Raw genomic sequence first — 55,876 nt, forward strand, 5'->3', positions numbered from 1 at the left:
GTCTTCTTCAAAAATACGCAAATTGAAGGCGTGCACTTCCTCTACCGGAATATGCAGGTCAAAGTTGCGCGCGATAGGGGCGAACATGCGGGTTACCCGTGAAGAGACGGGCGAGGCGGCGTTCATGATCACCAGCCTGGCTTCCCCCGGAAAATGGATCGTCAGCGTGGCGGTAAACGGCAGATGCATTTCAAAATGACGCAGCCACTGGAAGCCTTCCGGCGCCTGGACATCGGAGCTGGCGGGGTAGTTGCTCACCGAGCTCCAGTAATCGGCAACAAAGCCAAACGGCGTCTCCTGGGGCTGATAATGGGGTACCAGCGGATTATTGGGGTCAGCAAAGGTGTCAGTGTGGATCCAGGCAAAATGCGCCACGTCCAGAAACCCTTCCACCTGACGGCCGGCGAAGCCATTCACTTCAAACGCCGGGCAGTTGATCTGCTGAAATCCGTCGTTATCCCAGTGCGGCATGGTGGGCAGCGGCATTGGGTTATCCGGATCAAACGCCAGGCAGGTCCAGATCAACCCAAAGCGCTCCTCCACGGCATAGTTGATCAGGTTAAGCTTCGCGGGAACCGGCTGGTCAGGGCTGGACGGAATGCGGTTGCAGCGTCCATCTTCACCAAAGCGTAAGCCATGATAAGGGCAGATAATCCCGTGTTCATCGTGAAAGCCCAGCGTCAAAGGTACGCCGCGGTGCGGGCAAACGTCCCGGGCGACCACAACCTGGTCTTTGACGCGGTAGATAACCAGTTGTTCGTCGAGCAGGGTGGCTTTGACCGGTGCCGCGCCGATGTCGCAGGCGCGAGCAACCGGATGCCAGCATTTTGCCAGACGCAGCCAGTCCTCTGGCTCAAACGTACAATGGGCGGGTGGAGTCGGTTGTATTTTCATGGTTGTCCCTCTCGCGTTCAGCCTAAAGGCCCGGCCTGAATGGTGTCGCACAGACCGTTAATGATGCGCTCTCCGGTCTCTTCTTTGAGCTCCTGGTACCAGGCCCGGGTCAATGCCATGTCTTTGCCATGCGTGATATCACAGCGTTTACGGGCCTTAAGCACCAGGTCGCGGACCCGGTCACAGCGCAGCGCTTCGTACTGCCGCAACGCCAGTGCGATGTTGTGGTTCTCGCGCAGGCAGTCACCCAGCACCACGGCGTCCTCCATCGCCGCGCATCCGCCCTGGCCGATATCCGGCGTGGTGCTGTGCGCGGCATCGCCAAGAAGCGCCACGTTGCCGCGCACCAGGGTGTCGAACGGTTCAATGTCGTGGATTTCGATACGGTTTGTGGTCTCGGGATCCAGCGCGGCGATGAGCTTCTGTACCGGTGGCGCCCAGCCGCGGAAATAGCCCGTGAGATCGGCGCGAAGGGTAGTGCGATCTTCCGCCAGCCCGAGGGGGAGCGGAACATCAAAAAAGAAATAGAAGCGTCCGCCGGCGACGGGCATCAGCGAAACGCGCTTGCCCTCGCCGACGAAGGTGGTCCACTGGTGCGCAGGGGCAATCTCTTCATCAATCTTCACCAGCCCGTTCCAGTTGACGTAACCGGCGTAGCGGCGCTCGGGCGTATAGCCCAGCACGTACGGGCGAACCGCGGAGTGACTGCCATCGGCGGCAATCAGGAAATCCCCCGTCGCGGTAGTACCGTCGATGAAGGTGACGGTGATGCCAGCCGCGTCCTCACGGACGCTTTCAACGCGTTTGCCGAACTGAACGTTCTCGTGCCCCCAGAAGTTCAGCATTTCGCGCTGCAGTTCCGTACGCGACACGGGGCAGGGGCGACCGCCCGTGCGCTCGACCAGCGGGGCAAGGCTAAAGCGGGTGAGGGTATCGCCGCGCCGGTGATCCTTATAGGCCATAAAGCGCATAGGGCCGCCGTAGGTCTCGATGATGTCGCCCATCCCGAGGTGCTGCATGCATTTCACCCCATTGGGCCAGATGGAGATGGCCGCACCGACGGGCTTCATCTCTTTCACGGCCTCAAACACGGTACAGTCGATTCCCGCCTTCTTCAGCGCTACAGCGGCGCTCAGGCCGCCAATGCCCGCGCCAATAACGATTGCTCTCATGCTTCTCTCCTTTTGCAGGGTGTAGAAAGGGAAGAGCAATTTGCGTACCAGGCTGCAGAGTGGCGAAAAGCGCGTTGTATGGGGTGGTTTTGCACTGCTAAGGTGCGCAAACGCGGTGAGAATGCCTTTTTATGAATCAATAATTTCCTGTTGTGCGATCCGGAATCGACTGTTTCATGGGGGATGGCAAGAGTGGCGTAGTTTGTGCAAAGCGATAAAACGACGATATGACGGGAGTGAGTATGATTGCACTGCAAACTTTTAATCAACTGAGCCACGAAGAGGCGCTCGCGCGGTTGCAGCCCTGCGTGGCGTTGCCCGACTGGGCCGATGCGCTGGTGCAGGGGCGGCCCTATTTACACCGCAAAGCACTGTTCGACGCCGCCCGGACATTGGCGCAAACCTGGGATGAAACGGCGCTTACGCAGGCCCTGAATGCGCACCCGCGTATTGGTGAGAAACCGATGGGAGCCCGGGCGGAGGCGATGCTTTCGCGCCAGGAGCAGGGTGCCGTCGACAACCGCGACAGGCAGCTGGCACAGGCACTGCAGGAAGGGAACGCTCGCTACGAGGCCCGTTTTGGACGCGTGTTTTTAATCCGCGCGAAAGGCCGTAGCGGTGAGGAGATTTTACGCGCTCTGAACGCCCGGCTGGAAAACAGCGATGCGCAGGAGGTACAGGCCGCACTGGAACAGCTGCGGGAAATTACGCTGCTTCGGCTGGAAGGAGTCATTGACGAATGAGTACGTTAAGCACGCATATTCTTGATATTTCGACGGGAAAACCGGCGAAGGGCGTAAGGGTTTATCTTGAGCAGGACGGCGTCGTATTGGCCACTGCTTTCACTAACGCCCAGGGGCGCATCACCGCGTTTATCCCTTTCCTGCCTGCAGGACGTTACCGGCTGGTGGCCGATATAGGGGCTTGGTTCACCGAAACCGGCCGCGACACGCTTTACCCCTGCGCACAGATCGATTTTGTGACGGGAGAAACGGCAGACGAGCACTTCCACCTGCCGTTTGTGATTGCGCCGGGCGGGTGGTCAACCTACCGCGGCAGTTGACCACACCTGCACACCGTTGACCCAGGTCTCGCTAATATTGCGCTCGTCGCCCAGGGTCATCAGCACAAACAGCTGCTCATAAATGTCCTGACAGCGCCGGTTACGCAGGCGCTGTAGCGGCGTAACGGCCGGGTCGAGGACGATAAAATCGGCCTCTTTGCCGGGGGCGAAATTGCCAATCTTATCGTCCAGCCTCAGGGCGTGAGCGCCGCCCAGCGTGGCGTGATAAAACGCTTCGCTGGCGCGCAGGCGGTAGCTCTGCAGCTGACCCACCTTGTACGCCTCCCCAAGGGTGCGCAGCATGCTGAAGGTGGTTCCGGCACCCACATCGGTGCCAATGCCCATACGTACCTGGTGTTGCCAGCAGGCGGGTAAGCGGAACAGTCCGCTGCCAAGAAACAGGTTCGAGGTGGGGCAAAATGCCACTGCCGAGCCGGTATCGTGCAGACAGCGCCACTCGCTCTCATGGAGGTGGATCCCATGGGCAAACACGCTGCGTTCGCCGGTCAGCCCGTAATGATGATACACATCCAGATAACGTTCATGTTCCGGCCACAGATCGCTTACCCAGGCCACTTCATTTGGGTTTTCGCTCAGATGGGTCTGCATCCACGTGTCGGGAAACTCCTCTTTGAGCAGGCTGACCGCGGCCAGCAGTTCCGGTGAGGAGGTCGGGGCAAAGCGTGGCGTAATGGCGTAGCCCAACCGTCCACGGTGGTGCCAGCGCTGGATCAACTCGCGCGTCTGCCGGTAGCTCTCTTTCGCGGTTTCACTCAGGTAGTCAGGCGTGTGGCGGTCCATCATCACCTTGCCGGCGATAAGGCGCATGTTAAGGCGCAGGGCCTCGGTGAACAGCGCCTCGACCGATTCAGGATGCAGCGTACAAAACACCAGCGCGGTAGTGGTGCCGTGGCTGACCAGTTGGTTGATGAAAAACGCCGCAATCTCTTTCGCATAGGCCTCATCGGCAAACTGGCTTTCTACCGGGAACGTGTACGTGGTCAGCCACTCCAGCAGCTGCTCACCAAAAGCGCCAATCATCTCCGTCTGCGGGTAATGGACGTGGGTATCGACAAAACCCGGGAGCAGCAGTTTGCCGCGCAGGTCGGTGTACCCTTTATAGGGATCAAGATACTGCTCGCCCTCCTGCCAGGCCATCTGCGCCAGAATTTTGCCGTTATGGATGAACAGCAGCCCGTCTTCAAGGTAGCGCGCCTGTTGGGCGATAACGTCTGCACTGTCGCAGACCCGGGCAATATCAAAAAATGCACCGCGGATCGCAGTCTGGTAGTCCATCATGATTCCTGCCTTAGTGTTTGCGTAGCGGGGTGATGAGACTGAGCAAAAACGGTGCCAGAATGAAAAAGGCCGCAGAGGAACTGCGGCCCGGAGGAAGGGTTACTCTTTTTGCGTCGCCACGCGGGGGCTGAACGACGAGGCGTCTGCCGCTTCACGCTCTTCCCGCGCCAGCCAGCGGTAGGTGACCCCGCCCAGGAAGACGCCGATAAACCAGCTAAAGTTTGCCACTTCATGCAAGGAGGGAATAAAGCTTATCACCAGCCCAACGGCAACGGATGGCACCAGCGCGCCGATGGCTTTCGGGTTGAAACCGTTGCGATACCAGTATTTGCCTTTTGGCGTGTCATCAAACAGATCGTCTACGGAGACCTTGCCGCGCTTAATCAGGTAAAAATCGGCAATCAGAATCCCGAACAGCGGGCCAATAAACGCCCCGAGCACGTCCAGAGTGTAGTGGATAAGCTCCGGCGAGTTAAACAGGTTCCACGGGGTTAACAGGATAGAGCCGACGGCGGCGATCATCCCCCCGGTGCGGAAGCTGATTTTTTGCGGTGAACAGTTAGAGAAATCAAACGCCGGGGAGACGAAGTTCGCCACGATGTTGATCCCGATGGTGGCGGTGATCATGGTCAGCAAGCCAATGGCCACGGCCAGATCGTTGCCCACACGGCTGACGGTTTCAATCGGGTCAGTGATCATGCGGCCAAACAGCGATTGCGTACCCGACACAATCACCACGGTAACGATGGAGAACAGCAGGAAGTTAAACGGCAGGCCCCAGCGGTTACCGCGGCGGATCTCCCCCATGCTTTTACCGTAGCGGGAGAAGTCACCAAAATTGAGCAGCGGGCCGGAGAAGTAAGAGACCACCAGCGCCGTGGCGGTGATCATCTGCCAGGTCTGCTCACCGGCGCTCAGGGATTTGCTGGCGAGGGTAAAGGAGATGCCGTCAAAACCGGTCTTGTATACAATCCATCCCGCCAGCGCCAGCATCACCACGTAGACCGCCGGACCGGCGATATCAATAAAGCGCTTAATGGCGCTCATGCCGTGCCAGAAGACCATCGCCTGCAGCACCCACATGATAGCGAAACAGATCCAGCCAAGATGCGACAGGCCCAGGAACGAACCGGTGGTGAGCGTCGCGAGTGAAGGCCAGAACTTAAGCGCTACCAGCATCAGCGCGTTGGCGGCCAGGTAGGTCTGAATGCCGTACCATGCGAAAGCAATCAGCCCGCGGATCACCGCCGGAATATTGGCCCCGAAAACGCCAAATGCCTGACGGCAAATCACCGCGTAGGGTACGCCTGCCATCTGACTCGGTTTCGCCACCAGGTTGGCGCACAACTGCACAATGCAAATCCCTATCAGCAGGCAGAGCAAGACCTGCCAGCTTGCCAGCCCGAGCGTAAAGAAGCTCGCGGCAACAACATAACCCCCCATGCTGTGGACGTCCGACATCCAGAAAGAAAAGATGTTGTACCAGCTCCAGTTCTGGTCACGCGTCGGCGCCAGATCCTCATTGCAAAGCCGTGGGCTGTAAACCGCACCGGAATCAGCGGCCGTACCGTGCTGCGCGTTTTGTCTGTTTGGCATGAAACCTGCTCCTGTGAATGAAAACCCGTTAAGTGGGAGTGCAGACGGTGTTGCAGGATCCAGGCCAAAATAATAAATCTTGTATGCAATATTTTATTTTTATGTATACGATTCGATAGCGAAAAGTAAAAATCGGAGTGGTGAATGAACAACATAAACAGCCTGCAGACCGCGCCAGACCTGCATGACAAAGATGAATCCATCTTTCAGGCGCTGATGACCGCGATAGTCGAACATCAGTTGCTCCCGGGAAGTAAATTGCCTGAAGAGGCGCTGGCTGAGGTCTTCGGCGTGAGCCGCACCGGTATTCGCAAGGTGCTGCAACGACTCGCCGCTGTGCAAATGGTCACCTTAACGCCCAAACGTGGTGCACACGTGGCCAGCCCGACGGTAGAAGAAGCGCAGCAGATCTTCCGCACGCGCGCGCTGCTTGAGGTGGCTAACCTGCCGGACGTGCTGGCCCACTGTCAGCCGCCACATCTGGCTGCGCTGGAAGGGATTATTCGCCAGGAGCAGCAGGCGCACGAAGCGTATGACGGTCCCGCAGCAATCCGCCACTCCGCCAATTTCCATATTCAGCTTCAGGCCATTTCAGGCAATCAGGTGCTGACAGAGATGGTGACCGGCCTGAGCCAGCGGTCGTCGCTGGTGATCGCAGCCTGGGGCGCGCCGTGGCGTCAGGGCTGCCGCTGCAATGACCACGAGCAACTGGTGGAACTCTTGCGCCAGAAGGCGCTCCAGCCCCTGAGTGAGGCCTTAATGCACCATTTTGAACATATTGTCGCCAGTCTCTGTTTCGAACGGGCCGGTGAGTGCCTGCCTGATTTTGCCCGGCTGTTCGCCAGCCACAAGGAGTCGTAATGTCGTCTGTTTGTATACAAGTGATTAACCCCAACACCAGCCTCGCGATGACGGAAACCATCGGCGCCGCAGCCCGCGCGGTGGCAGCACCGGGAACGGAGATCCTCGCCGTCTGCCCGAGCGCAGGTGTGCCCTCGATAGAAGGTCATTTTGATGAGGCCATCGCCGCCGTGGGCGTTCTCGAACAGATAAAACGCGGACGGCAACAGGGCGTGGATGGACACGTGATTGCCTGCTTTGGTGACCCCGGCCTGCTGGCGGCGCGCGAGCTGGCGCAGGGGCCGGTCATCGGTATCGCAGAAGCTGCGATGCATATGGCCACGCTGGTGGCAACACGCTTTTCCGTTGTGACCACGCTGCCGCGCACGCGGATTATCGCCCGCCATCTTTTGCACCAGTATGGTTTCCAGGACCACTGTGCAGCCCTGCATGCCATCGATCTGCCGGTGCTGGCACTGGAAGACGGTAGCGGCCTGGCTCAGGAGAAGGTGCGCGCGCGCTGCATCCAGGCGCTGAAAGAAGATGGCTGCGGCGCGATTGTGCTCGGCTGCGGTGGAATGGCGACGCTGGCGCAGGAGCTGACGCGTGAGCTGCACGTGCCGGTGATCGACGGCGTCAGTGCGGCGGTAAAAATGGTCGAGTCGCTGGTGGCGCTGGGGCTGTCAACCAGCAAGCATGGGGACCTGGCTTTCCCGGAGAAAAAAGCGTTGAGCGGACACTTTCAGGCACTGAATCCATTTTAATTGAGGGGGTGATAATGGCGCTTTTTAACGAGGATTATCCGCGGGACTTACGCGGCTATGCAGGCAAGCCGCCGCACGCGCAGTGGCCGAACCAGGCGCGCATCGCCGTGCAGTTTGTACTCAATTACGAAGAAGGAGCGGAAAACCACGTTCTGCACGGTGATGCCGGCTCAGAACAATTCCTCTCGGACATCATCGGTGCGGCCAGTTATCCGGACAAACACATGTCGATGGACTCCCTCTATGAATACGGCAGCCGCGCCGGGTTCTGGCGGATCCATAACGAATTCTGCAAGCGTGGCCTGCCGCTGACGGTCTTTGGCGTGGCAATGGCGCTGGCGCGACATCCCGATATCGTCGACGCCATCAAAGCAGCTGATTACGACGTGGTTAGCCACGGCTGGCGCTGGATCCACTATCAAAGTATGGATATCAACCAGGAGCGCGAGCACCTGCACAAGGCGGTGCATGTCCTGACTGACCTGTTTGGCAAACCGCCTGCCGGCTGGTACACCGGGCGTGACAGCCCAAACACCCGTCAGCTGGTAGTGGAACATGGGGGCTTTGACTATGACAGCGACTACTATGGCGATGATTTACCGTTCTGGACGCAAGTGGCGTGCAGCGACGGCACGCGCAAACCCCACCTGATTGTGCCGTATACGCTGGATGCCAACGACATGCGCTTCGCGACCGCGCAGGGGTTCAACACCGCCGAGCAGTTTTATACCTACCTGAAAGACAGCTTTGACGTGTTGTACGAAGAAGGGGAACGTGCGCCGAAGATGATGTCCATCGGCATGCATTGCCGTCTGCTGGGGCGTCCGGGGCGTTTTCGTGCTTTGCAGCGGTTCCTCGATTACCTTGCGCAGCACGATCGGGTATGGGTCTGTACCCGCCAGCAGATAGCCGATCACTGGCGTGAAGTGCACCCGTTCCAACAATAACGGTCCAGCAGTGTGCCGGGCGGCGGTGACGCCTGTCCCGGCCTGCTGCTTATCTGATGGGAAAAGCGCCATCGGGCAGGGTTATTAACATTACGCCATCACGCTCACCTGCGCCGCCACAATTCGCCAGCCGTACGGGAAGCGTACCCATGTCTGCTGCTGGCGGCCAATCCGCTCCGTTCCTTCGCGGGTGAATTCGGTGCTACACACGGCGTAATCCTCTCCGAAGGTGGTGATTACCGTATGGCGCAACGTCCTTTGCAGACCCGCGGACGGGCGCGCCGCCCGAAAGGCGCGGATTTCCTCAATGCCGTACAGGTTTTCGCCCGCACCGAGACGCACCGTGTTTTTGTCGTGCCAGAACAGCTCATCCAGCACCGGAATGTTGTTGCTTACCAGCGCATCTTCATAGCGGTAAAAGGCTGCGGTCACTTCTGCAACGACCCACGGAAGGTTAATGTCATCGTGATTTATCATGGTGCCATCTCCGCCGGCCGGGCATCGGTTATTCCGCTTGCTTCCAGCACCCGCGCCACGCGCAGGCAGGCTTGCTCGTTAAACGGCGCGGCGATCAACTGCAGGCCAACAGGTCTGCCCTGAGCGGTGCGCAGCGGGACGGTGGTAACGGGTAAACCTAAAAACGAAATCGGCTGCGTCAGCATGCCCATGCTGGCGCGAACCGGTAACGGCTGGCCGTTGATCTCCATAATCTCTTCGCCAATTTGCGTTGCACTGCGCGGCGTGGCCGGGGCGATCAGCACGTCGGCCTGCGCAAACAGCGCTTTAAACGCCTGTCGGGCCTGCGTGCGAAAACGCTGGGCCTGAATATACCAGGCTGAAGGGATCATCGCGCCGGCCAGCAGTCGCTCGCGGGAGTGCGGTTCAAAACGCCCGGGCTCGCGGCGAAGCGCGGGCAGGTACTGATTTCCGCCTTCCGAGGCGCTGATGATAAACGCCGCGGAGCGGGCCAGTTCGGCATCGGGGAATTGCAGCGTTTCCTGCACGTCGAGGGCTTTTGCCACTCGCGCCACGGCGTTCCGCATGTCGCTGTCGCACCAGGTACTGAAATAGCCGCCGAGCACCGCGCATCGCAAACCATCCAGACCGCGGTCGAGCAGGGGCCGGGTCTGCTCCCGGGAGCTCTCCGCCTGAAATCCGTCGCTGGTATCCCGACCCTGCAGTGCATCGTACACCGACGCCAGATCGCTCACGCGACGGGCAAACGGCCCGATGTGATCCAGACTGGCGACAAACGGATGGCTGCCGGCGCGTGACAGACGACCAAAAGTGGGCTTAAGACCGTATATTCCGCACAGAGAGGCCGGTACGCGAATCGACCCGTTGGTGTCGGTACCGAGCGAAAAATGAACCAGTCCGGCAGCGACCGCGGCGGCAGAGCCGCCGGACGATCCTCCGGCAATGCGCGTCACATCGTGCGGGTTACGCGTTGCGCCGTAGTAACTGTTTTCCGTCGTAAAGCCGTAGGCGTAGGCATCCATGTTGACCATCCCCGACAATAAGCCACCGGCACTGCGCAGCTGGCGTACCGCAAAGCTGTCAGCGGTGGCGGGGGGGCGCTGGCTGAACAGCTCTGCACCGGCAAGGGTCGTATGCCCGGCAACGTCGAACAGGTTTTTCACCGCGTAGGGAATGCCTGCCAGCGGCGGCAGAGGGCGTTTCTCCCGACGCAGGGTGTCGATATTCTCGGCTTCGGCCAGCATGCGTTCTTCCGTGACGGTGGTCCAGGCGTTGATGTGGGGATTGATGCGCGTAATGGCTTCCAGCGTCTGGCGGGCGATGTCATGGGCGCTCAGGTCGCCTGCACTCAGCGCCTGCTGGATCTCACTGATACTCATCTCGTGTAGCGTCATGCTTTGTATACTCCTGCGATCTCCAGACGGTCATCAAGCGGCAGCGCCATCAGCGGGGCGGCCATCGCCGCGATACGGCAGAACTGCACATAGAGTTCTGCCCGGCGGGCGTCATCCAGCTCAACGCCCAGCACGGACTCCATTTGCGCCAGATAGGCATGCCAGTCAGGTTGTGTGGTATTCATCAGTCTCTCCTTAAAATCCGGCGGCGGCGCCGTTGCTGCGCGGGTCAAATGCCCCTTCAAACAGCCCGTTGGGATGGCGAACAATCGCACCCGCGTGGCCCATGGCTTCGCTGAATGCCGGGAAGCACTCCACGTCGTGGCCCAGCGCCTGCAGGCGCGCGACGGTCTGCGGCGTAAAGCGGCCTTCCACCTTCAGGGTGTCGGACGTCTGTCCCCAGGTGCGCCCCAGTAACCAGCGCGGGCGGGCGATGCTCTCCTGCAACGGTACCCCCTGCACCACATAGCGGGTAAACAGGGTGGCCTGGGTTTGCGGCTGGCCGTCACCGCCCATCGAGCCGTAGACCATGACGCGTCCGTCATGCAGACGCGCGGCTGCCGGGTTCAGGGTGTGGAACGGTTGTTTTCCTGGCGCAAGCGCCAGCAGGTGACGGGGATTTAGGCTGAATGAGGCTCCCCGGTTTTGCCAGACGATGCCGGTATCAGGCAGGACCACGCCGCTGCCGAACTCGTGATAAATGCTCTGGATAAACGACACGGCAAGACCGCTGTTATCCATCACCCCCATCCAGACCGTATCACCAGGGCCTTTGCCGCAGCCCCACGGTGCGGCCTGGTTATCATCGACCTGGTCGGCGAGGGCGGCCAGTGCGGCAGGATCCAGCAGACTCTGGATATCGGTTTTCAGCTCGCGCGGGTCGGTGATATGGGCATCGCGCAGACCAAACGCCAGCTTGGTGGCCTCTACAATGCGGTGAACGGTGGTCGCTTCGTCAGCATCGGCCATGGACAGGCGGTCGGTTATCCCGAGGATCGCCAGCGACACCAGCCCCTGCGTTGGCGGCGCAAGGTTCCACACTTCGCCCTGCTGATGCTGTAATTTCAGCGGCGCGGTGCGCCGGGCGACATGCGCGTTTAGGTCAGCCAGGGTGATGGGCAGCCCCAGCGTTGCCATGCCCCGGGCCAGACGCTCCGCCAGCGGGCCGCGATAAAAACTGTCCAGACCGTCTTCTGCGAGGTGCGAGAGCGTGGAGGCCAGCGCCGGTTGATAAAACCGGCTGCCGACCTGCGGCGGTTTGCCGTCAGCCAGCCAGGTCTCCGCGAAGCCGGGCAGGTCCTTCAGTTCATCCAGCTTACTGGCCGTGGCGGCGGCCTGAGACGCGGTCACCGGCGTGCCGTTTCGGGCATAGTCAATGGCGTCTGCCAGCAGGCGATTCAGGGGAAGAGCGGTGCCCGTCAGCGTGCGCGAAACCTTCAGCGCTTCGTCCCAGCCGCTCACCGTTCCCGCCACGGTCAGCGCCGCACGAGGCCCGCGATGGGGGATCTGAGAGACATCGTCATAGGCGGCAAGCGTCGCCAGTGAGCCAGCTGCGCCGCTGGCGTCAATGGCGACCGGTTCGCCGTCGGGCGGCACGATAAGCCAGAAACCGTCCCCACCGAGACCGTTCATGTGCGGGTAAACCACGGCAATGGTTGCGGCGGCGGCGACCATTGCCTCAATCGCGCTACCGCCTTCGCGCAGAATGGCCAGGGCGCTCTGGCTGGCAAGATGGTGGGGCGCCACGGCCATTCCGTGTACGGAGACATTACTTTGCATGGAGAGTCCTCATAACCCAAAAGTCACAAGGTGCTGCAAAAGCTGTTCCAGTTATGAATGAAAAGTTTCACGTCAGTCGTAACATAACGTTTTAAGAAGCTGGCATGCTTAATGAAAGGTATAGTGAGGTGAAACAAAAGTTACAGAGGCTTTATGGAACAGCTTGATGAACGTCTGAAAGCGCAATACGCGTCGTTGTCACCGCAGGAGCAACGGGTGGCTGATTTTATTTTTGATCATTTCGACGACCTCATTAGTTATAACAGCGCCGAGCTGGCGCAGCTGAGCGGGGTGTCGAAAGCCACGGTGAGCCGTCTGTTTAAGCGTCTGGGCTATGAGAAGTATAAAGAGATGCGCGACGAACTGCGCACGCTGCGCCAGAGCGGCATGCCGCTGACCGATAACCGCGATGCGGTGCAGGGCAACACTCTGCTGGCGCGGCATTATAAGCAGGAGATGGCAAACCTCACCCAGTGGGTCAACGCTCTGGATGCTCAGCAGTTTGCCGAGGCCATGGCCTCAATGGTGAAGGCGCGGCGGATTGTGATTATCGGGATGCGCAACGCCTATCCGGCGGCGCTGCACCTGCGCCAGCAGCTGTTGCAGGCGCGCGGACAGGTGCTGCTGCTGCCGCAGCCGGGGCAGAGCCTGAGCGAGGAACTGGTCGATCTCACGCCCGACGATCTGGTGATTATGATGGCGTTTCGCCGTCGCCCGCGGATCGTTCGGCCGCTGTTGCAGCAGCTTCAGCACAGCGGTATTCCGGTTCTGCTGATGTGTGAGCCGCAGGCGCACAGCCTGTTTCCGCTGACCAGCTGGCAGCTCTGCGCCCCGCTGGACAGCGTCTCGGCGTACGACAGCTACTCGTCGGTCAACAGTCTGATCAACCTGCTGGCTAACGCCTTCCTGCATGAAATCCTCGATAAAGGCCGTCCCCGGATCCACGATATCGCCTCCCTTTATCAGCAGCTGGACGAACTGGAACAGCGATAATGGGGCATCAGGCTGGTGCTTTGCATTAAAATGGTGCAGCAGAGCGGGGCGGAAAAGGGAGGCCTTTTCCGCCCCGCTCTCGTTTTATCAGGCCTTCAGAGAAAATTTCCCGTTTCGCTTCATCTGGCACATTAGTTGCAAAATCCAATTCAAAGAATCTTTTGTTTCATGTTAACGTTACGGGGAAGCACCATGAAAAAGTTATTGATTGCACTGACCGGGGCCGTCTGTCTGTTTGCAAACCTGCCAGCAAAAGCTGACCAGCTTCAGGATATTGAGAAACGCGGCACTCTTCGTATCGCCGTCCCGCAGGATTTTCCTCCGTTTGGTTCAGTCGGGACCGATCTCCAGCCGCAGGGCTACGACATCGACATGGCGCGCTATCTGGCAAAACAGATGAAGCTCAAGCTGCAGCTGGTGCCGGTGACCAGTGCCAACCGCGTGCCGTATCTGCAAACCGATAAGGTGGATCTGGTGATCTCAAGCCTCGGTAAAAACGCCGAGCGTGAAAAGGTGATCGATTTTAGCCGTGCCTATGCGCCGTTCTTCCTCGGCGTGTTCGGCCCGAAAGGGGCTGAACTGAAAGATGCTGCTCAGCTGAGTGGAAAAACCATTGGCGTGACGCGCGGTGCGGTGGAGGACATGGTGCTGACCAGCCTTGCGCCGAAAGATGCAGACGTCAAACGCTACGAAGACAATAACACCACCCTGTCGGCTTACCTGTCCGGTCAGGTCCAGTACGTGGCGACAGGCAATCTGGTCGTGGCGGCGATTTCCCGCCAGAACGCCGCCAAAGCCCCGGTTCCGAGCTTTATGCTGAAGGACTCGCCGTGCTTTATCGGGCTGAAGAAAAACGAACCGGCGCTGAAAGCGAAAGTTGATGCGGTGATTGAGCAGGGAATTAAAGACGGCACCCTGAATAGCCTCTCTGAGCAGTGGCTGAAAGCGCCGTTGCCGGCAAGCCTGGGCGTGTAAGGCGATGACAGAGCAACTCCATTTCTCTGCGCTCTGGCCGTACTGGCCGGCGCTGCTGGCAGGGCTGTGGGTCACCATTCAACTGACGGTGATGGCAACCCTCGGCGGGCTGGCGATCGGTATTTTCGGGGCGGCGATTCGCAGCGGCCGGACGACGTGGTTCAGCAGGATCTGGGGCGGCTACGTGGAGATTATCCGCAACACGCCCTTTGTCGTGCAGCTGTTTTTCATTGTGTTCGGTCTGCCGAATCTGGGGCTGAAGATGACGGCGGGCGAAGCGGCGCTGCTGGCAATGGTCGTCAACCTGGGCGCGTACAGCACGGAGATTGTCCGTGCCGGTATTCAGGTTACGCCCAAAGGACAGTGGGAGGCCGGCCGCGTGCTGGGGCTTACCCGCCTGCAAACGTTTATACGCGTGGTGCTGCCACCGGCCCTGCAGCGTATTTATCCGGCGCTGGTCAGCCAGTGCATTATCGTTATGCTCGGTTCGTCGGTGGTGTCGCAGGTCTCCTATGAAGAGCTGACTTTTGCCGCCAACCTGATTCAGTCAAGAACGTTCCTGAGCTTTGAGGTCTATCTGGTGACCACCGGAATTTACCTGGTGCTGTCAATTACCCTACGCCAGCTAATGATGGCGGCAGGACGGAAGTGGCTGGGGGTACAGGCATGATGACCACCTTTACCGACTGGGACATTATTCGCAATCTGCTGCTCGCCGGACGCTGGACGGTGCTGCTGTCGCTGGTGGCGTTTGTCGGCGGGGCGGCGGTAACGCTGCCGCTGTTGCTGTTGCGCCTCACGGGTGGGCGTACGGTAAAACGTCTTATTCGCGGCTATATCGAACTGTTTCAGGGCACGCCGCTGCTGATGCAACTGTTCCTGGCCTTCTTCGGCGTGGCGCTGTTGGGTATCGATGTTTCGCCGTGGACCGCCGCGTCGCTGGCCCTGACGTTCTACACCAGCGCCTTTTTGCTTGATATCTGGTTTGGCAGTATTCGTGCGCTGCCGAAAGGGCAGTGGGAGGCGTCGCGCTGTCTGGGGCTGACCTTCGGCCAGACGCTGTTTCGCGTGGTGGCTCCCCAGGCGTTACGCATCGCCATCGCCCCAACGGTGGGGTTCGCCGTGCAGGTGATTAAGGGGACCGCGCTGGCATCCATTATCGGTTTTATCGAGCTGACCAAGGCCGGGACGATGCTGACCAACGTGACCTATCAGCCGTTTAAAGTCTTTGCGCTGGTGGCGCTCGGCTACTTCATTCTGTGTTATCCGCTGTCGCGCTACAGCCGTTATCTGGAGACTAAATTCAATGCCTCTCATCACCATTAATCAGGTGCAGAAGTACTACGGCGATAACCACGTGCTCAAGGGCGTGGATCTGGACATCGACATGGGCCAGGTTATTTCAATTATCGGGCGCAGCGGTTCGGGTAAAAGCACGCTGTTGCGCTGCATTAACGGCCTCGAAGGGTATCAGGACGGCAGCATCAAGCTCGGCGGCATGACCATTACCGACCGGGATTCCCAGGCGCGTGAAATCAGCCGCTCGGTCGGCATGGTATTTCAGAACTTCAACCTTTTCCCGCACATGACGGCGATGGAAAACGTGATGCTCGCGCCACGTCGGGTGCTGAAGAAAAGCGCAGCAGAATGTCAGGCACTGGCGCAGCGCATGCTGGAGAAAGTCGGGCTGGGTGACCGTCTGGATTACTACCCGTCAAGCCTCTCCGGCGGCCAGCAGCAGCGCGTGGCGATTGCTCGTGCTCTGGCGATGTCGCCTAAAGTTTTACTCTGTGACGAGATAACTTCCGCGCTCGATCCGGAACTGGTAGGCGAAGTGCTCAAGGTGCTGGAACAACTGGCCGCTGAGGGGATGACGCTGATCCTGGTGACCCATGAAATGAATTTTGCCCGCGAAGTGGGCGACCGCGTGGTGTTTATGCATCAGGGGCGCGTCTGGGAGCAGGGCGACAGCAAAACGCTGTTCGCTAACCCACAGACCACTGAGCTTAAACAGTTTATCTCCTCCGTGCGCGGCCTCAATTAACTAAGGACTAAAAAATGGATATCGCTCAATTTCCGCAAATCAATCCGCCACAACGTCTGCTGATGGGGCCGGGGCCAATCAACGCCGATCCGCGCGTGCTGCGAGCCATGTCGAGCCAGCTTATCGGCCAGTACGATCCGGCGATGACCCACTACATGAACGACGTCATGGCACTCTACCGCGGCGTGTTCCGCACGGAAAACCGCTGGACGATGCTGGTGGACGGCACCTCCCGCGCGGGGATTGAAGCGATTCTGGTATCGGCCATTCGTCCGGGGGACAAAGTGCTGGTGCCCGTTTTTGGTCGCTTCGGCCATCTGCTGTGCGAAATTGCCCGCCGCTGCCGCGCAGAGGTCCACACCATCGAGGTACCGTGGGGCGAGGTGTTCACACCGGATCGGGTGGAAGATGCCATTAAACGCGTGCGTCCGCGCCTGCTGTTAACCGTGCAGGGGGATACGTCCACCACCATGCTGCAGCCGCTTGCAGAACTCGGGGCAATCTGCCGTCGTTACGATGTCCTGTTTTATACCGATGCTACCGCGTCGCTCGGCGGCAACGCCCTGGAGACCGATGCCTGGGGGCTGGATGCGGTCTCGGCGGGGATGCAGAAATGTCTTGGCGGTCCGTCCGGTACCTCGCCCGTTACCCTGAGCCCGCGGATGGAAGAGGCAATCCGTCGCCGCAAATGCATCGAAGAGGGGATCCGTACCGATGCCCATCGCGACGGCGACGAGGAGATGATTTACTCCAACTATTTCGACCTCGGCATGGTGATGGATTACTGGGGACCCGAGCGTCTGAACCACCACACCGAAGCGACCACCGCGCTGTTTGGCGCCCGCGAATGTGCCCGCCTGATTCTGCAGGAAGGGCTGGATAACGGTATCGCCCGCCACAAGCTGCACGGGGATGCGCTGCTGAAAGGTATTCAGGCGATGGGACTCGAGACCTTCGGCGACCTCAGGCACAAAATGAACAACGTGCTGGGCGTGCTTATCCCTCAGGGCGTAAACGGTGACCAGGTGCGTAAACTGATGCTGGAGGATTTCGGCATTGAAATCGGTACTTCGTTTGGTCCGCTGCACGGCAAAGTGTGGCGTATTGGCACCATGGGCTATAACGCGCGTAAAGACTGCGTGATGACCACCCTGAGTGCGCTGGAGTCGGTACTGAACTACCTGAAGTTTTCCACTACGCAGGGTGCTGCGATGCAGGCTGCGTGGGATCATTACCGCACTGAGACGGCGCTATGAATCACGCGACACGCCAGCAGGCGGCAGAACGTGTGATGGCCCGCGCCGATGCGCTGGCCGCCATCAGCGAAACCCAGGATTCTCTTACCCGCGTGTATCTCTCTGCCCAGCATCTGCAGGCTAACCAGCTGGTCGGGCAGTGGATGAACCAGGCGGGCATGACCGTCTGGCAGGACAGCGTGGGGAATATCTGCGGACGTTATGAAGGCGAGCAGGAGGGCGCACCGGCGGTGTTGCTTGGCTCGCATCTGGATACCGTGCGCAATGCCGGGCGCTACGACGGGATGCTGGGGGTGCTGACGGCCATTGAAGTCGTTGACAGCCTGCATCAGCAGGGAAAACGGCTGGCGCAGGCCGTTGAGATTGTCGGCTTTTGCGATGAAGAGGGTACCCGCTTTGGTATCACGCTGTTGGGCAGCCGCGCGCTGACGGGCACCTGGCCTGCGGGCTGGCTCGACACGTGCGATGCCAGAGGTATCAGCGTGGCGCAGGCGATGGTACAGGCAGGGTTAGATCCCAGCCGTGTCGCGATGGCCGCCCGACGCCCGGATGATTTCAGCGCCTGTCTGGAGCTGCATATTGAACAAGGACCGTGTCTGGAACAGGCCGGTCTGGCGCTGGGCGTGGTTGAAGCCATTAACGGCGCGCGTCGTCTGAACTGCCGCTTCACCGGTGAGGCCGGCCACGCCGGGACCGTGCCGATGGCGCATCGTAAGGACGCGCTGGCCGCCGCCGCCGAATGGATGGTGCTGATTGAAAACACCACCCGTCAGCACGGCGGCAACCTGGTAGCCACGGTGGGTGAGTTGCGCTGTCTGCCTGGTGCGGTAAACGTCATCCCCGGCGAGGTCGCGCTCTCGTTAGATATTCGCGGCCCGCAGGATGCGCCGCTTGACCTTCTGCTTACTGCACTGCTGACGCAGGCGCAGGCGATAGCGGCCCGTCGCGGAATACATTTTGCAGCCGACGAATTTTACCGAATCGCCGCCACGCCATGCGATACACGTCTGCAGGCGCTGCTGGCGGAGGCTGTAGAATCGGTGCAGGGGAAGACATTATCGCTGCCGAGCGGTGCCGGTCATGACACCATCGCCCTGGCGGAGCGCTGGCCGGTAGGGATGTTGTTTGTGCGGTGTAGGGGAGGCGTCAGCCACCATCCGGCGGAATCGGTGATGGCTGAGGATGTCGCGCTGGCGATTGATGCCTTTACGCGTGCGGTAACGCGTCTGGCGGGTTAAGCGACCGAGCGTACCGCTTCATCGATGTCGGCACTCACCCGCACATCCTGCTCGTCAAACACCATGCAGTGGCGATCGTCAAAAGCCACATCAATTTGCTGCCACGGCGCGAATTTCACATCGCCCGGCAGCAAAATCTTCACATTGTCGTGGCCGTAGCACTGACCAAAGAGGTAGGTGTTATTGCCCAGACGCTCAACCACTTCACAGTTAAACGTCAGCCGCGTGCCGTGGCTGAGATCGGTGGTTAAATGTTCCGGACGGATGCCCAGCGTCACCGGGCTGCCTGCGTTCAACGGTGTGGTGGTCAGGGCCAGTGTGAGTGTCTTCTGCTGGGATAATCTCACCGTCAGCTCACCCGGTTGCCAGGCCTCTACCGTTGCCGGCAGGAAATTCATCTTCGGCGAGCCGATAAACCCGGCCACGAACTTGTTCGCCGGTTTGTAGTAGAGTTCCATCGGCGCGCCCATCTGCTCAACCTTTCCGTAGTTCATCACCACAATTTTATCAGCCAGGGTCATCGCTTCTATCTGGTCGTGGGTGACATACACCATGGTGGTTTTCAGCTCCTGGTGCAGACGGGCAAGATGCAGACGCATCTCCACGCGCAGCTCGGCATCCAGGTTGGAGAGCGGTTCGTCGAACATAAAGACCCGCGGATTACGTACGATGGCGCGGCCAATGGCCACACGCTGGCGCTGGCCGCCGGAAAGCTGCTTAGGTTTGCGATCCAGAAGGTGGGAAAGCTGCAGCGTTTTGGCCACCATCTCGACCTGATGGCGGATCTGATCTTTCGGCACCTTATTGACCTTCAGGCCGTAGCCCATGTTTTCGGCCACCGTCATATGTGGGTAGAGCGCATAGGACTGAAACACCATCGCCACGCCGCGGTGGGAGGGTGCAACGTCGTTCATCACCTCGTCACCAATCAACACTTCCCCTTCGCTAATGTCCTCCAGTCCGGCAATCATGCGCAGCATTGTCGATTTACCGCAGCCGGAAGGACCGACAAAGACGGCAAACTCACCGTCTTCAATCTCAAGATTCACGTTGTGCAAGGTTACGGTGTCGCCAAAGCGTTTGGTGACATTCCTCAATTGTATGTTCGACATCTGTATTCCCCGAGTAAACCGCCGCGTATGTATTACGTATAACAATTATTTTCTACATGGCTGGACGGTGCAATTTGTCTGCTCTGACTATAACTTCCAGTATTCACGCACCCTATACCGATATTCCATTAATGTTATGACGATCACACAACTTACAGTTTTTTGTAGAGTTATCATGATGTGAAGGGTAGCGTATACCAAACCAAATGCATTTGATGTTATACGTTGTACGTCAGTGTTAGTCGGTTTTCTGGCGAAGGTGTATGGCGGTGAAATGCAATAACAACCATAAAATTGTTATACCTTCACATGAGGTTGATAATGAAAAAGAACATACTCGCTGCTCTGATCCTCTCTACGCTCGCGGTGCAGGCTCACGCCACCACGCAGCTTAACGTCTGGGAAGACATCAAAAAGTCGTCCGGCATTAAAGACGCGGTCGCCGATTTCGAAAAGCAGTACGACGTTAAGGTTAACCTGCAGGAGATGCCCTACGCGCAGCAGCTGGAAAAACTGCGCCTCGACGGCCCGGCAGGAATTGGCCCGGACGTGCTGGTCATTCCCAATGATCAACTGGGCGGGGCGGTTGTGCAAGGGCTGCTGACCCCCCTGAATCTGGAGGCGAAGCAGACCGAACAGTACACGCCAGCGTCCATAAATGCCTTCAAAATGGATAGCACCCTTTACGGTGTGCCGAAAGCGGTTGAGACGCTGGTGCTGATTTATAACAAAGACCTGATCGCGAAGCCGCTCAACTCACTTCAGGACTGGTATGACTTTTCTAAACAGCAGCGCGCCAAAAACCAGTACGGCCTGCTCGCCAAGTTCGACCAGATTTACTACAGCTGGGGGGCTATCTCCCCGATGGGCGGGTACATCTTCGGTAAAAACGATAAAGGCGGTTATAACGCCAGCGACGTGGGCCTGAACAAGCCGGGCGCGGTAGACGCGGTCACCTACCTGAAAAAATTCTATACCGATGACGTGTTCCCGGCGGGGATCATCGGCGATAACGGTCTGAACGCGATCGATTCTCTGTTTACCGAGAAAAAAGCGGCAGCCGTCATCAACGGTCCGTGGGCGTTCCAGCCGTATGAAGCGGCGGGCATTAACTACGGCGTTGCGCCGCTGCCGACGCTGCCGGACGGTAAGCCAATGAGTTCATTCCTGGGCGTGAAGGGCTATGTCGTCTCTACCTGGAGCAAAGACAAAGCCATGGCGCAGAAATTTATCGAATTTATCAACCAGCCGCAGTACGTCAAAACGCGCTATATCGCGACGCGAGAAATTCCGCCGCTGACCGCGATGATTGACGATCCGCTCATTAAGAACGACGAGAAAGCCAGCGCGGTTGCCGTGCAGGCCGCACGGGCGACAGCGATGCCGGGCATTCCGGAAATGGGTGAAGTCTGGGCTCCGGCGAACGCGGCCCTCGAGCTGAGCCTGACCGGTAAACAGGATCCGAAAGCCGCGCTCGACAGCGCAGAAAAACAGGTTCAGATGCAAATCGAAGCCATGCAGGCCAGCAACCAGTAGTTTTCTGACGTCGCAGAACGGGAGGGCGTCTCTCCCGTTTTTTGAAAGGAGTTGTTTGTGAGTATCATCCCGGAACATTTTGCCAAACCGCGCGTGGCCGGGCGTCACGCCTGGACCAGCCTGCTGCTGGCGGTCATTCCCGGCTTCGGTCAGTTTTACCACCGTCAGTGGCTGAAAGGGGTCATCTTCCTGGTGCTGCTTGCCAGTTTTATCGGCGTATTTGCTGATTTTCTGCGCGAAGGGCTGTGGGGACTGGTGACGCTGGGTGAGGAGGTGCCGCGCGACAACTCCATCTTCCTGCTGGCGGAGGGGATCATCAGCGTGTTAATCGCGGCGTTCGGCGTGATGGTGTATTACCTGTCGATGCGTGATGCGTGGGTCAATGGCCTGAAACGTGACGAAGGGTTGCAGCTTAACAGCGTGCGTAAACAGTATCAGATGCTATTGAGCGACGGCTTCCCGTATCTGATGATCACCCCGGGCTTTATCCTGCTGGTGTTTGTGGTGGTGTTTCCCATTTTGTTCGGGTTTGCCATCGCCTTTACCAACTACAACCTCTACCACACGCCGCCGGCTAAGCTGGTTGACTGGGTCGGGTTTAAGAACTTCATCAATATCTTTACGCTCTCTATCTGGCGTTCCACCTTCTTCGACGTGCTGCAGTGGACGGTGGTCTGGACGCTGCTCGCCACCACGCTGCAGTGTACGGTGGGCGTACTGCTGGCGATTCTGGTGAACCAGAAAGATTTACGCTTTAAGCCGCTGATCCGCACCATCTTTATTTTGCCGTGGGCGGTGCCGGGCTTTGTCACCATCCTGGTTTTCGCCGGGATGTTTAATGACTCGTTCGGGGTGATTAACAACGCCATTCTGGCCTTCTTTGGTATTGCGCCTAAAGCCTGGATGACCGATCCGTTCTGGACCAAAACGGCGCTGATCATGATGCAAACCTGGCTTGGTTTCCCGTTTGTTTTCGCCATGACCACCGGCGTGCTGCAGGCCATTCCTGATGACCTGTATGAAGCGGCTACCATGGACGGCGCCAGCAGCTGGACCCGGCTGCGGACCATTACGCTGCCGCTGGTGCTCTACGCCATTGCGCCGATCCTGATTACGCAATACACCTTTAACTTCAATAATTTCAACATCATCTATCTGTTCAATAACGGCGGGCCGGCGGTGGTGGGGTCAAATGCGGGCGGCACCGACATTCTGGTGTCGTGGATCTACAAACTGACGATGTCATCTTCGCAATATGCCATTGCGGCGACCATCACCATCCTGCTGTCTGTTTTTGTCGTCGGCCTGGCGTTATGGCAGTTCCGCGCCACCAAATCTTTCAAAAATGACGACATGGCGTAAGGGACGTAACAATGGCTAAATCACAAAGTATTAAACGTGAGAAATGGGTCCGCCTTTCACTCTCCTGGCTGGTTATTGTGCTGGTGTCGGTCATCATCATTTACCCGCTGGTGTGGACGGTGGGCGCCTCACTCAACGCGGGCAACAGCCTGTTAAGCTCCTCTGTTATTCCGCAGAACCTGTCGTTCCAGCATTACGCCGACCTGTTTAATGGTCAGGTGAACTATATGACGTGGTACTGGAACTCGATGAAAATCAGCTTCCTGACCATGGTGTTGACCTTAATCAGCGTTAGCTTTACCGCCTATGCCTTCTCGCGTTTTCGCTTTAAGGGGCGGCAGAACGGGCTGATGCTCTTCCTGCTGCTGCAGATGATCCCGCAGTTCTCGGCGCTGATTGCCATCTTCGTGCTCTCGCAGCTGTTGGGCTTAATCAACAGCCATCTGGCGCTGGTGCTGATTTACGTTGGCGGCATGATCCCAATGAATACCTATCTGATGAAGGGCTACCTGGACGCCATTCCTAAGGATCTGGATGAGTCCGCGCGCATGGACGGAGCCAGTAACTTCCGCATCTTCATCGAGATCATCATGCCGCTTTCCAAACCCATTGTGGCGGTGGTGGCGCTGTTCTCCTTCACCGGGCCGCTGGGGGATTTCATTCTCTCCAGCACCATTTTGCGCACCCCGGACAAATACACCTTACCCATCGGGCTTTATAACCTGGTGGCACAAAAAATGGGTGCCAGTTACACCACCTACGCGGCAGGCGCGGTGCTGATTGCGGTGCCGGTCGCGATCCTCTATCTGGCCTTACAAAAATACTTCGTCTCCGGTCTGACCTCCGGGAGTACTAAGGGATAACCATGAAAAGACTCAAACCCGCTTTGCTTGCTGTTTGTCTTTCTTGCGGTCTTGCCGCGAGTGCGTTCGCCGCGGACGGGGTAAAAACGCGTCCTTTTAACGCCATGCCGGCAGACTTTATTAAGGGGGCGGACATCTCGACGCTGCTCGAGGCTGAACAGCATGGCGCAACATTTTATAACCAGAATGGCCAGCAGCAGGACGCGATTGCCATTCTGAAAGCCAACGGCGTGAACTATGTGCGTCTGCGTTTGTGGGTGGATCCGCAGGATGCCAACGGAAATACCTACGGGGGCGGCAGTAACAATCTGGAAAACACGCTGGCGCTGGCGAAGCGCGTGAAGGCCCAGGGCATAAAACTCCTGCTCGATTTCCACTACAGCGATTTCTGGACCGACCCGGGCAAACAGTTCAAACCAAAAGCCTGGGAGAAGATGGATTACCCGCAGCTTAAAACGGCAATCCATGACTATACGCGCGACACCATTGCCCGCTTTAAAAAAGAGGGCGTGCTGCCGGACATGGTCCAGATTGGTAATGAAATCAATGGCGGGCTGCTCTGGCCGGAAGGCAAAAGCTGGGGGCAGGGTGGCGGCGAGTTTGACCGCGTAGCCGGGTTACTCAACGCCGCAATCACTGGGATGAAAGAGAACCTGACCGACGGCGAGCAGGTGAAAATTATGCTGCACCTGGCCGAAGGCACTAAAAATGACACCTTCCGCTGGTGGTTTGATGAGATCACGAAGCGCGATGTGCCGTTCGATATTATCGGCCTGTCGATGTACACCTACTGGAATGGCCCGATCGGCGCGCTGAAAGCCAATATGGATGACATCAGCAAACGCTATAACAAAGACGTCATTGTGGTGGAAGCGGCCTATGGCTATACGCTGGAGAACTGCGATAACGCAGAAAACAGTTTCCAGGCCAAAGAAGAGAAGGACGGTGGCTACCCCGGCACCGTGCAGGGTCAGTACGATTATATCCACGATTTAATGCAGGCCGTGATTGACGTTCCCGATCGTCGCGGTAAGGGCCTGTTTTACTGGGAGCCGACCTGGATTGCCGTACCGGGCACCACATGGGCCACCAAAACCGGCATGAAATATATCCATGATGACTGGAAAGAGGGAAATGCCCGCGAAAACCAGGCGTTATTTGATTGTCATGGCAAAGTGCTGCCGTCGATAACGGTATTTAAATAGTATTCTGTTTCACTTCAGGACGTTTTTAATATGAATAAATTTGCGCCTTTAAGTTCGAAGGTCGCTGCGTTATTGCATGGCGCCGACTATAACCCGGAGCAATGGGAGAATTACCCCGGTATTATTGAAAAAGATATTGCCATGATGCAGCAGGCGAAATGTAATGTCATGTCGGTGGGCATATTTAGCTGGGCGAAGCTCGAACCGCGTGAAGGGGAATATGATTTTGTCTGGCTGGATAACGTCATTGATAAATTATATTCAGCGGGGATCCATATTTTCCTCGCCACGCCGAGCGGTGCGCGCCCGGCATGGATGTCGCAAAAATACCCGCAGGTGCTGCGCGTAGGGCGTAACCGCGTGCCTGCGCTGCACGGTGGACGTCATAACCACTGTATGTCTTCCCCGGTGTACCGTGAGAAGACATTGAAAATGAATACCTTACTGGCTGAGCGTTATTCACAGCACCCGGCGGTGCTGGGCTGGCATATCTCCAATGAGTACGGCGGTGAGTGCCACTGCGATCTGTGCCAGGAGCGCTTTCGTGACTGGCTGAAAGCGCGCTACAAAACCCTGGATGCACTGAACCACGCATGGTGGAGCACCTTCTGGAGCCACACCTATAGCGACTGGTCGCAGATTGAGTCCCCTGCGCCGCAGGGCGAGGTGTCCATTCACGGTCTGAACCTCGACTGGCGCCGCTTTAATACGGCGCAGGTAACAGATTTCTGCCGCCATGAGGTTGCGCCGCTAAAAGCCGTCAACGCAGCGTTGCCGGTGACGACCAACTTCATGGAGTACTTCTACGATTACGACTACTGGCAGCTTGCGAAAGCGATCGACTTTATCTCCTGGGACAGCTACCCAATGTGGCACAAGGAGAAAGACGAAACCCAGCTCGCCTGCTATACCGCCATGTACCACGACATGATGCGCAGCCTGAAAGGCGGCAAACCTTTTGTGCTGATGGAGTCCACGCCGAGTACCACCAACTGGCAGCCGACCAGCAAGCTGAAAAAACCGGGGATGCATATTCTCTCGTCAATGCAGGCGGTGGCACACGGGGCCGATGCCGTACAGTACTTCCAGTGGCGTAAAAGCCGCGGTTCGGTGGAGAAATTCCACGGGGCGGTTATCGACCACGTGGGGCTTCTTGATACGCGTGTCGGGCGCGAAGTGACGCGTCTGGGCGAAATGCTTGAGCGCCTGCCGGGGGTGGTCGGGTGTCGCACGCAGGCACGGGTAGCGATTATCTTCGACCAGCAAAATCGCTGGGCGCTGGACGATGCCGAAGGGCCGCGCAACATGGGGATGGAGTACGAAAAAACCGTTAACGAACACTACCGTCCATTCTGGGAAAAAGGCATCGCGGTAGATGTGATTGATGCCGATGGCGATCTCAGCCAGTACGCGCTGGTGATTGCGCCGATGCTTTATATGGTGCGGGAAGGCTTCGCCGAACGCGCAGAAGCGTTTGTCGCCGGGGGCGGCCATCTGGTGACCACCTACTGGAGCGGCATCGTGGATGAAAGCGATCTTTGCCATCTCGGTGGGTTCCCGGGGCCGCTGCGTAAACTGCTCGGCATCTGGGCAGAAGAGATCGACTGTCTCGGTGAGGGAGAACGTAATCTGGTACAGGGGCTGGCGGGTAATTCGGCTGGCCTGCAGGGCCCGTATCAGGTTCGTCATCTGTGCGAGCTGATCCATGTCGAAAACGCTCAGCCGCTGGCGACCTACCGGGATGATTTCTACGCCGGTCGGCCTGCCGTGACGGTGAACCGTTTCGGTAAGGGGAAAGCGTGGCATGTGGCGTCGCGCAACGATCTGCCGTTCCAGCGTGATTTCTTCGCCGGGATTATTGACGAACTGGCGCTGCCGCGGGCCATGGAATGCGATTTCCCACCGGGTGTAGTGGCAACGGCCCGCACGGACGGCGAAACCACGTGGGTGTTTGTGCAGAACTACACCGCCCAGCAGCAGCTCATTACGCTGCCGCAGGGGTATACCGACTGCATGACCGATGCCGCCGCCGCGGGTGATACTGCTCTGCTGCCGTGGGATTGTCGGGTACTCAGGCGTAAAGCGTAGTCGCTGAGGGCGTCGCGTCGTACAACCCTGGCTAATCAATCTGAAGGCGCCTGCTCTATGAGCAGGCATTTTTTTATCTGCATAACAGAGAGGCGTATTATGGACAGTGAAATAACTCAGCGTTTAATTCCTGCATTCGGCGGCGACGATAATATCGAACATGTTGAAGCCTGCATTACCCGTCTGCGCGTCACGGTAAAAGATTTAAATAAGGTGGATACGCAGGCGTTACAACAGGAGGGGGCGCTGGGCGTAATTATTATTGGCCAGCAGGTGCATGCGATATTTGGTCGGCAGTCTGATACCTTGCGGCAATTATTAGATGCGCATTTTAATCATTAACATTAAAAAAGGGATAGCCAAAATAATGGCTATCCCAAACGAGGAGAATAGACTGCCAGTTGTTGGAGATACAATAACGATTAACACATATCAGGAAATAAACATTACCACCAGGCTTCCACCTGCACGCCAAAATTCCAGGTATTATTTGCGGTGCCGTCTTCGAAGGATTGTCCTTTCTCGGAGTCATTCAGGTAAGAGGCGAAGACGCGCAGTTCAGGACGCGACATAAAATCAGGCCCATCCGCCAGTCCGAGTGCGAGGGTGTACTTCTCTCCGCTCTGCTTGTAGCTGGAGCCATCGGTGTAGGTATCTTTCTGGTAGAAACCGCCCACTTCACCAATCAGACGCACGTATTCGGTGAACTGGTACTGCGCGCGACCCACCAGAGAGACAAGGCGCGATTTATCGGTGAATTGCGTGGTGTCATCCGCCGAGCCCCAGGTCAGCACGTGGTTGAAGGAGAGCTTGTCCGTAATCGGAATTAAGCCGGTGTTAATCACACGGTAGCCGCTGGCGTCGTTCACGTAGTTCCACATGTCATACCAGCCGCCGCCCTGGGACACCATGTTTTGCGCCAGGCCTTTGTTCGCATACTGCAGCACCAGCTTGTTGTAGCCGCCTAACATGTCCTGGCTGATCTCACCGGTGACCATGACGCCGTTATCGGCCTCATACAGCCCACCGTACTCTTTCTGCTTATTGGTGGGGTTTGGCATGGCGTAATCAATGCCCACTTCAGTCCATGCACCCGCCCACGGCTTCCAGCCCGCATAGCGAAGGTCGATGTAGTTGATATTAACGTCGCTATCGCCGTCCACGCGGTAGTCCACGTCGTTGGCATCGCCACGGATCCAGGCCACGGACACCGCACCCGGTCCGAGCGTGTAGTTTTCGATACCGGCACCCGCGCCTGAGATGTTCCAGTATTTGGTGTCAATGATGTGCAGGTCATGGCGCTGGTAGTAGCGCTTACCGCCCCAGATCACCGCGTTCGGATCGCCGGGGATCAGCCCCTTGATCTGCAGATTCAACTGACGCAACCCGAACTGCGCATCGTCGCCGAAGGTGGTTTCATTGTCGTTAGAGCCGTCAGAGACCATGCTCACCATGCTGTCGAGGTAGAAGCTGACATCGTTCTTTTTGTACACCTCTGAGCCCAGCTCCAGCTCGCCGTAGGTATCGGCCTCGTTACCCAGACGGCCAATTTTATTTTTTTGCCACTCCTCCATCCCACCATCCCGTGAGACGCCCACACCGGAGCGAAGATACCCATGAAAATCAATTGGTACTGAAGACGCTGCAAACAGCGAAGGAGACGCTAACGCGGCAGCCAACGCAACAGATACAGAGCGGATCGTCGTGTTCATTGTTACCCTCTTATTGTTTTGTAATACGTTCACAAATCCGCTGTCATAAAATGCCTAAACCTTTTTTCTGGCAATTGCGTGATCGTTAATCTGTGATTAAGTGCAAATAAAATAGCCAATTTTGTTACGATTGATGAGGTGCGACCAGAAATGTAGTATTGTGAACGTAATACTTTTTGATGGTGTTATGGCAGCCAGACGTGCCCAGTGGACGTTTTTTTATATCGCCCCTGATACAATCAGCGCATAACAACATAAGGAACCGGACCATGAAGTCGAAAAGCGCAACGTTAGAGGACGTCGCACGCCATGCGGGCGTCTCCTATCAGACCGTGTCCAGGGTACTGAATAAATCTGCCAATGTATCCGAAGCCACGCGTCACAAGGTGGAGAAATCCATAGAGTTATTGCGGTATGTCCCGAACCGCCTGGCGCAGCAGCTGGTCGGAAAGCAGACCCAGACCGTCGGACTGGTGACGATTTCGCTGGCTTTGCATGCGCCGTCACAGGTCGCCGCGGCGGTAAAACGTTATGCAAATGTGGAAGGGTATCAGGTGTTGATCTCCATGATTGATGAGAACGTCAACCACAGCATCCAGGATTCGATCAATGAACTGAAATCTCAGCTCGTCAGTAAGGTGATCATCAATGTCCCGCTGGAAGCAGAGCAGGCGCAGAAAATCGCGACGGACAACGACGATATCGTCTGTCTGTTCCTCGACGTTGACCCTTACAGTTCCGTGTTTAACGTTTCGTTTAACCCGGCAGATGGCACCCGTGCCAGCGTCAAATATCTCTACGAACTGGGGCACCGGGAAATCGCGTTGCTGGCGGGGCCTGCGTCTTCTGTCTCGGCGCAGCTCAGGCTGAAAAGCTGGATTGAAACCCTGAAAGGTTACGGTCTGGAGCCGGCCTCGGTGATCCGCGGGAACTGGGACGCGCAGAGCGGTTACGCGGGTGCGTTGCAGATGCTGCGCGAGACGCCGCAATTCTCTGCCGTGCTGGTGGCCAACGACCAGATGGCGCTGGGAGTATTAAGTGCTTTCCATCAGCATCAGATTTCCATTCCGGGTGAAAAATCGGTGATTGGCTACGATGACACCTACGAAAGCTCATTCTTCTATCCGGCATTGACCACGGTATCGCTGGACCTGGATCTGCAGGGGAAGGAGGCGGTGCGCCGCATTCTTGACAGTGGCGAAGACAATGCCGTGCGCATGTCATCCATTTTGCCTGCCCGGCTGGTGGTGCGGCAGTCGACCGGGCCGAAAGGTGAGAAGGGCAAAAACCTGCAGGCGCTGGCGCAACAGCTTCGTGATATCGCACATCAGCTTGGCGATATGTAAAACGGTGAGCACCTCAACCCGGTGGGTGAGGTGCTGCTCTCTTATTCCAGCCCCAGCGTGTACTGCGCAATCTTGAAGTAGATAATCAGACCGGTTCCGTCGATAAGCGTCGCGATAAAGGGCGCGGAAACGACGGCCGGGTCAATGCCGCAGCGCTTCAGTACCATCGGAATAACTGACGAGACAATCGCACTCCACAGCGTAATGCAGACCAGCGTCAGGCTGACGATAAGGGTAATTTCCAGCCCGATACCCATCATCCAGGCGCGAACACACCCGGCAAGACCAAGCGTGGCGGCAATCATCAGCGAGGTGGTCATCTCCTTTCGTAACACGCGGCCAACGTCGCGCAGGCGCACTTCACCCAGCGCCATTGCACGCACCAGCGTGGAGGTGATCTGCGTCCCGCTGTTCCCACCGGTCCCTATCAGCAGCGGAATAAAAAAGGCCAGGGCAATGGCGGATTCCAGCGCCTCTTCGAAGTGCTGAATAACCGAGCTGGTATAGGCTTCAGCGACAAACAGCAGCAGCAGCCAGACGGAGCGTTTTTTCCACAGGCTGAAGGGGCTGGTTTCCAGATACGGCTTTTCCAGCGGCAGCGTTGCTCCCTGGAGCTGGGCATCTTCGGTGACATCATCTTCCAGCAGATGGGCGATTTCGCGTTCGGTCAGGCAGCCTACCACTTTACCGTGCGTGACCACCGGCACGACATCCGCCTCGCCGTGGGCCAGCAGCCCGGCGACATCGGCACGCTCGTCTTCCGGTTTGACCTGCAGAAATTGAGAAATCATCAGCGTTTTCACCGGCTGTACCGTATCGGCGGTCTGCAGCAGTTTGCGCACCGCAACCATGCCCGCCAGCCGACCGTTATCTTCGAGGAAAATATGCGATGGAATATCATCGTCTTTTAATTTTTCGAAAAATTGCTCGCGTGCCAGCGCCACGCATAATGAAATATCGAGGACGATAAAATCGGTATTCATATATTGCGCGATTGCGCTGTCATTGAATGCCAGGTTTTGATTGTGAATAGCGTAAGACATAGTAAATTCCCTTTGAATAATAAAATCTCTCAGGGGCGAGCAAGACAGGGCATGTCGAAGAGGAGATCCCCACGTCCTGGGTTCAGCACTGTACACCGTATCCCGTAAGGGAAGTTATACTGACAAAGCCTTGATTCGACAGTGCCTGTTTTACCCTGTGCCGGTTCTCTCGAACCCACCAGAGCGATAACGTGTATTTGTACAGGAGCCTCGCCATAACGAGATCGTTGTAAAACGAGAGGGATAATACGCCACTTTAAACATCGCGCTGTGGAATTTAAAAGACGTTTAAGAAACGTTTAGAACAATAATTTAATCCCGCGTATTAATGACATCGATTATTCATCAATGACGGAGGTTATTGCTCAAGAGAGTATAATTCCACACCTCTGTGTTTCTAAATGGCGCTGACATTTTCGCGTGTCGTTAATGCCTTCCTGCTGGAGGTCTGAGCGGTTGATACCCCATTTAAGGTTGTTCGTTTCTAATGGTCAGCATCACGAACGCTGCGGGGTGGAATATGACGTGGTTTGACAATCTGCTGAATCATTTTGCGCTCTATCCGACGCATCTGTTCGCGCTGCTTTTCGTCATCGCGCTGAGCAAGTCTACGGTACTGGTTTCCTCCGTGCTTCCGCCGGCCTCGGTGATGCTGCTGGCAGGGATCACCGTCAGCCAGACCAGCCTGCATCCGGGACTGACGTGGCTGGCTGTCGCGGCGGGTGCCGCAACAGGGTCGGTATTGAATTATCATATCGGCCAGTTGATGGGCCACACGCGGCTGGTCACGCGCTTCACCTCCCGGCACGCCGAGAAATTTTTGCGGGTACAACATCAGCTGCAGAAAAACGGCGTGCTGGTGCTCTTTACCGCGCGTTTCCTGGCGGTGCTGCGCTATATCGTCCCGCTGGCAGCGGGCATGCTCAGACTGAACGCGGCGAAGGTTTACGCGGTAAGCCTGATTTCAGCCGTCGTATGGGCGGCGCTGTATGTCGGCATCGTCACCGGCATCAGCGCCTTTTGACCTACAGGTTTCCCATTCCGCCGTCGACCAGCAGTTCCGTTCCCACCATATAGCGCGATTCGTCAGAGGCAAGATAGAGTGCGGCTTTCGCCAGCTCCGTCGGCGTGCCCATTCTGCCCAGCGGCACAAGTTTGGTGATATCCCCCAGCATCGCCTTGAGCGCTTCCTCGCTTAACCCCGTTTTATTAAATGCCGGTGTTTCCACCGGACCCGGGCTCAGGCCGTTGACGCGAATACCGCGCGGCAACAGCTCCCCTGACAGCGTGCGTGCCAGCGACAGTAATCCCGCCTTGCTGGCGGCATAAACGCTGCTGGCAGGCAGCCCGATGCGGGCGCTCACGGACCCGCACAGGATCACAGAGGAGGGATTATTGAGCAGCGGCAGCAGGGCCTGAATCAAAAAGAACGGTCCTTTAAGGTTGATGCCCATCAGGCGATCCCAGGCGTCTTCCTGCCACTCTTCAAGCAGCCCGTGCGTCACATCGCCGGCGTTAATAAACACGGCATCAAGACGCGACCAGCGAGAGGCGAGCGTGTCCGCCAGCGCTTTTTGCGCGGCGATGTCACCCGCATCGGTCGGAATAACCCAGGCATTATCGCCCAGAATGCGTTGTGCTTCGGCAAGGGTATCCGGGTTACGTCCGGTGACAGCAACGTGCGCCCCTTCGGCAATAAATTCCTGCGCGGTAGCGAGACCAATACCGGAAGTGCCGCCGGTAATCAGCGTATATTTACCTGCTAAACGACCCATGTGCTTCTCCTGAAATGACTCTGGAGAAAGCACTATAGAAACGTTAGTATCGAAAGGAAACCAGGTACCATTTGGATACTAATGAGGCTAGAGGTGTGCTATGGCGGAATCACTCAATATACCCTGTGAAAAAAAATCTGAGGTTTATCTCTGCCCGATGACGCAGTTTGTAAACCTGATTTCCGGTAAGTGGGCCATCCCGGTGCTCTATCGCCTGATTATGCTCAATGCACCGGTCCGGTTTGGCGATCTGCTGCGCGCCGCTGCCCCCATCACGCAAAAAGAGCTCACGAAGCAGTTGCGCCTGTTTGAGCAGCGCGGGCTGGTGTCGCGCACTATCTACCCGGAGATCCCACCGCGGGTGGAGTATCAGATAACCGCGCTGGGATTAACCCTCCAGAGCGCGCTCTCCCCGCTGGCCGACTGGATGAGCGAATACGGCGATCGCCTTGAAAAGTAATCCTCAGTTTGCGAAACGCTTCCCGGAAAATTGTCACGAATCTGTCACACTCACTGCGACATTTTAAAACGAGTGAGGAATTAGGGATGAGAAAAGCACTACTCGCGCTGGCAATCGCCGGTTCCATTGCAGTGACATCTGGCGTGCAGGCGCAAGAGACGCCGGAAGGGTATCAGCTGGAACAAGTTTTAATCATGAGTCGCCATAATTTGCGCGCGCCGCTCGCCAACAATGGCAGCGTGCTCGAGCAATCCACACCGAAGCAGTGGCCAGAATGGGAGGTGCCAGGCGGCCAGCTCACCACCAAAGGTGGCGTGCTTGAAGTCTATATGGGCCACTATATGCGCGAGTGGCTGGCACAGCAGGGGATGGTGAAAACCGGCGAGTGCCCGGCCGCGGATAGCGTATATGCCTATGCCAACAGCCTGCAGCGCACTGTCGCCACCGCGCAGTTCTTTATCACCGGCGCCTTCCCGGGGTGCGATGTGCCTGTGCATCATCAGGAAAAAATGGGCACCATGGATCCGACCTTTAACCCGGTGATTACGGATAACTCACCTGAATTCCGTGAAAAAGCGCTGAAGGCGATGGAGACTGAGCGGCAGAAAATGCAGCTTGGCGAGAGCTACAAGCTGCTGGAGCAGATGACGAATTACGCCGATTCACCGTCCTGTAAAGAGAAGAACGTGTGCTCGCTGGCAGAGGCGAAAGATACCTTCAGCGCCGACTATGAAAAAGAACCTGGCGTATCGGGGCCGTTAAAAGTCGGTAACTCGCTGGTGGATGCCTTCACGCTGCAGTATTACGAAGGCTTCCCGGCAGACCAGGTTGCCTGGGGTGAAATTAAAACCGATCAACAGTGGCGCGTGTTGTCGCAGCTGAAAAATGGCTATCAGGACTCGCTGTTTACCTCCACCGAGGTGGCGCAAAACGTGGCCAAACCGCTGGTGAAGTATATCGACCAGGCCCTCGTCACCGGGCAGGCGAAAGCGCCGAAAATCACCCTGCTGGTGGGGCATGATTCCAATATCGCGTCGCTGCTTACGGCGCTGGATTTCAAACCGTACCAGCTGCATGACCAGCACGAGCGGACGCCAATTGGCGGGAAAATTGTTTTCCAGCGCTGGCATGATAAAAACGCCAACCAGGAGCTCATGAAGATTGAGTATGTCTATCAGAGCGCCGACCAGTTGCGTAACGCCAGCGTATTATCACTGGATGCGCCGGCACAGCGTGTGACGCTGGAGCTGAAGGGGTGTCCGGTTGATGCGAACGGTTTTTGCCCAATCGATAAATTCAATGCGGTGATGAATAACGCGGCGAAATAGGTAAAACCCCCCGCTCAGGCGGGGGGAAACGTTCAGACGTTTTTACGTTCGATGGTTTGCTCACCCCAGAAGAGCGCGTCTTTGTCCGTTTTCCCGAAGGCACGTTCCAGCACTTCATCGCTGCCTTCTTCCCAAATCTGCTCTGCCAGCTTCTCGTCATAGTTCGCGACTTCAAAAATGGCTTCGGCGATCTCCGGAGAGGTGTTGCGTAAACTTGCCCATTCACCCACGCGGTGGGCTTTGGATTCTTGAGTTGGCATGCTTGTCCTCCTGTTGAGTTAGCCGTTCAGTTTTTTGGCGAGGCCTGCGACATACTCACCCTGATAGCGGGCGATAGTGAGCTCTTCGTTGCTCGGCTGTCGGGAGCCATCGCCACCGGCAATGGTGGTGGCGCCGTACGGTGTCCCGCCACGAACCTGGGAAATATCAAACAGTTCCTGCGCGCCGTAGCCAATCGGCACAATCACCATCCCATGATGAGCAAGGGTAGTCCAGGTTGACGTAATCGTCTGCTCCTGACCGCCGCCGGTCCCGGTGGAGCTGAAGACGCTGGCGAGTTTGCCGTATAACGCTCCGGATGCCCAAAGTCCTCCGGTTTGATCGAGGAAGGTCCGCATCTGGCCTGACATATTGCCAAATCGGGTAGGGGTGCCGAAAATAATGGCATCGTAATCAGCCAGTTCCTGCGGGGTGGCAACCGGGGCATTTTGTGTTTTCCCCCCGGCTTTGGCGAACGCCTCAGCCTGCATCGTTTCCGGTACGCGTTTCACCACAACTTCTACGCCGTCCACTCTGTTTGCACCTTCTGCTACCGCGTGAGCCATGGTTTCAATGTGTCCATACATGGAATAATAGAGCACCAGAACTTTTGCCATTTTGCATCACTCCTCGTTTGTGTTTTCTGACAGCGGATCGCTGCGTTCATTTAAAGATAAGTCATCACAGCCAGACTGCAAAAATGAACGGCATTTCTTTGATTTATAACAATATGGATACAAAAGCGCTTTGTAGCAAAATGAAACAACTTTCCCGCTGCGGATTTTTAAAATGATAAGAAAGGCTTATAAATGGCCGTCGCGTAATCTCACCCGAATGGCTGAGATCATGTTGCAGAATATTACCTCTGACTTGCCGGATAGCCGCATTCCACTAAGCTTAATTTCACGTGGCACAGATAAAGGCACTGTCCTTCAGCCGCGCGGTGAAAGAATCCTCTTTTACTGAATGCAATATGATGTCTAATGTTTCACACTCTGGAGGTTAGAGATGGCAAACCATCGTGGTGGTTCAGGTAATTTCGCTGAAGACCGTGAAAGAGCATCAGAAGCAGGTCGTAAAGGTGGCCAGTCTAGCGGGGGGAATTTCAAAAATGACCCTCAGCGGGCATCAGAAGCTGGCAAAAAAGGGGGCAAAAACAGTCATGGCAGCAATAAGTAATACGCCGGGCTGATACCCTGCCGCCGGGATCTCCCGGCGGTTTTTTATTTCTGCAACATTGAACTGTCACCAAAGGCATCGCACACTAGAGGATTGATGCTTATTTGCTGGTGCCGCATGTCTCTCTCCCGTTTCACATTCTCCGTCAAACCTCAGGAAGCGCTTCTCATTCTGATCACCATGTTCTGGGGCGGAACCTTTCTCGCCGTCCAGTACGCGGTCACGCTGAGCGGTCCGTTCTTTTTTGTCGGCCTGCGCTTTGCGACGGCGGCGATTGCCGTGGGGTTACTCTCGCTTAAAACCTTGCGTGGGCTGACGCTTAAAGAACTGAAGGCCGGGGTGGCCATTGGGGTTGCGATTGCCATGGGCTACAGCCTGCAGACGTGGGGATTGCAGACCATCACCAGCAGCAAATCGGCGTTTATCACCGCCATGTATGTGCCACTGGTGCCGTTACTGCAATGGCTCTGTCTGGGGAGAATACCGGGTCTGATGTCCTGCACGGGGATCGTGCTGGCGTTTGTTGGCCTTATCTTGCTTGCCGGGCCGGAAAATAACCTGCTGGCGCTGGGGCCGGGCGAAATCATTACGCTGGTGGGCGCTATCGCGATTGCCGCGGAAATTATTCTGATCAGCGCCTGGGCTGGCAAAGTGGACGTCAAGCGCGTCACCGTGGTTCAGCTGGCGACCGCGTCGCTGGTGGCTTTTGCCACCATGGTGCCGGCAGGGGAGTCTGTTCCGCCGATGTCTACCGGGCTGGTTGTGGTGGCGCTGGGGCTGGGTATCTTTAGCGCCATTATCCAGGTCACCATGAACTGGGCGCAGCGCAGCGTTTCCCCGACGCGTGCGACGGTTATCTATACCGGTGAACCGGTATGGGCGGGCATTTTCGGGCGTATCGCCGGAGAGCGTTTACCGCTGCTGGCGCTGGTGGGTGCGGCGTTTATTGTCGCCGGCGTGCTGGTGAGTGAGCTGAAGCTGAAACGGAAGAAAAAAGCGCTGCCTGAGCGTGACAGCGCTGCGATAAATCAAGAGTCCTGATGTACCACGTCGCCCTGCGGTGCAGCCGCTTCCCGGCGGCTCAGCAGGGCGTTAAGCAGGATTGCGCCAAAGGTTGCGGTGCCAATCCCACCAAGGGTGAAGCCGCCCAGCGTCAGGGCAAAATCTCCCGCCCCCAGCACCAGCGTGACCGCCACCATAATCAGGTTGCTGTTCTGGCTCAGATCGACACGATGCTGCACCCAGATGCGTGCCCCGGCAACGGCAATCAGACCAAATACCACAATCGATGCCCCACCAATCACCGGCGCGGGAATGGTGTGGATCAGCGCGCCGAATTTCGGTGAGAAGCCGAGGAGCATCGCCATCACCGCTGCCGCCACGAAGACCAGGGTGGAGTAAACTTTGGTCACTGCCATCACACCAATATTTTCAGCGTAGGTCGTTACGCCGCTACCGCCGACCGAGCCGGAGAGCATGGTAGCCAGACCGTCGCCGACAAAGGCGCGGCCCATGTAAGGGTCCATGCTGCGCCCGGTCATACCCGCAACGGCTTTCAGATGGCCTAAGTTTTCTGCCACCAGGATCACCGCAACCGGCGCGATTAACATCATCGCCTGCGTGTTAAAGACCGGAGACGTCACCTGCGGCAGGCCGAACCAGGCGGCGTTATGCAACAGTGTAAAATCAACCGGCTTGCCCAGACCGAAGACGTTTGCCAGCAGGGCGTACACCAGACAGGCAACGATTAACCCCACCAGGATCAACAGTCGCTGGATCATCCCCCGCGTAAACACCGCCACCAGGCCAATGCAGAGTACCGTGATCACCGCCATCCAGCTTTCAAAGGGCGAACCGGAGACGCTTCTGACGGCTATTGGCGCAAGGTTCAGACCAATTGCCATCACCACAGCCCCGGTGACGACGGGAGGCATCATCCGCTCTATCCAGCGCGTCCCGACCTTCATGACCACCAGGCCAATCAGCGTGTAGACCAGCCCGCAGGCGATAATGCCGCCGAGCGCGACGCTCAGATTCGGGTTGATACCCTGACCGTTAAAGCCGGTGGTGGCGATGACCACGCCGACAAACGCAGCGCTGGAACCAAGATAGCTGGGCACGCGCCCGCCGGTGATGAAAAAGAACAGCAGGGTACCGATACCCGACATCAGAATGGACAGATTGGGATCAAGCCCCATCAGCATGGGCATCAGCACCGTTGCGCCGAACATCGCGACCGCGTGCTGAACCCCCATCACTAAGGTTGGCCCGAGCGGGAGCCTTTCATCCGGCGCGACCACGCCAGGTTCTGTAGAGGTCGATTTCAACTGCCAGTGGGGAAAACCGAACATTGCCATGAGCTGACTCCTTAAGGAGGGTTAACAGGCGGGTCGCATAAGCGCGTGATAGCCGCGGTCAAACCACACCAGCCCTTGCGGCGCGGGGTGGCGAATAATCGAAACGATGTCGCAAAACAGGATGTCGTGCGTGCCCACGCTCACCACCTGGCTGATACGGCAGTCAAACGAGGCCAGCGCCTCCTCCAGACGCGGGCACCCCGTTTCGCCGGTCTCCCAGCGCGCGGCGGCGAAGCGCTCGTCCATCGGGGTTTTCCCCCCAAACAGGTTTGATAGCGGCTCTTGTCCGGCGCTCAGGGTATTGACGCACAGGGTGCGGTTTTCACTGAAGGTCGGCCAGACGGATGCGCCACGGTTCAGGCATACCAGCAGCGTGGGCGGTGAATCCGTTACGCTGCACACCGCGCTGGCGGTGAAACCCGCCATCCCGGCAGGACCGTCGGTGGTGATGATATTGACCGCCGCACCGACGCAGGCCATGGCATCACGGAAGGTTTGTTTATCGGGTGTCATCATGGTGGCTCCTTATGCCAGTGCGCATGCGTCTTCAAAGGCCAGACGCGGCAAACGGCCGTAGAGTTTGCTGGTATCGCCATAGCCAATATTGATAAGCAGATTACTTTTCAGCGACGTGCCGGTGAAAAACGCGTCGTCGACTTTTTGGCGATCAAAGCCTGACATCGGGCCCGTATCGAGCCCCAGCGCCCGACAGGCGAAAATCAGGTAAGCCGCCTGCATCGCGCTGTTGCGAAAGGCTGTCTCTTCGGCAAGCGCCGGGCTTGAGGTAAACCAGCTCCGCGCATCCCCGTGGGGGAACAGGGCGGGAAGGCGTTCATAAAATTCACTATCCCAGGCGACAATCGCCGTGACCGGGGCGGTGAGGGTTTTCTCCAGGTTGCCGCTGGAAAGCGCCGGGCGCAGTTTTTCTTTTCCCTCTGCGCTTCGTACAAACACAATCCGCGCTGGCGAGCAGTTGGCGGACGTGGGACCCCATTTCATCAGGTCGTAGATCTCGCGCAGCGTCTCGTCGCTGACGGGGATCGCCTGCCAGCCGTTATGGGTGCGTGCGCCGGTAAACAGTGATGCCAGCGCGCCAGGGGTAATCGCTTCGCTCATCAGGGCTCCTTATAAAGCGGGTTCAGGGCTGTGCAGCAGGCTGGCAAGCCCGTTCAGCAGCAGCGTATTAAAAGTTTCTGGCTCGGTGACGTTGCAGGCGTGCCCGCCCTGGCGCATTACCACCTTGTGGCTGCCGGGGATGGCCGCCTGCAGCTCAGTGGAACAGACCGCAGGGATGAGCAGATCGTCGGCGGAGCAGATAAGGTGTACCGGGCAGTGAATGCGTGAGGCATGGCGACTGAAGTCCGCTTTCTTCAGGGCATTCAGCCTGTGCAGCAGGTTGTTTTTGCCCTGGAAGTGGGCCAGTGCCAGGGCCTCTTCGGCCTCCAGGCGCGGCGCGCGGGCGGCCATCCAGTCGGCCGGGTAAAGAAACAGCGGCTGCGCCTCTACCCACGCCTGTGCGCCGCCTGCATGAAGCAGGCGTTCACGGATCTGGAAACAGCGTCGGGTATGAGCATTCAGAGTGAGCCAGCCGTTCACGCACACCAGCGCGCTGAGGGCATCGGGGTGGTCGAGCGCCAGCTGCAGGCCGATCAGCGCCCCCAGCGCATGACCCACGACGCAGTAACGAACGATCCCGGCGGCATTCAGCGCCCGGGCCAGCTCGTCGGCCATCATCGCCAGGCTGTAGGCTTCCGGCAGCACGTCGGGATTATTGCCCGTCCCGCGCTGGTCGTAGCACACCACCTGGTACTCTTGCTCCAGGACGGCAAGCTGCGGTAGCCAGTAGCTGCCGCCCCCGCCAAGCCCGGCAATCAGGACAACCGTGGGCGCGCCGTCGTAAGGGGGAGGTGAGACAGAGAGCTTCATGGCCGCCTCACTTTGCGATGTGTGCAACGGTCGCGATTTCAACCAGCGCATCTGGCTTCACCAGCCCACACTGAATGCAGAACCGGGCCGGTTTATCACCGGGAAAGAACTCGGCGTAAATGTCGTTAATCGCGGCGTAGTTTTTCCAGTCGGTGATAAAGATACTGTTGAACGTCACATCCTCCATTGTGCCACCCGCTGTTTCGATCACTTTTTTGATCGTCTCCAGCACGTGGCGGGTTTGCGCCTTTGGGTCGTTGGGGTAGACCACGTTATTGTGCTGATCAAACGGCAGCGTGCCGGATACATACACCACACCATCGGCCAGCGTGCCGGGCACGAACGGGGCAATCGGGGTACTGTTTCCTGGCGGAATAATCACGGATTTCGGCATGGTCTTGTTCCTCAGGCAATACGGGCTAACGGTGGATTCAGGGCGTCGCAAAAATCCGCGACGTTGCTGACCCAGCCAAAAAAGGTTTCGATGTTGAACAGGGCCGCTTGCTGCGCAAACGCCGGCCCGGCCTGATGGGTGGCGTCTTCCAGCACCACGCCAAAATATTCCAGGAAGAAGCCGTCGCGCAGGGTGGATTCCACGCAGACGTTGGTAGCGATGCCGGTAAAGACCAGATGACGGATCCCCCGGCTGCGCAGCAGGCTGTCGAGCGGGGTGTTAAAAAAGCCGCTGTAGCGCGGTTTGGGCAGCACGATATCGCCTGCCTCTGGCACCAGCTCATCCACCAGCTGGTAATCCCAGCTGCCTTTCGCCAGCAGTGTGCCCTGCAGTTCGGGCCGTTTGCGCATGGTTTTCAGGGCGTTCGATTTATGGAAATTGGGAGATCCCGGGCCACCGGCCTCCACATATTGATCGTCCCAGCCGTTCTGGAACCAGACGATCAGCATGCCTGCCGCGCGGGCTGCGTTGACGGCGGTTTTAATGTTCTCAATCACCGGTCGGGTGGCGGAGACGTCAAATCCCGCCAGATCCAGATAGCCGCCCTGGCTGGCATAGGCGTTTTGCATATCCACCACAATCAGGGCGCTTTGGTGCGGCGCAAAGGTGATGGCTTCCGGACGTGCTGCAAGCGTGGTCATTACGCGACCTCCTTTGTGATGGCAGGAATGTGGGCGCGGCACTGCATCAGCGGCTGAATGCGCTCGCCGAATGTTTCCACACCGGTCAGGAACTCATCGAAGGTCAGCAGCACGCCTTCCGCACCGGGCACGGCGGCCACTTCATCGAGCATTCTGGCGACGCTGGCATAGGAACCGACCAGCGTGCCCATGTTGATGTTGACCGCTGAGGTCGGGTCGGCCATCTGACGGACGTTGGTGTCCGAGCCGGAACGGGTATCTTTCTGGCTCTGTTCGGTGAGCCAGCTCAGCGCTTCATCGTCCGCGCCCGCCTTATACCGTTCCCATTTCGCGCGGGCGGCGTCGTCGGTTTCGTCGGCAATGACCATAAACAGGACATAGGAACCCACATCGCGACCGGTTTTGTCCGCGGCCTCTTTCATGCGTGCCGCGGTCGGGGCGAAGGCGGCTGGGGTATTCACGCCTTTGCCAAAGCAGAAGTTGAAGTCGGCGTATTTAGCGGAGAATTCCATTCCTGCGTCGCTCTGCCCGGCGCAGATCACTTTCATCGGGGCGGAAGGCTGCGGGCTGACGCGGCAGTCGTTCATGGTGAAGTAATCACCTTTGAAGTCGCTTTTGCCGGTGCCCCAGAGATCGCGCAGCACCTGCACATACTCGGTCAGGTAGTCGTAGCGGCGGGAGAAATACTCGTCGCCCGGCCAGATCCCCATCTGCTCATATTCAGGTTTTTGCCAGCCCGTAACCAGGTTAACGCCAAAGCGACCACCGGAGATGGAGTCGATGGTGGAGGCCATTCTGGCAACGATCGCTGGCGGCAGGGTGAGGGTGGCGGCTGTCGCGTAGATCTGAATGCGCGAGGTGACGGCTGCCAGCCCGGCCATCAGGGTGAAGGACTCCAGGTTGTGATCCCAGAATTCGGTTTTTCCGCCGAAACCCCGCAGCTTGATCATCGAAAGTGCAAAATCGAAATGGTAGTGCTCCGCCTTTTGCACAATGGCCTTATTCAGCTCAAAAGTAGGCATGTATTGCGGGGCGGTGGTCGAGATTAGCCAGCCGTTGTTGCCGATAGGTACAAATACGCCAATTTTCATCACGAACCTCTCTTTACGACGTTGCAGGTAAAGAGGGTTTTGCAAAGGCAATGCCAGTTTTGAAAATGGCTTTGTTATTAATGTGTTAATCAATGGTTGGTTAATTGAGGTATGCAAATGTGGACTAAATGGTCAAAAACATTGCACAGAAAACAGGCATTCATGCGCGATCGGAGTGCAGAGTGTCGTGGTCGGTGAGGGGTTTTGCTATGCTGATGGCAACGCAAAATATGGAGAGCGGGAATGACACAAGGTGCAGTGAAAACACCCGGTAAACGTTCGCAGGCGGTCAGTGCGAAGAAGCAGGCCATCCTCGGTGCGGCGCTGGAGACCTTTTCGCAGTTTGGTATTCATGGCACGCGCCTTGAGCAGGTGGCGGAACAGGCCGGGGTGTCGAAAACGAATCTGCTCTACTACTACCCGTCGAAAGAGGCGCTTTATATTGCGGTGATGCAGCAGATCCTCGATATCTGGCTGGCGCCGCTCAAGGCGTTTCGCGAAGAGCTTGCCCCGCTGGTGGCAATCAGGGAGTACATTCGCCTGAAGCTGGAGGTGTCGCGTGATTATCCGCAGGCGTCACGGCTGTTCTGTCTGGAGATGCTGCAGGGCGCACCGCTGTTGCAGGCGGAACTGACCGGGGATTTAAAACAGCTGGTTGACGAGAAATCGGCCATTATTGCCGGATGGGTGGCGGGCGGGAAGCTGGCTCCAGTTGACCCACATCATCTGATCTTTATGATTTGGGCCTCCACTCAGCATTACGCTGACTTTGCGGCCCAGGTTGAAGCGGTGACCGGTAAAACGCTCCAGGATGAGGCGTTTTTCCACAGCACGCTGGAAAACGTTCAGCAGATGATCATTGAAGGGATCCGCGTGCGTTAGTTTCCCGGCGGAAGAGGGCAGCTTAAATCGCCCTCTTCACACTGCATCAGTGAGGCAAGAAACGCTTCACGCTCAACGGTTTTTTCGTTCAGGCACTGGCTGATGATCATCGGCTGGACGCTGCCTCCCTCAGTACCCGACCCGATAAAGTTGCAGTCGGCATCGCGCAGGGCAATCCACGCCTGCTGTGCCTTTTTCAGAAGCTCACGCTGTGGGGCTTCTGCGCGTTTGATGGCAGCCTGATACGTCTGATTCAGTTTTTTATCGGCTGCCTGGTACTGCTGCGCCGTACAGGTGTTCATTTCAAGCTGGGTGGTCGCATTTGCGCACTCTTCTGCCAGCGCGTTCGCGCTCAGCAGCAATGCAGCCCCCGCGATCAGATATCTTTTCATCATCCCCTCCATGTAAAAAAGCCGGATGCGCTGTGCTTATCCGGCCCTGGGTTTTTTTGTCACCCCGGTAAGCGTAGTGCCACCGGGGATATTTTACACGATTAACCGATTGTCATCAGGCTCGCGTTACCGCCCGCCGCCGCGGTGTTCACGCTGAGCGAGCGTTCAACGTACAGACGTTCCAGCAGCAGATTGGTTTCGCCGCGGGCAAAGCCCTGCACCGAAACAATCGCACCGCTGCGGGCCGCCACCTGCTCGCACAGTTCGCGCAGCTGGTCGGAATCACCGTGATAGATAACGGCATCAAACGGCTGAGTCAGCAGAGCATCGGGCTTCGCAAAATGAATGCGGGCAGAGACCGCTTTCGGCAGCTGTTTCGCGAGGTCACGATGCAGTGCATCTTCCGGCCACAGCACTTCACAACCGGTTGCAGCAGCGGCGGCCAGCTGGACCAGCGCATCCTGCTCGTTGTCCGCCACGCACAGCACGCGCTCGCGCGGCATCAGCGTCCAGGTGTTGCGCTCACCGGTTGGCCCCGGCAGCAGGCGCTGGGTACCCGCCTGCGCCAGTTCGCCATACTGCTGTGCGACAGCGCGCAGTTCCGGGCGTTTTTCTGCCCACGTGATGAGCGCTTCAAGCGGCTGTGTCAGCACGGCCTTCAGCTGCGCGTCCACCGGACGTTCGGCATCCTGACGTGCCAGCGTCACGCCGAGCGCATTGTCCGGACGGTTTGCCAGCAGACGGTACAGGTAGAGTGGACCACCGGCTTTTGGACCGGTACCTGACAGACCTTCACCGCCGAACGGCTGTACGCCCACCACCGCGCCGACCATGTTACGGTTGACGTACAGGTTGCCTACTTTAGCGCTGCCGGTCACCTGAGCGATGGTCTCATCGATGCGGGTATGCACGCCGAGGGTCAGGCCATAGCCGGAGGCGTTAATCTGTTCAATCAGCTCGTTGAGGTTGTTACGGTTGTAGCGCACCACGTGCAATACCGGGCCAAAGACCTCTTTTTTCAGCTCGTCGAAGCTGGCCAGTTCAATCAGCGTTGGCGGCACAAAGGTGCCGGTCTGCCACTCGCGGGCATCCTCGCTGTTTTCACGCACGGCCTGGAAGACCGGACGGCCTTTGGCGCGCATGGTCTGAATGTGGTTTTCGATATTTGCTTTGGCTTCCGCGTCGATAACCGGCCCGATATCGGTCGTGAGACGACCCGGGTTACCCATACGACATTCGCCCATCGCGCCGCGCAGCATCTTCAGCGTGTGGTCTGCCACGTCATCCTGCAGACACAGCACGCGCAGGGCGGAACAGCGCTGGCCCGCGCTGTCGAAGGCGGAGGCGAGAACATCGACCACCACCTGCTCGGTGAGCGCGGAGGAGTCGACGATCATGGCGTTCATGCCGCCGGTTTCAGCGATGAGCGGCGTTGGACGCCCCTGTGCATCAAGACGGGTGGCGATGTTGCGCTGCAGCAGGGAGGCCACTTCAGTTGAGCCGGTAAACATCACGCCGCGCACACGGTTATCGGCGGTCAGTTTCGCCCCGACCGTTTCACCGCGGCCCGGCAACAGCTGTATGACACCCGCAGGCACGCCCGCTTCCAGCAGAATGTTAATACCCTGAGCGGCAATCAGCGGGGTCTGCTCCGCCGGTTTTGCCAGCACGCTGTTGCCTGCGGCAAGTGCGGCGGCAATCTGGCCGGTGAAGATCGCCAGCGGGAAGTTCCACGGACTGATACACACCACCGGACCGAGAGGACGGTGGGTTTCGTTATCGAAATCATCACGAACCTGGCCTGCGTAGTAGTGCAGGAAGTCGACCGCTTCACGAACTTCGGCAATGGCGTTGCTGAAGGTTTTACCTGCTTCGCGCACCAGGATCCCGATGAGCGACTGCATCTGGTCTTCCATCAGCACCGCAGCACGTTCCAGAATGGCGCCACGCTCTTGCGGCGGCGTCGCGAACCAGATTGGCGCGTTATTCACCGCGCTGTCCAGCGCCTGATCCACTTCTGCTTCGGTTGCTTCCCGCACGTAGCCGACGATATCTTTTGGCTCCGCCGGGTTAATCACGGGCTGCATTTCGCCATCAGCGACGGGCTGCTCCAGAATCGGTTTGGCCTGCCATTTCTGCAGCGCGCTGTTGAGCAGGGCGGAGGAGAGGGAGGCCAGACGGTGTTCGTTCGCCAGGTCCAGGCCCGCGGAGTTCACGCGACCTTTGCCGTACAGTTCACGCGGCAGCGGGATCTTCGGATGCGGCAGGCCAATCTGACCTTCCTGGGCCGCCATCTTCTCAACCGCCTGCACCGGATCGGCAACCAGTTCGTCAAGCGGCAGGGTGGTATCGGCGATACGGTTAACGAAGGAGGTGTTCGCCCCGTTCTCCAGCAGACGACGCACCAGGTACGCCAGCAGGGTTTCATGGGTGCCCACCGGGGCATAAATACGGCACGGACGGTTCAGTTTGCCATCCGCCACTTTACCGGTGACCTGCTCGTACAGCGGTTCACCCATGCCGTGCAAGCACTGGAACTCATACTGACCCGGATAGTAGTTCTGTCCGGCCAGGCTGTAGATGGCCGCCAGGGTGTGGGCGTTATGGGTGGCAAACTGCGGGTAAATCAGGTTCGGCACGCCGAGCAGTTTTTTCGCGCAGGCAAGGTATGAGACATCGGTGTAAACCTTGCGGGTATAGACCGGATAGCCTTCCAGACCTTCCATCTGGGCGCGTTTAATTTCGCTGTCCCAGTAGGCGCCTTTTACCAGGCGGATCATCAGGCGACGGCGGCTGCGGCTTGCCAGGTCAATCAGGTAATCAATCACGAACGGACAACGTTTCTGATACGCCTGGATAACGAAACCAATTCCATTCCAGCCTGCCAGCTCCGGCTCGAAGCACAGTTTTTCCAGCAGATCGAGGGAGATCTCCAGGCGGTCGGCCTCTTCGGCATCGATGTTGATACCGATGTCGTACTGGCGCGCCAGCAGGGTCAGGGATTTCAGGCGCGGATAGAGCTCTTCCATCACCCGGTCGTACTGCGCACGGCTGTAGCGCGGATGCAGGGCCGAGAGCTTGATGGAGATCCCCGGGCCTTCATAAATACCGCGACCGTTTGACGCTTTACCAATGGCGTGAATCGCCTGCTGGTAAGAGACCATATAAGCCTGCGCGTCGGCGGCGGTCAGCGCCGCTTCACCCAGCATGTCGTAAGAGTAGCGGAAACCTTTATCTTCGAGCTTACGGGCGTTGGCCAGCGCTTCCGCGATGGTTTCGCCGGTAACAAACTGCTCGCCCATCAGGCGCATCGCCATATCCACGCCTTTGCGGATCAGCGGTTCACCGCTCTTGCCGATGATGCGGTTCAGGGAGCGAGAGAGGTTGGCTTCGTTATGAGTCGAGACCAGTCGGCCGGTAAACAGCAGGCCCCAGGTCGCCGCGTTGACGAACAGCGACGGGCTGCGGCCAATGTGTGACTGCCAGTTACCGTTGCTGATTTTGTCGCGGATCAGTGCGTCACGGGTGGCTTTGTCAGGAATACGCAACAGCGCTTCCGCCAGACACATCAGCGCTACGCCCTCCTGAGAGGAGAGGGAAAACTCCTGCAGCAGACCCTGTACCATTCCGGCGCGGCCGGTGGCATTTTTCTGGTTACGCAGTTTGTCGGCAAGCTGATACGCCAGGCTGTGCGCCTGAGAGGCAATGGCTTCTGGCAGACGGGCCTGCTCCAGCAGCATCGGTACGGCGTCGGTTTCGGCACGACGGTAAGCACCGGTAATGGCGGCGCGGCTGACCGACTGAGGCAGGATCTGCTCGGCGAATTCAAGGAACGGCTGATGGTTTTCGTCAGCAGCGGCGGAAACCTCATCACTTTCATTGGCTGCACCCGCCAGCAGCGCGGGCAGCTCTGGCAGCCCCTCATCGCTTTCGAGTCTTTCGAGGTAGTTAAAAATCGCCTGCTTGATTAGCCAGTGCGGCGTGCGGTCAATGCGGGTTGCTGCGGTCTTAATCCGTTCGCGGGTTGCGTCATCCAGCTTAACCCCCATGGTGGTCATACCCATGCCAAAGCTCCTGTTGTTCTGTCGTCGTGTGCTATCGATAGCGTGAAATATCCACCATGTTGCAACTTTGTGCAACCGTGTTAAATGTGACCTGGTTTGCAACCCAGGAAATGAATGGATTGTTAAGAGATGGTTAGCTGGAAAAAAGTGCTGGCTTCTGGATGAGAGGCCTGTTTTTATGCGGGACTTAACACTTTTAAAAGGTGCAACCCGTAAAAGCGTGAGCGAGTGCAACCTATACGAAAGACGTATAAAACCAGGGATGAATTTGATGTAAATGCAGTGTTAAATCGTTTGTGTGCGAGCACTGCTTACGGCAGGATACGCGCGGCCAACAGAAACACATACACACATCACTACGTTCCGGTGATGACATAACAAGGCAACCCGGACGGTTGTCGCTCGACATTTTGGAGAATTTAAATGGCAATTAGCACACCGATGCTGGTGACATTTCTCGTTTATATATTTGGCATGATCCTGATAGGGTTTTTGGCATGGCGTTCAACAAAGAACTTTGACGACTACATTCTGGGCGGGCGTAGCTTAGGGCCGATGGTCACCGCACTCTCTGCGGGCGCGTCCGACATGAGCGGCTGGCTGCTGATGGGGCTGCCGGGGGCGATTTTCATCTCCGGTATTTCTGAAAGCTGGATCGCCATTGGCCTGACCGTCGGGGCATGGATCAACTGGAAGCTGGTTGCGGGCCGTCTGCGCGTGCATACCGAAGCCAACAACAATGCGTTGACCCTGCCGGATTACTTCACCGGACGCTTTGAAGATAACAGCCGCGTGCTGCGCATTATCTCTGCGCTGGTTATCCTCGTGTTCTTCACCATCTATTGTGCCTCTGGCATTGTGGCCGGTGCGCGCCTGTTCGAAAGCACCTTCGGCATGAGCTATGAAACGGCGCTGTGGGCCGGTGCTGCGGCAACCATTCTCTATACCTTCGTGGGCGGTTTCCTGGCCGTAAGCTGGACTGACACCGTGCAGGCGAGCCTGATGATCTTCGCTCTGATCCTGACGCCAGTCATTGTCATCTTCACCGTCGGCGGCTTTGCTGATTCGCTGGAAGTGATTAAGCAGAAGAGCATTGAAAACGTCGACATGCTGAAAGGGCTGAACTTTGCCGCCATCGTTTCTCTGATGGGCTGGGGTCTGGGCTACTTCGGTCAGCCACACATTCTGGCGCGCTTCATGGCCGCTGACTCTCACCACACGATTGTTCATGCCCGTCGTATCAGTATGACGTGGATGATCCTCTGTCTGGCGGGTGCCTGTGCGGTTGGCTTCTTCGGCATCGCTTACTTCAACAATAACCCGGCGCAGGCAGGTGCAGTAAACCAGAACGCCGAGCGTGTGTTCATCGAACTGGCGGGCATTCTGTTCAACCCGTGGATTGCCGGTATTCTGCTCTCCGCGATCCTGGCGGCCGTGATGTCCACCCTGAGCTGCCAGCTGCTGGTCTGCTCAAGTGCAATCACCGAAGACCTCTACAAAGCGTTCCTGCGTAAAGATGCGAGCCAGAAAGAGCTGGTATGGGTGGGGCGTTTCATGGTGCTGGTGGTGGCCTTAATTGCCATTGCGCTGGCGGCAAACCCTGAGAACCGCGTGCTGGGCCTGGTGAGCTACGCGTGGGCGGGCTTTGGTGCGGCGTTTGGTCCGGTGGTGCTCTTCTCGGTGCTGTGGTCGCGCATGACCCGCAACGGCGCGCTGGCGGGGATGATTATCGGTGCGCTTACCGTGATCGTCTGGAAGCAGTTCGCCTGGCTCGGTCTGTACGAAATTATCCCGGGCTTCATCTTCGGCAGTATCGGCATTGTGGTGTTCAGCCTGCTGGGTAAAGCGCCTTCTGCCTCAATGCAGAAACGTTTTGCTGAAGCAGACGCACACTATCACACTGCACCGCCGTCTAAGCTGCAGGCTGAGTAATCTTTTTCGCTGATAGTCAGGCCGGGTAAGCGCGCGCGCTACCCGGCTTTTTTCTTGCCAAAATCCGCAATTTACGATGATATCGCTGTGCTTATAACAATGAGGATAGCGAAGCATGACAATCAAAACAGGGGTAATGGCAGCGGCAGTATTGATGCTGGCGGGCTGCAGTGTGCCGTCGCAACACGCGGCGATGGAGACCTGCAAAGCGGATAACCAGATGCAGCAAACCACGCTCTATTTCGGGCTAAACCGTCCCGCAGGGGCGCAAATCACCACCGGCGAGTGGCAGCAGTTCGTTGACCAGGACGTGACGCCGCGTTTTCGCGATGGCCTGACGGTCTTTGATGCGCGCGGGCAGTGGCTGGGTAACGACGGGAAAGTGGCGCGTGAACCGAGCAAGGCGCTTATGCTGATCCACGGTAAAGATGCGCAGAGCGAGAAGAATATTGAAGCGTTGCGCGGTATTTATAAATCACGCTTCGCGCAGGAGTCGGTGATGCGGGTCGATCAGCCGGTGTGCGTGCAGTTTTAATGAAAGACGGCGGGAGAACCCGCCGTTATCGCTTACAGCACCAGTCCTGCAAAGCTGGCGGACAGCAAACTGACCAGCGTCGCGCCATACACCAGACGTAAGCCAAAACGCGATACCACGTTCCCCTGTTGCTCGTTCAGGCCTTTGATCGCCCCGGCCACAATGCCGATAGAGGCAAAGTTAGCGAACGACACCAGGAAAACGGACAAAATGCCCAGTCCGCGTGGTGACATCTGATGCGCAATTTTTTGCAGCTCAATCATTGCCACAAATTCATTTGCGACCAGCTTGGTTGCCATAATACTGCCGGCATTCAACGCGTCGCTCAGCGGAATACCAACCAGCCACGCCAGCGGATAAAATACATAGCCCAGGATCTGCTGGAAGCTCATACCAAATACGCTGGAGAAGAGGGCGTTAACGGCGCTAATAAGGGCAATAAAGCCAATCAGCATCGCCAGAATAATCATCGCCACTTTAAAACCGGCCAGAATATACTCGCCAAGCATTTCGAAGAAGCTCTGGGACTCGTGCAGCTTTTCAAGCTTGATGTCCGGCTCTGCTTCCGGGCGCGCCGGGTTGATAATGGAGAGAATAATAAAGGTGCTGAACATGTTCAGGATGAGCGCGGCAACGACAAATTTGGCGTCGAGCATGGTCATATAGGCACCGACAATCGACAGAGATACCGTCGACATGGCCGTGGCCGCCATGGTGAAGAGACGACGAGAGGAGAGGTCGCCCAGTACACCCTTGTAGGCAATAAAGTTTTCAGACTGTCCGAGGATCAGCGAGCTCACCGCGTTGAACGATTCCAGCTTACCCATGCCATTCAGTTTTGACAGCAGTGTCCCGATCACCCGAATAAAAATCGGCAGAATTCGCCAGTGCTGAAGAATACCAATCAGTGCGGAGATAAAAATAATCGGGCAAAGTACGCCGAGGAAAATGAACGCCAGTCCTTTTTCACCCATCCCGCCAAAGACGAAATTGGTGCCTTCAGCCGCGAATTTCAGCAGTGACTCAAAGAATCCCGAGACATATTTAATAATGAACAGCCCGCTTTCGGCATGCAGGAAAAAGAACGCCAGGGCTATTTCAATGACAATCAGCTGTAAAACAAAACGAATGCGAATTTTTCGGCGGTCGAAACTCACCAGCCAGGCAAGCGCAAGAATAATCACCAGCGCCAGCAGGAAATGGATAATGTTAAACATGGTTAATTTTCAGTTGGTTTTTGAGGCAGATATTTAGCCACAGCACTGATTAACCGTAAATGGGCATTTTCGCTATAACTTATAAACTTAACGATAACGCCAGCAATTATTACCAGGCTGGGTGTTTACAACTCGTCATCAAAACAACACACATTTCGCTTGTTTTTCTTGCTGGCGTAATGATAATCACTATCACAAGAATTTACCTTTCTTTGCATCAGTTGACCGCGATAAACATTTAAGGTGTCGGCATGTTTGTTCCATTTCTCATTATGTTACGTGAAGGTCTCGAAGCGGCCCTCATCGTCAGCCTCATCGCCAGTTATCTGAAGCGAACCCAGCGTGGACGCTGGATTGGTGTCATGTGGATTGGGGTATTCCTCGCCGCAGCACTCTGTCTGGGCCTTGGCATTCTTATCAATGAAACCACCGGTGAGTTTCCCCAGAAAGAGCAAGAGTTGTTTGAAGGGATCGTGGCCGTTATTGCCGTGGTAATCCTTACCTGGATGGTGTTCTGGATGCGTAAAGTGTCCCGCAACGTGAAGGTGCAGCTGGAGCAGGCGGTGGATAACGCCCTGCAAAAGGGCAATAACCACGGCTGGGCGCTGATCATGATGGTCTTTTTCGCCGTGGCGCGGGAAGGGCTGGAGTCGGTTTTCTTCCTGCTGGCGGCATTTCAGCAGGATGTGGGGATCTGGCCACCGCTGGGTGCGATGCTGGGTCTGGCCACTGCGGTGGTGCTGGGCTTCCTGCTCTACTGGGGCGGCATTCGCCTTAACCTGGGTGCATTCTTTAAATGGACTAGCCTGTTTATTCTGCTGGTGGCCGCTGGGCTGGCGGCGGGGGCGATCCGCGCTTTCCACGAAGCGGGCCTGTGGAATCACTTCCAGGAAGTGGCGTTCGACCTCAGTAACGTGCTCTCAACGCACTCCCTGACCGGTACCTTGCTCGAAGGTATTTTTGGTTACCAGGAAACGCCGAGCGTCAGCGAAGTGGCGATGTACTTTATCTATTTGGTTCCGGCGCTGGTGCTGTTTGCCATGCCGCCGCGCACCGGCACTCAGACGTCGCGCGTTGCGCCGTAATCTGTCTGCATTAGTTACAACATACTTTTAAAGGGAAGAGTCATGGCAATTCAGTTCCGTCGTAGTGCGTTATGCGCAGGCATTGCCGCGCTGTTCGCTTCAGCATTTTCCGCCTGGGGCGCGGATGTTCCGCAGGTCAAGGTTTCGGTCAATGATAAGCAGTGCGAGCCAATGACCATCACGGTCAACAGCGGCAAAACCCAGTTTATTATTCAGAACCACAGCCAGAAGGCGCTGGAGTGGGAAATCCTGAAAGGCGTCATGGTGGTGGAAGAGCGTGAAAATATCGCGCCGGGCTTTAGTCAGAAGATGACCGCCAACCTGCAGCCGGGTGAATATGAGATGACCTGCGGGCTGCTGACGAACCCTAAAGGCAAGCTTATCGTGAAGGGCGACGCCACGGCCGACGCCGCAAAAGGCACGGCCCTGTTGAGCCTGGGTGATGCGATTACTGCTTATAAAGCGTATGTCATCAAAGAGACGGCGGACCTGGCTACCGGTACCAAAGCCTTCACCGATGCAGTAAAAGCGGGCGATATCGCGAAAGCGAAATCCCTGTATGCGCCAACCCGCCAGCATTACGAGCGGATTGAGCCGATTGCCGAGTTGTTCTCTGACCTGGATGGCAGCATTGATGCCCGTGAAGATGATTTTGAGCAGAAAGCCGCCGACCCGAAATTTACCGGCTTCCACCGTCTGGAGAAAGCCCTGTTTGGCGATAACGCTCTTAAAGGGATGGATAAATATGCCGATCAGCTGAACAGTGACGTGCTTGAGCTGCAAAAACGCATCGGCGAGCTGGCCTTCCCGCCATCAAAAGTGGTGGGCGGTGCCGCGGGTCTGATTGAAGAAGTGGCGGCAAGTAAAATCAGCGGTGAAGAAGACCGTTACAGCCACACCGACCTGTGGGACTTCCAGGCGAACGTCGATGGCGCGCAGAAAATTGTCGATCTGCTGCGTCCTCAGCTGCAGAAAGATAACAGCGAACTGCTGGCGAAAGTGGATGCCAACTTCAAAAAAGTCGACACCATTCTGGCGAAGTACCGTACCAAAGACGGGTTTGAAACCTACGATAAACTGACCGATGCCGACCGTAACGCGCTGAAAGGCCCGATTACCACACTGGCGGAAGATCTCTCCCTGCTGCGTGGCGTACTGGGTCTGGATTAAGCACGATGAACAAGCAGAATGAACACGACGTGGTGGAACCTTCACGTCGTCGATTGTTAAAAGGGGTAGGGGCGCTGGGGGGCGCCCTTGCTCTGGCCGGAGGATGCCCGGTGGCGCATGCGGCGAAACCGCAAAGTGCTCCAGGCACGCTGTCACCCAATGCACGCATGGAGACGCAGCCTTTTTATGGCGAGCATCAGTCGGGCATTCTGACGCCACAGCAGGCCTCCATGATGCTGGTGGCTTTTGATTCGCTGGCAAGCGATAAAGCCGATCTTGAGCGTTTGTTCCGCCTGCTGACGACGCGCATCGCGTTTCTCACCGCCGGTGGTCCGGCGCCGGACACGCCTAACCCGCGTCTGCCGCCGATGGACTCCGGTATCCTCGGGGCATTTATCGCTCCGGATAACCTGACGATAACCGTTTCGCTCGGTGAGTCGCTGTTTGATGCGCGCTACGGGCTGGCAAAACAGAAGCCAAAAGCGCTGCAGAAAATGACGCGTTTCCCGAATGACTCTCTGGATGCTGCTCTCTGCCATGGCGATCTGCTCCTGCAAATTTGCGCCAACACCCAGGATACGGTGATCCACGCGCTGCGCGACATCATCAAGCACACGCCGGACCTGCTGAGCGTTCGCTGGAAGCGGGAAGGGTTTATCTCTGACCATGCCGCCCGCAGCAAAGGGAAAGAGACGCCCGTAAACCTGCTGGGCTTTAAAGACGGCACGGCCAACCCGGACAGCCGTAATGACCCGCTCATGAAAGAGGTGGTCTGGGTGACGGCCGATCAGGGCGAGCCGGCATGGGCTGTGGGGGGAAGTTATCAGGCGGTGCGGATTATTCAGTTCCACGTGGAGTTCTGGGACCGTACGCCGCTCAAAGAGCAGCAGACGATTTTTGGCCGCGATAAACAGAGTGGCGCTCCGCTCGGGATGAAGAACGAGCATGATGTGCCTGACTACGCCAGCGATCCGAATGGCGATGTCATCGCGCTGGACAGCCATATCCGCCTGGCCAATCCGCGTACCAAAGAGACACAATCCAGCCTGATGATGCGTCGGGGATATAGCTATTCACTTGGCGTAACCAACGCCGGCCAGCTCGATATGGGGCTGCTGTTTGTCTGCTATCAGCACGACCTGGAGAAGGGCTTCCTGACCGTACAGAAACGCTTGAACGGGGAAGCGCTGGAAGAGTACATTAAACCCATCGGCGGCGGTTATTTCTTTGCCCTGCCTGGCGCACGCGATCGCAACGCCTATCTCGCTCAAGGGTTGATTGAAGCCTGATAATTGTCCCTGCGATAATTCGCGGGGACATTATTTTTTCATATGCCTGTCCTGCTGTTATATTTCTGTAATATTCCTGTATGAGACTGATTTCCACTGTAGGGACAGTCTTAAAGTTACGTTCAGGTAAAATAAATGTTGCATTTATGATAACTCCTGATGTACTTAAGATAAGACAGCGGTAGTTCCCGGCAGTGATGCTGAATCACTATGGAGATCGCGAATGGTTGCGTCCTGTACTGGACATGGTAAACAAAACACCCGCAGCACCCGGCGCGGAGGCTCAGACTCCGGCAGCGATTTCCTCACCACAAAATTATCCCCCTCGACTCAAGAATCTCTTTCGACCGACGTGCAGAATGGTGCGCGTAGCCGTTCTGTTGCGTCATCCGGTAAAGCAAGCAATGGCTTACAAGGAAGCCAACCCTCTGATGTTCGTGCGCATAATCGTGCTGAAACTGGCACGTGTGATGAATACCAACAACTCAAGGTGCTATCCATGGGAAGACAAAAAGCAGTGATCAAAGCTCGTCGCGAAGCAAAACGTGTGCTGAGACGGGATTCACGTAGCCATAAACAGCGTGAAGAAGAATCGGTCACCTCGCTTGTGCAGATGAGTGGCGTAGAAGCAATTGGCATGGCCCGAGACAGCCGTGATAATTCTCCAATTGTGGCGCGCAATGAGGCTCAGGCGCACTACCTGAATGCTATCGAGAGTAAACAGCTCATCTTTGCAACCGGCGAAGCCGGATGCGGGAAAACGTGGATCAGTGCAGCCAAAGCGGCAGAGGCGCTGATCCATAAAGACGTGGAGAGAATTATTGTCACCCGTCCGGTACTGCA

General features: G+C 57.2%; 55 protein-coding genes and 1 riboswitch (2 of these 56 cut by a window edge). Of the genes, 31 read left to right on the forward strand and 24 right to left on the reverse strand.

All coding sequences use genetic code 11. From position 1 onward, the window contains the following. Window positions 1-894, reverse strand: the 5' portion of a protein-coding gene (gene hpxD / locus QRN24_RS21375; protein WP_032677828.1) for a molybdenum cofactor-independent xanthine hydroxylase subunit HpxD. 141 nt of this gene lie to the left of the window's left edge; 894 of the gene's 1,035 nt are visible here — the first part of the coding sequence; its start codon is at window positions 892-894; the stop codon falls past the left edge of the window. A 17-nt stretch (window positions 895-911) separates the two neighbouring features. Then, a complete protein-coding gene (gene hpxO / locus QRN24_RS21380) occupies window positions 912-2,066 on the reverse strand; it encodes an FAD-dependent urate hydroxylase HpxO (protein WP_121340443.1) in 1,155 nt (384 codons plus the stop codon). Window positions 2,067-2,308: 242 nt separating this feature from the next. Here hpxO and uraD point away from each other — a divergent pair, with 242 nt between their 5' ends. Together uraD and uraH are read left to right on the forward strand one after the other, a co-directional pair. Further along, the gene (gene uraD, locus QRN24_RS21385; protein ID WP_148575930.1) at window positions 2,309-2,809 is read left to right on the forward strand and encodes a 2-oxo-4-hydroxy-4-carboxy-5-ureidoimidazoline decarboxylase; all 501 of its coding nucleotides are present in this window, start codon (window positions 2,309-2,311) and stop codon (window positions 2,807-2,809) included. Then, window positions 2,806-3,129 (forward strand): hydroxyisourate hydrolase, encoded by a 324-nt coding sequence (gene uraH / locus QRN24_RS21390; protein WP_148575928.1) that lies wholly within the window; start codon window positions 2,806-2,808, stop codon window positions 3,127-3,129. Before uraD ends, uraH begins: the two co-directional genes overlap by 4 nt. Here the strand turns inward: uraH and guaD are convergent. Together guaD and QRN24_RS21400 are read right to left on the reverse strand one after the other, a co-directional pair. After that, window positions 3,109-4,428: a guanine deaminase gene (gene guaD / locus QRN24_RS21395; protein WP_284943054.1), complete on the reverse strand. Its 1,320-nt coding sequence runs from the start codon at window positions 4,426-4,428 to the stop codon at window positions 3,109-3,111. The genes uraH and guaD overlap by 21 nt on opposite strands. Before the next feature lie 99 nt (window positions 4,429-4,527). Next, window positions 4,528-6,024, reverse strand: a complete 1,497-nt coding sequence (locus tag QRN24_RS21400) for an NCS1 family nucleobase:cation symporter-1 (RefSeq protein ID WP_014169461.1) — start codon at window positions 6,022-6,024, stop codon at window positions 4,528-4,530. Window positions 6,025-6,168: 144 nt separating this feature from the next. On the opposite strand from QRN24_RS21400, the gene QRN24_RS21405 reads away from it, so the two are divergent. Genes QRN24_RS21405 through puuE form a run of 3 tightly spaced genes read left to right on the forward strand, consistent with a single transcriptional unit; the run spans window position 6,169 to window position 8,575 of the window. Beyond that, window positions 6,169-6,885: a GntR family transcriptional regulator gene (locus QRN24_RS21405; RefSeq protein WP_020884746.1), complete on the forward strand. Its 717-nt coding sequence runs from the start codon at window positions 6,169-6,171 to the stop codon at window positions 6,883-6,885. Further along, the gene (gene hpxA / locus QRN24_RS21410) at window positions 6,885-7,628 is read left to right on the forward strand and encodes an allantoin racemase (protein ID WP_014169463.1); all 744 of its coding nucleotides are present in this window, start codon (window positions 6,885-6,887) and stop codon (window positions 7,626-7,628) included. The genes QRN24_RS21405 and hpxA overlap by 1 nt, the downstream gene beginning before the upstream one ends. A 14-nt stretch (window positions 7,629-7,642) precedes the next feature. Beyond that, window positions 7,643-8,575 (forward strand): allantoinase PuuE, encoded by a 933-nt coding sequence (gene puuE, locus QRN24_RS21415; RefSeq protein ID WP_183516477.1) that lies wholly within the window; start codon window positions 7,643-7,645, stop codon window positions 8,573-8,575. A gap of 90 nt (window positions 8,576-8,665) precedes the next feature. Here the strand turns inward: puuE and hpxZ are convergent, their stop codons facing one another. From hpxZ to hpxW, 4 genes are read right to left on the reverse strand one after another with little or no spacing between them, the layout of a single operon-like run. Then, window positions 8,666-9,052 (reverse strand): oxalurate catabolism protein HpxZ, encoded by a 387-nt coding sequence (gene hpxZ, locus QRN24_RS21420; RefSeq protein WP_032677834.1) that lies wholly within the window; start codon window positions 9,050-9,052, stop codon window positions 8,666-8,668. Continuing rightward, window positions 9,049-10,446, reverse strand: coding sequence for an AtzE family amidohydrolase (locus QRN24_RS21425; RefSeq protein ID WP_262105468.1), 1,398 nt, complete (start codon window positions 10,444-10,446; stop codon window positions 9,049-9,051). Before QRN24_RS21425 ends, hpxZ begins: the two co-directional genes overlap by 4 nt. Further along, window positions 10,443-10,631: an oxalurate catabolism protein HpxX gene (hpxX, locus tag QRN24_RS21430; RefSeq protein ID WP_014169467.1), complete on the reverse strand. Its 189-nt coding sequence runs from the start codon at window positions 10,629-10,631 to the stop codon at window positions 10,443-10,445. The genes QRN24_RS21425 and hpxX overlap by 4 nt, the downstream gene beginning before the upstream one ends. A gap of 10 nt (window positions 10,632-10,641) precedes the next feature. Next, on the reverse strand, window positions 10,642-12,225 hold the full coding sequence (hpxW, locus tag QRN24_RS21435; protein ID WP_284943055.1) for an oxamate amidohydrolase: 1,584 nt from the start codon (window positions 12,223-12,225) through the stop codon (window positions 10,642-10,644). Between the two features lie 153 nt (window positions 12,226-12,378). On the opposite strand from hpxW, the gene hpxU reads away from it, so the two are divergent. The 7 genes from hpxU (at window position 12,379) to hpxK (ending at window position 18,731) form a co-directional block, all read left to right on the forward strand. Beyond that, window positions 12,379-13,218: a MurR/RpiR family transcriptional regulator HpxU gene (gene hpxU, locus QRN24_RS21440; RefSeq protein ID WP_020884740.1), complete on the forward strand. Its 840-nt coding sequence runs from the start codon at window positions 12,379-12,381 to the stop codon at window positions 13,216-13,218. Window positions 13,219-13,410: 192 nt separating this feature from the next. After that, a complete protein-coding gene (locus tag QRN24_RS21445; RefSeq protein ID WP_020884739.1) occupies window positions 13,411-14,193 on the forward strand; it encodes a transporter substrate-binding domain-containing protein in 783 nt (260 codons plus the stop codon). Between the two features lie 4 nt (window positions 14,194-14,197). Beyond that, entirely contained in the window at window positions 14,198-14,863 is a 666-nt protein-coding gene (locus tag QRN24_RS21450) for an amino acid ABC transporter permease (RefSeq protein ID WP_014169471.1), read from the forward strand. Beyond that, complete coding sequence (locus tag QRN24_RS21455; protein ID WP_025204495.1) at window positions 14,863-15,519, forward strand: amino acid ABC transporter permease; 657 nt, start codon at window positions 14,863-14,865, stop codon at window positions 15,517-15,519. Before QRN24_RS21450 ends, QRN24_RS21455 begins: the two co-directional genes overlap by 1 nt. Beyond that, window positions 15,500-16,237, forward strand: a complete 738-nt coding sequence (locus QRN24_RS21460; RefSeq protein WP_032677837.1) for an amino acid ABC transporter ATP-binding protein — start codon at window positions 15,500-15,502, stop codon at window positions 16,235-16,237. Before QRN24_RS21455 ends, QRN24_RS21460 begins: the two co-directional genes overlap by 20 nt. Before the next feature lie 14 nt (window positions 16,238-16,251). Continuing rightward, on the forward strand, window positions 16,252-17,493 hold the full coding sequence (locus QRN24_RS21465) for a pyridoxal-phosphate-dependent aminotransferase family protein (protein ID WP_014169474.1): 1,242 nt from the start codon (window positions 16,252-16,254) through the stop codon (window positions 17,491-17,493). After that, entirely contained in the window at window positions 17,490-18,731 is a 1,242-nt protein-coding gene (hpxK, locus tag QRN24_RS21470; protein WP_014169475.1) for an allantoate amidohydrolase, read from the forward strand. Before QRN24_RS21465 ends, hpxK begins: the two co-directional genes overlap by 4 nt. On the opposite strand, the gene QRN24_RS21475 is transcribed toward hpxK, so the two are convergent. Next, window positions 18,728-19,843, reverse strand: coding sequence for an ABC transporter ATP-binding protein (locus QRN24_RS21475; RefSeq protein ID WP_284943056.1), 1,116 nt, complete (start codon window positions 19,841-19,843; stop codon window positions 18,728-18,730). The two genes, hpxK and QRN24_RS21475, sit on opposite strands and share 4 nt — an antisense overlap. A 321-nt stretch (window positions 19,844-20,164) precedes the next feature. Here QRN24_RS21475 and QRN24_RS21480 point away from each other — a divergent pair, with 321 nt between their 5' ends. The 6 genes from QRN24_RS21480 to QRN24_RS21505 all read left to right on the forward strand — a co-directional run bounded on the left by QRN24_RS21480 (window position 20,165) and on the right by QRN24_RS21505 (window position 27,239). Next, window positions 20,165-21,379: an extracellular solute-binding protein gene (locus QRN24_RS21480; RefSeq protein ID WP_244047863.1), complete on the forward strand. Its 1,215-nt coding sequence runs from the start codon at window positions 20,165-20,167 to the stop codon at window positions 21,377-21,379. A 57-nt stretch (window positions 21,380-21,436) separates the two neighbouring features. Next, window positions 21,437-22,741: a carbohydrate ABC transporter permease gene (locus QRN24_RS21485; RefSeq protein ID WP_020884733.1), complete on the forward strand. Its 1,305-nt coding sequence runs from the start codon at window positions 21,437-21,439 to the stop codon at window positions 22,739-22,741. An 11-nt stretch (window positions 22,742-22,752) separates the two neighbouring features. After that, window positions 22,753-23,604: a sugar ABC transporter permease gene (locus QRN24_RS21490; RefSeq protein ID WP_014169479.1), complete on the forward strand. Its 852-nt coding sequence runs from the start codon at window positions 22,753-22,755 to the stop codon at window positions 23,602-23,604. Between the two features lie 2 nt (window positions 23,605-23,606). Beyond that, window positions 23,607-24,809, forward strand: a complete 1,203-nt coding sequence (locus tag QRN24_RS21495; RefSeq protein ID WP_196355688.1) for a glycoside hydrolase family 53 protein — start codon at window positions 23,607-23,609, stop codon at window positions 24,807-24,809. Window positions 24,810-24,839: 30 nt separating this feature from the next. Further along, window positions 24,840-26,897, forward strand: coding sequence for a beta-galactosidase (locus QRN24_RS21500; RefSeq protein ID WP_284943057.1), 2,058 nt, complete (start codon window positions 24,840-24,842; stop codon window positions 26,895-26,897). A 99-nt stretch (window positions 26,898-26,996) separates the two neighbouring features. After that, the gene (locus QRN24_RS21505) at window positions 26,997-27,239 is read left to right on the forward strand and encodes a PTS sugar transporter subunit IIB (protein WP_025204491.1); all 243 of its coding nucleotides are present in this window, start codon (window positions 26,997-26,999) and stop codon (window positions 27,237-27,239) included. Window positions 27,240-27,343: 104 nt separating this feature from the next. Here the strand turns inward: QRN24_RS21505 and QRN24_RS21510 are convergent, their stop codons facing one another. After that, window positions 27,344-28,609, reverse strand: a complete 1,266-nt coding sequence (locus QRN24_RS21510) for a maltoporin (RefSeq protein ID WP_032681282.1) — start codon at window positions 28,607-28,609, stop codon at window positions 27,344-27,346. Window positions 28,610-28,878: 269 nt separating this feature from the next. Between QRN24_RS21510 and QRN24_RS21515 the strand changes: the two genes are divergently transcribed. After that, window positions 28,879-29,955, forward strand: a complete 1,077-nt coding sequence (locus QRN24_RS21515) for a LacI family DNA-binding transcriptional regulator (protein WP_032677847.1) — start codon at window positions 28,879-28,881, stop codon at window positions 29,953-29,955. A gap of 41 nt (window positions 29,956-29,996) precedes the next feature. On the opposite strand, the gene QRN24_RS21520 is transcribed toward QRN24_RS21515, so the two are convergent. Continuing rightward, complete coding sequence (locus tag QRN24_RS21520; protein ID WP_020884727.1) at window positions 29,997-30,998, reverse strand: magnesium transporter; 1,002 nt, start codon at window positions 30,996-30,998, stop codon at window positions 29,997-29,999. A 60-nt stretch (window positions 30,999-31,058) separates the two neighbouring features. Then, window positions 31,059-31,228: riboswitch (M-box (ykoK) riboswitch) on the reverse strand. Between the two features lie 290 nt (window positions 31,229-31,518). Between QRN24_RS21520 and QRN24_RS21525 the strand changes: the two genes are divergently transcribed. Next, on the forward strand, window positions 31,519-32,022 hold the full coding sequence (locus tag QRN24_RS21525) for a DedA family protein (RefSeq protein WP_025204489.1): 504 nt from the start codon (window positions 31,519-31,521) through the stop codon (window positions 32,020-32,022). Between the two features lies 1 nt (window position 32,023). Here the strand turns inward: QRN24_RS21525 and QRN24_RS21530 are convergent, their stop codons facing one another. Further along, window positions 32,024-32,773 carry an SDR family oxidoreductase gene (locus QRN24_RS21530; protein ID WP_020884725.1) on the reverse strand — a complete coding sequence of 250 codons (750 nt, stop codon included), beginning with the start codon at window positions 32,771-32,773 and terminating at the stop codon, window positions 32,024-32,026. A gap of 100 nt (window positions 32,774-32,873) precedes the next feature. Here QRN24_RS21530 and QRN24_RS21535 point away from each other — a divergent pair, with 100 nt between their 5' ends. Beyond that, window positions 32,874-33,233, forward strand: a complete 360-nt coding sequence (locus tag QRN24_RS21535) for a winged helix-turn-helix transcriptional regulator (protein ID WP_014169488.1) — start codon at window positions 32,874-32,876, stop codon at window positions 33,231-33,233. A gap of 86 nt (window positions 33,234-33,319) precedes the next feature. Continuing rightward, window positions 33,320-34,561, forward strand: coding sequence for a bifunctional glucose-1-phosphatase/inositol phosphatase (agp, locus tag QRN24_RS21540; RefSeq protein ID WP_049023411.1), 1,242 nt, complete (start codon window positions 33,320-33,322; stop codon window positions 34,559-34,561). Window positions 34,562-34,593: 32 nt separating this feature from the next. Here agp and QRN24_RS21545 read toward each other — a convergent pair whose 3' ends face one another. Further along, on the reverse strand, window positions 34,594-34,821 hold the full coding sequence (locus QRN24_RS21545) for a YccJ family protein (protein ID WP_014169490.1): 228 nt from the start codon (window positions 34,819-34,821) through the stop codon (window positions 34,594-34,596). Window positions 34,822-34,839: 18 nt separating this feature from the next. Then, entirely contained in the window at window positions 34,840-35,436 is a 597-nt protein-coding gene (wrbA, locus tag QRN24_RS21550; protein WP_014169491.1) for an NAD(P)H:quinone oxidoreductase, read from the reverse strand. Between the two features lie 391 nt (window positions 35,437-35,827). On the opposite strand from wrbA, the gene QRN24_RS21555 reads away from it, so the two are divergent. Both QRN24_RS21555 and QRN24_RS21560 read left to right on the forward strand, forming a co-directional pair. Next, window positions 35,828-35,998 (forward strand): con-10 family general stress protein, encoded by a 171-nt coding sequence (locus QRN24_RS21555; protein ID WP_001273664.1) that lies wholly within the window; start codon window positions 35,828-35,830, stop codon window positions 35,996-35,998. Between the two features lie 117 nt (window positions 35,999-36,115). Further along, entirely contained in the window at window positions 36,116-37,039 is a 924-nt protein-coding gene (locus tag QRN24_RS21560) for a DMT family transporter (protein WP_032670558.1), read from the forward strand. Here QRN24_RS21560 and rutG read toward each other — a convergent pair. The 7 genes from rutG to rutA are packed head-to-tail and all read right to left on the reverse strand — an operon-like array spanning window position 37,027 to window position 42,467. After that, the gene (gene rutG / locus QRN24_RS21565; RefSeq protein ID WP_014169495.1) at window positions 37,027-38,355 is read right to left on the reverse strand and encodes a pyrimidine utilization transport protein G; all 1,329 of its coding nucleotides are present in this window, start codon (window positions 38,353-38,355) and stop codon (window positions 37,027-37,029) included. The genes QRN24_RS21560 and rutG overlap by 13 nt on opposite strands. A 21-nt stretch (window positions 38,356-38,376) precedes the next feature. After that, window positions 38,377-38,871, reverse strand: a complete 495-nt coding sequence (gene rutF, locus QRN24_RS21570; RefSeq protein ID WP_014169496.1) for an NADH-dependent FMN reductase RutF — start codon at window positions 38,869-38,871, stop codon at window positions 38,377-38,379. Between the two features lie 9 nt (window positions 38,872-38,880). Next, the gene (locus QRN24_RS21575) at window positions 38,881-39,471 is read right to left on the reverse strand and encodes a malonic semialdehyde reductase (protein WP_025204485.1); all 591 of its coding nucleotides are present in this window, start codon (window positions 39,469-39,471) and stop codon (window positions 38,881-38,883) included. Between the two features lie 9 nt (window positions 39,472-39,480). Beyond that, the gene (gene rutD, locus QRN24_RS21580; RefSeq protein WP_020884719.1) at window positions 39,481-40,281 is read right to left on the reverse strand and encodes a pyrimidine utilization protein D; all 801 of its coding nucleotides are present in this window, start codon (window positions 40,279-40,281) and stop codon (window positions 39,481-39,483) included. A 7-nt stretch (window positions 40,282-40,288) separates the two neighbouring features. Then, window positions 40,289-40,675, reverse strand: a complete 387-nt coding sequence (rutC, locus tag QRN24_RS21585; RefSeq protein WP_232946493.1) for a pyrimidine utilization protein C — start codon at window positions 40,673-40,675, stop codon at window positions 40,289-40,291. 11 nt (window positions 40,676-40,686) lie between these two features. Beyond that, window positions 40,687-41,376 carry a pyrimidine utilization protein B gene (gene rutB, locus QRN24_RS21590; RefSeq protein ID WP_020884717.1) on the reverse strand — a complete coding sequence of 230 codons (690 nt, stop codon included), beginning with the start codon at window positions 41,374-41,376 and terminating at the stop codon, window positions 40,687-40,689. After that, window positions 41,376-42,467 carry a pyrimidine utilization protein A gene (gene rutA, locus QRN24_RS21595; protein ID WP_025204484.1) on the reverse strand — a complete coding sequence of 364 codons (1,092 nt, stop codon included), beginning with the start codon at window positions 42,465-42,467 and terminating at the stop codon, window positions 41,376-41,378. Before rutA ends, rutB begins: the two co-directional genes overlap by 1 nt. 243 nt (window positions 42,468-42,710) lie before the next feature. Between rutA and rutR the strand changes: the two genes are divergently transcribed. Then, the gene (gene rutR / locus QRN24_RS21600) at window positions 42,711-43,349 is read left to right on the forward strand and encodes an HTH-type transcriptional regulator RutR (RefSeq protein ID WP_020884715.1); all 639 of its coding nucleotides are present in this window, start codon (window positions 42,711-42,713) and stop codon (window positions 43,347-43,349) included. Here the strand turns inward: rutR and QRN24_RS21605 are convergent. Both QRN24_RS21605 and putA read right to left on the reverse strand, forming a co-directional pair. Continuing rightward, window positions 43,346-43,741 carry a lysozyme inhibitor LprI family protein gene (locus QRN24_RS21605; protein WP_020884714.1) on the reverse strand — a complete coding sequence of 132 codons (396 nt, stop codon included), beginning with the start codon at window positions 43,739-43,741 and terminating at the stop codon, window positions 43,346-43,348. The genes rutR and QRN24_RS21605 overlap by 4 nt on opposite strands. Before the next feature lie 101 nt (window positions 43,742-43,842). Then, window positions 43,843-47,805 carry a trifunctional transcriptional regulator/proline dehydrogenase/L-glutamate gamma-semialdehyde dehydrogenase gene (gene putA, locus QRN24_RS21610; RefSeq protein WP_086463311.1) on the reverse strand — a complete coding sequence of 1,321 codons (3,963 nt, stop codon included), beginning with the start codon at window positions 47,803-47,805 and terminating at the stop codon, window positions 43,843-43,845. A gap of 423 nt (window positions 47,806-48,228) precedes the next feature. On the opposite strand from putA, the gene putP reads away from it, so the two are divergent. After that, entirely contained in the window at window positions 48,229-49,737 is a 1,509-nt protein-coding gene (gene putP, locus QRN24_RS21615) for a sodium/proline symporter PutP (RefSeq protein ID WP_284943058.1), read from the forward strand. Window positions 49,738-49,852: 115 nt separating this feature from the next. After that, window positions 49,853-50,272, forward strand: a complete 420-nt coding sequence (locus QRN24_RS21620; protein ID WP_284943059.1) for a DUF3574 domain-containing protein — start codon at window positions 49,853-49,855, stop codon at window positions 50,270-50,272. 32 nt (window positions 50,273-50,304) lie between these two features. On the opposite strand, the gene QRN24_RS21625 is transcribed toward QRN24_RS21620, so the two are convergent. After that, window positions 50,305-51,489 carry a NupC/NupG family nucleoside CNT transporter gene (locus QRN24_RS21625; protein WP_014169507.1) on the reverse strand — a complete coding sequence of 395 codons (1,185 nt, stop codon included), beginning with the start codon at window positions 51,487-51,489 and terminating at the stop codon, window positions 50,305-50,307. A gap of 251 nt (window positions 51,490-51,740) precedes the next feature. Between QRN24_RS21625 and efeU the strand changes: the two genes are divergently transcribed. The 4 genes from efeU to phoH form a co-directional block, all read left to right on the forward strand. After that, window positions 51,741-52,574 (forward strand): iron uptake transporter permease EfeU, encoded by an 834-nt coding sequence (efeU, locus tag QRN24_RS21630; protein ID WP_020884710.1) that lies wholly within the window; start codon window positions 51,741-51,743, stop codon window positions 52,572-52,574. Between the two features lie 42 nt (window positions 52,575-52,616). After that, on the forward strand, window positions 52,617-53,744 hold the full coding sequence (efeO, locus tag QRN24_RS21635) for an iron uptake system protein EfeO (protein ID WP_250368769.1): 1,128 nt from the start codon (window positions 52,617-52,619) through the stop codon (window positions 53,742-53,744). Window positions 53,745-53,749: 5 nt separating this feature from the next. Beyond that, the gene (gene efeB, locus QRN24_RS21640) at window positions 53,750-55,033 is read left to right on the forward strand and encodes an iron uptake transporter deferrochelatase/peroxidase subunit (RefSeq protein WP_020884708.1); all 1,284 of its coding nucleotides are present in this window, start codon (window positions 53,750-53,752) and stop codon (window positions 55,031-55,033) included. Window positions 55,034-55,532: 499 nt separating this feature from the next. Continuing rightward, window positions 55,533-55,876 carry the 5' portion of a phosphate starvation-inducible protein PhoH gene (gene phoH / locus QRN24_RS21645; protein WP_024908976.1) on the forward strand. It continues 445 nt past the right edge of the window, so only the first 344 of its 789 coding nucleotides appear in the window; the start codon lies at window positions 55,533-55,535; its stop codon lies beyond the right edge, outside the window.

This window comes from Enterobacter sp. MEB024, assembly GCF_030209635.1.
In the GTDB taxonomy this organism is placed as follows: domain Bacteria; phylum Pseudomonadota; class Gammaproteobacteria; order Enterobacterales; family Enterobacteriaceae; genus Enterobacter; species Enterobacter ludwigii.

Excerpts from the sequence above, each read along its gene's own strand:
- hpxO (WP_121340443.1), bottom strand. The coding sequence starts at position 2,066 with ATGAGAGCAATCGTTATTGGCGCGGGCATTGGCGGCCTGAGCGCCGCT.
- uraD (WP_148575930.1), top strand. The coding sequence starts at position 2,309 with ATGATTGCACTGCAAACTTTTAATCAACTGAGCCACGAAGAGGCGCTC.
- uraH (WP_148575928.1), top strand. The coding sequence starts at position 2,806 with ATGAGTACGTTAAGCACGCATATTCTTGATATTTCGACGGGAAAACCG.
- guaD (WP_284943054.1), bottom strand. The coding sequence starts at position 4,428 with ATGATGGACTACCAGACTGCGATCCGCGGTGCATTTTTTGATATTGCC.
- QRN24_RS21400 (WP_014169461.1), bottom strand. The coding sequence starts at position 6,024 with ATGCCAAACAGACAAAACGCGCAGCACGGTACGGCCGCTGATTCCGGT.
- QRN24_RS21405 (WP_020884746.1), top strand. The coding sequence starts at position 6,169 with ATGAACAACATAAACAGCCTGCAGACCGCGCCAGACCTGCATGACAAA.
- hpxA (WP_014169463.1), top strand. The coding sequence starts at position 6,885 with ATGTCGTCTGTTTGTATACAAGTGATTAACCCCAACACCAGCCTCGCG.
- puuE (WP_183516477.1), top strand. The coding sequence starts at position 7,643 with ATGGCGCTTTTTAACGAGGATTATCCGCGGGACTTACGCGGCTATGCA.
- hpxZ (WP_032677834.1), bottom strand. The coding sequence starts at position 9,052 with ATGATAAATCACGATGACATTAACCTTCCGTGGGTCGTTGCAGAAGTG.
- QRN24_RS21425 (WP_262105468.1), bottom strand. The coding sequence starts at position 10,446 with ATGACGCTACACGAGATGAGTATCAGTGAGATCCAGCAGGCGCTGAGT.
- hpxX (WP_014169467.1), bottom strand. The coding sequence starts at position 10,631 with ATGAATACCACACAACCTGACTGGCATGCCTATCTGGCGCAAATGGAG.
- hpxW (WP_284943055.1), bottom strand. The coding sequence starts at position 12,225 with ATGCAAAGTAATGTCTCCGTACACGGAATGGCCGTGGCGCCCCACCAT.
- hpxU (WP_020884740.1), top strand. The coding sequence starts at position 12,379 with ATGGAACAGCTTGATGAACGTCTGAAAGCGCAATACGCGTCGTTGTCA.
- QRN24_RS21445 (WP_020884739.1), top strand. The coding sequence starts at position 13,411 with ATGAAAAAGTTATTGATTGCACTGACCGGGGCCGTCTGTCTGTTTGCA.
- QRN24_RS21450 (WP_014169471.1), top strand. The coding sequence starts at position 14,198 with ATGACAGAGCAACTCCATTTCTCTGCGCTCTGGCCGTACTGGCCGGCG.
- QRN24_RS21455 (WP_025204495.1), top strand. The coding sequence starts at position 14,863 with ATGACCACCTTTACCGACTGGGACATTATTCGCAATCTGCTGCTCGCC.
- QRN24_RS21460 (WP_032677837.1), top strand. The coding sequence starts at position 15,500 with ATGCCTCTCATCACCATTAATCAGGTGCAGAAGTACTACGGCGATAAC.
- QRN24_RS21465 (WP_014169474.1), top strand. The coding sequence starts at position 16,252 with ATGGATATCGCTCAATTTCCGCAAATCAATCCGCCACAACGTCTGCTG.
- hpxK (WP_014169475.1), top strand. The coding sequence starts at position 17,490 with ATGAATCACGCGACACGCCAGCAGGCGGCAGAACGTGTGATGGCCCGC.
- QRN24_RS21475 (WP_284943056.1), bottom strand. The coding sequence starts at position 19,843 with ATGTCGAACATACAATTGAGGAATGTCACCAAACGCTTTGGCGACACC.
- QRN24_RS21480 (WP_244047863.1), top strand. The coding sequence starts at position 20,165 with ATGAAAAAGAACATACTCGCTGCTCTGATCCTCTCTACGCTCGCGGTG.
- QRN24_RS21490 (WP_014169479.1), top strand. The coding sequence starts at position 22,753 with ATGGCTAAATCACAAAGTATTAAACGTGAGAAATGGGTCCGCCTTTCA.
- QRN24_RS21495 (WP_196355688.1), top strand. The coding sequence starts at position 23,607 with ATGAAAAGACTCAAACCCGCTTTGCTTGCTGTTTGTCTTTCTTGCGGT.
- QRN24_RS21500 (WP_284943057.1), top strand. The coding sequence starts at position 24,840 with ATGAATAAATTTGCGCCTTTAAGTTCGAAGGTCGCTGCGTTATTGCAT.
- QRN24_RS21505 (WP_025204491.1), top strand. The coding sequence starts at position 26,997 with ATGGACAGTGAAATAACTCAGCGTTTAATTCCTGCATTCGGCGGCGAC.
- QRN24_RS21510 (WP_032681282.1), bottom strand. The coding sequence starts at position 28,609 with ATGAACACGACGATCCGCTCTGTATCTGTTGCGTTGGCTGCCGCGTTA.
- QRN24_RS21515 (WP_032677847.1), top strand. The coding sequence starts at position 28,879 with ATGAAGTCGAAAAGCGCAACGTTAGAGGACGTCGCACGCCATGCGGGC.
- QRN24_RS21520 (WP_020884727.1), bottom strand. The coding sequence starts at position 30,998 with ATGTCTTACGCTATTCACAATCAAAACCTGGCATTCAATGACAGCGCA.
- QRN24_RS21525 (WP_025204489.1), top strand. The coding sequence starts at position 31,519 with ATGACGTGGTTTGACAATCTGCTGAATCATTTTGCGCTCTATCCGACG.
- QRN24_RS21530 (WP_020884725.1), bottom strand. The coding sequence starts at position 32,773 with ATGGGTCGTTTAGCAGGTAAATATACGCTGATTACCGGCGGCACTTCC.
- QRN24_RS21535 (WP_014169488.1), top strand. The coding sequence starts at position 32,874 with ATGGCGGAATCACTCAATATACCCTGTGAAAAAAAATCTGAGGTTTAT.
- agp (WP_049023411.1), top strand. The coding sequence starts at position 33,320 with ATGAGAAAAGCACTACTCGCGCTGGCAATCGCCGGTTCCATTGCAGTG.
- QRN24_RS21545 (WP_014169490.1), bottom strand. The coding sequence starts at position 34,821 with ATGCCAACTCAAGAATCCAAAGCCCACCGCGTGGGTGAATGGGCAAGT.
- wrbA (WP_014169491.1), bottom strand. The coding sequence starts at position 35,436 with ATGGCAAAAGTTCTGGTGCTCTATTATTCCATGTATGGACACATTGAA.
- QRN24_RS21555 (WP_001273664.1), top strand. The coding sequence starts at position 35,828 with ATGGCAAACCATCGTGGTGGTTCAGGTAATTTCGCTGAAGACCGTGAA.
- QRN24_RS21560 (WP_032670558.1), top strand. The coding sequence starts at position 36,116 with ATGTCTCTCTCCCGTTTCACATTCTCCGTCAAACCTCAGGAAGCGCTT.
- rutG (WP_014169495.1), bottom strand. The coding sequence starts at position 38,355 with ATGGCAATGTTCGGTTTTCCCCACTGGCAGTTGAAATCGACCTCTACA.
- rutF (WP_014169496.1), bottom strand. The coding sequence starts at position 38,871 with ATGATGACACCCGATAAACAAACCTTCCGTGATGCCATGGCCTGCGTC.
- QRN24_RS21575 (WP_025204485.1), bottom strand. The coding sequence starts at position 39,471 with ATGAGCGAAGCGATTACCCCTGGCGCGCTGGCATCACTGTTTACCGGC.
- rutD (WP_020884719.1), bottom strand. The coding sequence starts at position 40,281 with ATGAAGCTCTCTGTCTCACCTCCCCCTTACGACGGCGCGCCCACGGTT.
- rutC (WP_232946493.1), bottom strand. The coding sequence starts at position 40,675 with ATGCCGAAATCCGTGATTATTCCGCCAGGAAACAGTACCCCGATTGCC.
- rutB (WP_020884717.1), bottom strand. The coding sequence starts at position 41,376 with ATGACCACGCTTGCAGCACGTCCGGAAGCCATCACCTTTGCGCCGCAC.
- rutA (WP_025204484.1), bottom strand. The coding sequence starts at position 42,467 with ATGAAAATTGGCGTATTTGTACCTATCGGCAACAACGGCTGGCTAATC.
- rutR (WP_020884715.1), top strand. The coding sequence starts at position 42,711 with ATGACACAAGGTGCAGTGAAAACACCCGGTAAACGTTCGCAGGCGGTC.
- QRN24_RS21605 (WP_020884714.1), bottom strand. The coding sequence starts at position 43,741 with ATGAAAAGATATCTGATCGCGGGGGCTGCATTGCTGCTGAGCGCGAAC.
- putA (WP_086463311.1), bottom strand. The coding sequence starts at position 47,805 with ATGGGTATGACCACCATGGGGGTTAAGCTGGATGACGCAACCCGCGAA.
- putP (WP_284943058.1), top strand. The coding sequence starts at position 48,229 with ATGGCAATTAGCACACCGATGCTGGTGACATTTCTCGTTTATATATTT.
- QRN24_RS21620 (WP_284943059.1), top strand. The coding sequence starts at position 49,853 with ATGACAATCAAAACAGGGGTAATGGCAGCGGCAGTATTGATGCTGGCG.
- QRN24_RS21625 (WP_014169507.1), bottom strand. The coding sequence starts at position 51,489 with ATGTTTAACATTATCCATTTCCTGCTGGCGCTGGTGATTATTCTTGCG.
- efeU (WP_020884710.1), top strand. The coding sequence starts at position 51,741 with ATGTTTGTTCCATTTCTCATTATGTTACGTGAAGGTCTCGAAGCGGCC.
- efeO (WP_250368769.1), top strand. The coding sequence starts at position 52,617 with ATGGCAATTCAGTTCCGTCGTAGTGCGTTATGCGCAGGCATTGCCGCG.
- efeB (WP_020884708.1), top strand. The coding sequence starts at position 53,750 with ATGAACAAGCAGAATGAACACGACGTGGTGGAACCTTCACGTCGTCGA.